Genomic DNA, 57,671 nt, shown 5'->3' with positions numbered 1-57,671 from the left:
CTGATTGCAGGCTACATTATATCTGGAGGTTATGATCCAATTTTTGCTCGTGGTTGGATGGTGATCTGGGGAGGCGTATTTGTTGCTTGTGTCACAGCTCTTTTGGCGTTCGATAATATGGACAAAATCGCAGTTAAAAGTTTGAAGAAAGAGCAATATTACGCATATCTTGAGTTTCTTACAGTCATACAAGAGTGGAAAAGGTTCACTCAAAGGATTCGTCAAGAAGTAGAGCTGGCGACTAGTATGACCACTCACAATAGGGTTTTTGTCAATTCAAAGATATTCGTTGATAACAGTTTTAATAAGATTGATTTTTGTAAGATTCAATTTATTTCTAAATTAATGAACACCGACTTTTCCAACGACGGTACCTGCCCTTCTAATTATGATTACTTTAACGTTGGGAACTATTCGGAACTACAGTTCAATTTTTATGGTTTTCTCAGTGCTATAAAAGCGAGAAATGACCTTTATGACCGAGCTATCAAGCCCCATTTTCAGTGGTCTAAGAATGGGATAGGCATGAATATTAGTGCATTAAAAGACGAAATTAATTACGTTGATTTTACTGATTATATAGTTTTGACAGAGACCGTATATTGTCTTTGCGATCAGCTTATTAGATTTCTCGATTACTACACCCAAAATCTTGTAAATGAATCAGATAAAATTCTCGATCCAGAAATTTGCCAGGAGCTTGGCGGACTACCACGCCCCCATGACATTGAATATTTTATAGATCTCAACATCAAATATGTCAAATTATCAGAGCAAGAAGAAAGTATATTACGTTCAAAAACATGATTATTAGATAGCGCAGTTATAAAAAGAAGCCGAACTCAATGAGTCCGGCTTTTTCTCCTTGATATTGCCCAAAAAGAGGATTAGTCACTCCAACCACTAGGGAGTTCAATTTTCTAGTTAAAGCTATTTCATAAATAGAAACCAGACTATGTTACTCAATGTTAACAATAACTTAACCCTCTAAAAAACTCTCACCAAATAGTATTTAAGACTTATATCATTCGAGAGCTTGTGCCACAATACGCTCGTTGGTTTGGCAGCGTTAGTTGCCACCCATCATCTTTTGGTTTCACAGATCTCATATGAGAATCAAATTTAATAAAGGTATAAATGGAAGATTTAGATGTAAAAATTGTCGTGACGATTATCGCCGCGCTAGTTTCTTTTGTTGGTCTAATCATCGCAAAGGATCACAAAATATCAGAATTTAGACAATCATGGATTAATGATTTTCGTTCAGATCTTGGAGACTTAATGGGTTGCTTAAGTAATATTGCAGCCAAATTCATGCTTGCAACAGAAGATCAAGAAACTAAGAAGATTGATGGTGTAAAATTCATCGAAAGTGCACATGAACTTTACAATGAAGCTCATCGACTTATTTACAAATTGAAGTTGATGCTTAACCCTGAGAAAGATCTTGAGCTAATCAATTCTCTTGAAGCCGTTGAAAATTTGATTATGTGTCGTAAAAAAATGGCTGATAGCGCTCATTTTGCTGAAGTAACTGACGCACTTTATTCATTAAGCCATAAGACTCTAAAAAACGAGTGGAGTCGAGTGAAAAAAGGTGAGATTGTGTTCCAATCAACAAAATGGCTACTAGCTATTTTGGTAGGAATATTCGCCAGTTCATATTTAGTTGAACTATACGCAACACTCACAAGTGTAAACTAAGCTGTCTATTCAAACTGACATTTAAGGCATAGTTTCGCTCGATGTTTATAAAAATGCCGGACCCCAATGAGTCCGGCTTCTTTCTCCTTGATATGACCAAAAAGGAGGACTGGCTACTTAAACAAGGAATTTCAATGTTCCAGGCGCAGCTACTCTACCAATAAAAATCACATCACGTTAATTATGCTCACTCAACTAAGAACTCGCCCCAGAAAAACCATACTTTTTTAAACCTATTTCTTGATATTAGCTATTGCTCTGGCAAGTCCAAGTAAGTGCGTTGAAGTCTTAACTTCTAACTCTGATTTAATTCCTAATAATGCTATCCATGCCAATATTTGCTGTGGCCTCAACACTTAACCAGTCGGCAATTCCATTCGGTCGTATAACATTTTGAACTGTTCCCAGTCTTCACTAATGCTTAGTTCCCGACCTTTGGCCATTCTCATGAGTCTTTTGCACTCTGGTGGTATTGGTTTTCCCTCGTCCCAACCTGTAACTGTTCTCACAGATTTAAAACACAGTTCAGCGACCTCTTCCTTGGTCATTTGACACTCTAATTCTCGAAAAATGTAATTCTTACTCATTTCGCGATACTTCACAGATAAACCTCTAAATACAATAGGTTGCAGTGAGCTGACGAGATATGCACCATTGAACACAAACAGACAAAGTGCGCACTGTACGAAGGCGTATTAATTGTAAAATTTGCCTTATAAAAAGTTATTCATGAATCGCTAATGTTAGAATTCTTGAAACTCATTTATGTCCAGAACCTTCATAAGCTGAATTTTCGCCCGTGGCATTTTCTAGTTCAAAAGTCCTCCTTTCCGACTCAGAACCGAACTCTATATGAGTTGTCGGGAGATTTTCTTTTACCCTCCCTACATCAAACGGATCCATAGCTGATCTTCCTAGCGACTTACAACGTAAGAGGCCGATTAAAAGGGAGAAAAAATTATGGCCACCGTCTATGTCAGCATCGGAAGCAACATTAACCGCGAACATCACATCACAGAATCTCTCAAAGCGTTGAATAGTCACTTTGCACCTCTGAACATTTCTAATTTCTACGATTGTGAGCCTGTTGGTTTTGAAGGGGACAACTTCCTAAACCTAGTCGCAGGGTTTGAATGTGACCTTTCTATCGCTGAACTGGCTAAGGTTCTGCATCAAATCGAATTAGAAAATGACCGCAAGCGAGAAACTAAAGAATATGCCTCGCGCACGATGGATATCGATATCCTTCTTTACGGTAACGAAGTAGGCATTATTGATGGAGTAGAGCTGCCTCGAGGTGAAATCACCGAGTACGCTTTTGTGCTTCGACCGTTAGTTGATGTTGCCGCGCAAGAACTTCATCCCACTCTAGATATCTCTTTTCAGCATCTCTGGAACAACTTCGATCAGCTGAGTCAGAAAACCGAACTTATACCGTTCGAGGTCAGCTTCACTTAGTCCCTGTAACTGCTTTAAACAGAACGCTTGAGCTTTATTGATCTTTTCCTCTAACAGGCACGTAACTCACTCTACCTTCTAAGGATCGGAAACTGTTATGAATCACAATGCGATTATCACCATCACAAATCTCAGATTAAGAACCTTCATCGGCTTCAACGAAGAAGAAAAAACCAAGCAGCAAGACATCGTCATAAATGCGGAGATCCATTATCCCGCGAACAACCTTTGCCTCTCTGATGATGTGGAGAACGCACTTAACTACAAAAATATCTGCAAAAAAATTATTGAACATGTTGAATCTGGACGGTTTCTGCTTTTAGAAAAGTTAACCAGCGACGTACTCGGTATTTGTATCGACCATTCATGGGTTCGATACGCTCAGGTGAGAATTGACAAGCCTCATGCTCTACGTTTCGCCGATTCCGTCTCGCTCACCCTGAGCTATGAAGCAGAACTTGAAGATTAACTCATAAGGAGCGACTCAATGCTAACCACAGAAGCTGAAAAAGTAAGAGAAGCTTTGCTCGAAAAGGGGCTTGAAACCCCGATGACATCGAGCGAAATGAACCCCGACCAGAAGTACAACCGCATCAAAGGGCTTTTGACGGAAGTTGTCAGTACGCTCGGGCTGGATTTAACCGATGACAGTCTCGCTGAAACACCTCATCGCATTGCAAAGATGTACGTTCACGAGATATTTTCAGGGCTCGACTACAATAACTTCCCCAAAATTAGTGTTATCGACAACAAAATGTCAGTTGATGAAATGGTTAAGGTATCGGATATAGATTTAACTTCGACGTGCGAACATCACTTCATCACCATCGATGGTTTAGCACAAGTGGCTTATATCCCAGAATCCAAGATTCTTGGGCTATCTAAAATAAACCGTATTGTTCGATTCTTTGCTCAGCGTCCGCAGGTTCAAGAACGCCTTACACAGCAAATCCTGGTCGCTATACAGGCTCTGGTTGAAACAGAAAATGTGGCTGTGACGATTAAAGCAACTCACTACTGCGTTAAATCGAGAGGCGTTATGGACGCTAACTCTGAAACCACCACAACCGCGCTTGGTGGCAGTTTCAAAACTAACCCTCAAACTAGAGCTGAGTTTTTACGATGAGTGGAACGATTCTAATAACTGGAGTGGGGAAGCGTTTAGGATTCGCTCTGGCGCAGCAACTTATATCTGACGGATACAATGTGGTTGGCACTTACCGAAGTGACTATCCTCATTTGCAATTACTGCGCGACAGTGGAGCCGACTTACAACAGGTAGACTTTTATCAACAAAGCAGCCTAGAGGGCTTTCTTCATTACGTTGGTCAAGAATATAAGACACTTCGTGCCATCATACATAACGCTTCCGACTGGAAGCCTGAGAACAAGACAAACCCCAGTGAAAATGCATCACAAATCATGCACCAGATGATGACGATTCACGCCACCGTGCCTTATCTGGTTAATTTAATGCTCAAAGACCAACTAATGTCTGGCGATAAAACGTCGGACATCATCCACATCAGTGATTACGTTGCGGAAAAAGGCAGTAAAAAACACATCGCTTACGCGGCCAGTAAAGCCGCACTCAACAACTTGACGCTGTCGTTCTCAGCGATGCTGGCTCCCAAGGTGAAAGTCAATACTGTCTCTCCTGCCATGATAAAATTCAATGAACATGATGACGAGGCGTACAAAACCAAAGCTCTGAAAAAAGCACTGATTCCCGCAGAGGCAGGCTTTGAAGAAGTGATAGATGGCATTAAGTTTGTTTTGGCTAGTCACTATATGACAGGAAGGACTTTGCACCTTGATGGCGGCAGGCACTTGAAGTGAAGTTCATGCGTTGTGATCTTGAGGCAGGATAGTCAACTAATCTATTCGTCTTTCATATCGTCTAACTACATTTTTTTAAGTTGTCCCTCGACACTTTTTGGGTTTTAGACATTAGAACGTGTTTGCATGGGCGACTCACCAAACAACTGCTTGTAGCTTTGGCAAAAATATCCCAGATGAAAAAAACCAAAGTCAAAGGCGATTTCATTGATGCACCGTTGTTCGCTCGGATTTTGCAGAATGCGCCGTACCTGGTTGAGACGTACATTTTGTATAAATTGTTTTGGTGATATGTCACAACAGGACTCAAAGGTGTATTGCAGCGTACGGCGACTGACATAAACCGCATCGCACAGTTCAGACACGGTGACGGGTTTACGGTACTGCGAGTTATCTAGGTACTGCCTAATTCGACGCATTGTGTTCTCACGCTGTGAGGCATTGGTTTTTTGCATATTTTGATTAGACGATTGAGCGAACAATTCGACCAACATATCTTGAACAATGGATTGATGAGTTTGAAAAGACCAGCGAGATTGACTCGGGGAGAGTAGTAAGCTCAAGTAAGCTTTTATTTGTTGGGTGTAGTGTTGAGAGCAACCAAGAAAGTGGCTCTTGCTGTTTAATGATTCAATCTCTAGCTGTTGCTGAATCATTTCAACCAGTGAAGGACTTATGACTAACCCATAAATAGAAAAGGTTTCTGGCGTAAGTAGCTCAAAATCCGCCCCAGCCTCACGGATCAAAATACTATCAGGATTACCTTGTGCGTAATTGATGTGTAAAGGTCTATCGTTAGCACTGATCCCTAACCAAATCCCTTCATTAATACGACATTGCTGCTTGAGTTTTCGGTTGCTGTCTTCTCGAAATAGGTGCACGTGAGAAAATTTTCGTTCACGGATCTGACCTAGAAAACTTCCTTGACTCAGTTGGTCATATTCTTGCTGCCAGTTAAAGAGGCTGGCTGCCTGCTGATTTGCATCAAATGTGTTGAATGTGCACAAATTAGGTGCATAACGCATCAATTCTTCATCCTTTCTCATCATTCCATGACCTACCCATGTGACCCATATTAGTACAGTGTGTCTTTAAGTTTATGTTTATTAATGCTTTTTTATGTTTGCCGATTCTTGATATTCATTCGGTTCAAAAATCGCTTAATTACTCATATATACAAAAGGTTATTGAGCAAGAACTGAACCAGTTTATGAAGAGGGAATTTATGACAGCAGCTTATCGCCGACAACAAGGGCACCTGGTTTTTAACTTTGAGTCGTTAGCAGATCTGATGGCAAAGGCTACGCCAGAGCGTTCAGGGGATGTTTTGGCTGGTGTATCTGCGACTTCTGCTGCAGAGCGTGTTGTAGCTCAGATGACACTGGCAGACTTGCCCCTAAAGACGTTTTTAAATGAAGCGGTGATCCCTTATGAAAGTGATGAAGTTACTCGTTTAATCATTGATAGCCATGATAGAGAGGCGTTTAAAGCGATTGATCACCTTACAGTGGGAGACTTTCGGAACTGGCTGCTAAGTGATGAAGCCGATAGTCTCACGCTTGCAAAGCTGCGTCCTGGTTTAACTCCAGAAATGGTGGCTGCAGTGAGTAAGATCATGCGTAATCAGGATTTGATCCAAGTCGCCAAAAAATGTCGGGTAGTGACTGCGTTTCGTAACACCATTGGCTTGCCTAGTCGTTTATCCACCCGTTTACAGCCCAATCATCCAACCGATTCTCTCAATGGCATTGCCGCCAGTATTTTTGATGGTTTGATGTATGGCAATGGTGATGCTGTGATCGGCATTAATCCCGCAACAGATAATGTACCACAGGCAATTAAGTTGATGAATCTGATGGAAGAGGTCATTCAACACTACCAGATCCCGACCCAATCTTGCGTATTAACCCATGTTACAAACACGATTGAAGCGATTGAGATGGGCGCTCCGGTGGATCTCGTCTTTCAATCTATTGGTGGCACTCAAGGTACGAACGACACCTTTGGTATTAACCTTTCGATCCTTAAAGAAGCAAACGAAGCGGCGCTTTCGCTGAACCGAGGCACCGTTGGAAGTAACGTCATGTACTTTGAGACAGGGCAAGGAACATCTCTCTCTGCCAATGCTTTTCATGGTGTGGACCAACAAACTTGTGAGACACGGGCTTATGCCGTAGCGCGTCATTTTAATCCATTGTTGGTTAATACCGTGGTCGGCTTTATCGGCCCTGAATATCTCTTTGATGGAAAACAGATTATTCGAGCAGGGCTTGAGGACCATTTTTGTGGCAAATTGCTTGGCCTGCCGATGGGGTGTGATATCTGCTATACCAACCATGCCTATGCCGATCAAAATGATATGGATAACTTACTGACATTGCTCGGTGTCGCTGAGTGCTCGTTCATTATGGGGATTCCGGGTTCCGATGACATCATGCTCAATTATCAAACAACCTCGTTTCATGATGCACTTTATGCACGCAAGGTGTTGGGTTTAAAACCTGCGCCGGAGTTTGAGGAGTGGCTAACTCAGATGCAGATTTTTGATGATGTAAAAGATGTGCGCCTAAATGAACGACTCTCCGGATCATTTGCTGGCGCTCTAGCACAACTTAATGGAGGCCCCGCACATGGGTAAGGTGGTCTCTATGGCAAAACATTCTGCTTCTAAGTTGGTAACTCAAAACCCTTGGCACGAGCTTAAAGGTTTTACATCGGCACGTATTGCACTGGGTCGAAGTGGAAATAGCGTTCCAACTAAAGAGTTGCTTTCATTTCAACTCGACCATGCACAGGCGATGGATGCCGTTCATTGTGCTTTAGATGTGGATTCATTGGTTGAGCTCATCGCTCAATCAAACTCGGTCATTCAACACACTTCTCAGGCACCAATTAAGGCGCACAGCAAAGCGACAGACAGATTCATGTATTTGCAAAGGCCGGATCTTGGTCGTGAGCTTGATGACGTCTGTTGGAATCAGTTGCAAGCCGTTCTTCATTCAGATTCTCCCCCGTTTGATCTCGCGATAGTAGTGGCTGATGGCTTGTCTTCAATTGCCATTCAAAATCATGCAAATCCAGTCATTGAGCATCTGCTTTCTTTATTAGGGGAAGACGAAGTGCCGTGGCATGTTGCTCCTATTACTGTTGTGAGGCAGGGCCGAGTGGCAATAGGAGATGATGTTTGCGAGTGCTTACAAGCCAAGATGGTGGTGGTTTTGATTGGTGAACGCCCGGGACTGACCTCTCCAGATAGCATGGGTATGTACCTGACTTGGCAGGCAAGAAGAGGAGCAAAAGACTCTGATAGGAACTGCATTTCTAATATTCGCCCACAGGGGTTGGCTTATGAAGATGCGTGTAAGCGAGCGGTATACCTATTGAAGGAAGCTCGTCGGCTAGAGCTTTCTGGGGTCAACCTTAAAGACCGTTCGAGTATCGAGGAAGAAGGTGGTGAGCAGTTAGAAGACAAGCACACAGGCAATTTTTTAATTGGATAAAAGACAAAAATAGAGGGATTTACAATGTCAGAACATCAGGAATATTTGGCGCAAAGACAACTTAAAAGGGGCACTGCTGGGTGGATTTTGCTAGCAGGGTTAGGCGTTTCATACGTGATCTCTGGTGACTTTGCAGGCTGGAACTTTGGTATCGGTCAAGCTGGTTGGGGAGGCTTTCTTATTGCTGCAATTGCTATGGCGGTGATGTACTTTACCCTTGTCCTTTCTTTGGCGGAGATGTCTGCGGCTATTCCCGCTGCAGGAGGTGGCTATAGTTTTGCTCGACAAGCCATGGGACCAACGGGGGGATTTTTTACCGGCTTATCCGTCTTAATTGAGTATGCCCTTGCACCTGCCGCGATTGTCATTTTTATTGGCTCAGCGGTGAATGAACTAATGGGTATCGATGGTCCTCTTGTTTACGCGATCTTTTATGCCATCTTTATCGGTATTCATATGGCAGGGGTAGGAGAAGCTCTGAAAGTCATGATGGTCATCAGTGGGTTAGCCGTACTAGCAATTCTTATGACAGCAGGCGTATTGGTTAGTGAGTTTGATGTTAATAATCTGTTTGATATCGCTCCGGCAACCGCACAAGCCACAGAACTACTTCCTTTTGGTTGGTATGGTGTATGGGCGGCACTACCGTTTGCAATGTGGCTTTTTCTTGCGGTAGAAGGGGTTCCATTGGCTGCTGAAGAGGCGAAAAACCCGGCCAAGGATGTACCCAAAGGCATTATCGGCGCAATGCTATTCTTACTGGTCACCGCTACCTTAGTCGTTCTGCTGCTTGCGGGCGCTGTGGGTTCTGAAGCGATTGCGAATAGCGCCGTTCCTCTAGTCGATGCCTTGAAGTTGACCGGTAATCCAACCGTTGCAACGGCTGTTAATATACTAGGACTTGCAGGACTTATTGCTTCATTCTTCTCGATTATCTACGGTTATAGCCGCTTGGTGTTTGCATTGTCTCGTGCGGGTTACTTGCCTCAAAGCTTGTCGCTTACAAACCAAAACAAAGTGCCTGCTCGTGCTTTAGTGGTGCCGGGTGTGTTTGGTTTTGCTGTGTCATTGACCGGAGAAGGCGACCTGATCTTGGCGATGGCGGTAGTGGGGGCGACCGTGTCTTATGCATTAATGTCGCTTAGCCATATATTGTTGCGTATCAAGCAACCAGAGCTTCACCGTCCATACAAAACACCGGGTGGCATGCTGACTTCCGGCACTTCACTAGTGCTGTCGCTTATTGCAATGACGGGTGTTTATGCTTTTGACCCATCTGCATTCTTTATGACTATGGGACTCTTTGTGATTGGTGGTGCTTATTATGGCCTATATAGCCGTAATAAATTGGTCGCATCGACCGCTGAGGAAGAGTTTGAGATGCTGTCGGTTGCAGAGAAAGAGCTTGAGGCTACTAATTAGATTCAATTTCTAATGGTATTTAAGGCTCTAGTGCTTTGCAGGAGCCTTTATTACACTACTTGTAGTAACTTGCGTGTAAACCCCAATCGCCATCACCTCTAACGATAAATATTAATTTAGAAATAGTGCCGTTTTAGGATCATTTTCTTGGAACGTTTTTGTCCAGACACTTGTCATGATTTTTTATAACGAGTTAGATTCATAGCGACGAGCCCCGAAGTTCATTGATAGTGAAGTTTTCATCGCGCTAATCATGTCGATTGCCTTTCTCTAAAGATAAGTTGAAATGATGCAAAGGAAGAATTCGGCATAGATTATGAATGGGATTGATTCAGTAGACGGAATATATGATTCACTAGTAATTAGGATGAATTACTGTTCGCATGTGTATATGTAGCCTACTCCAGACTAATTTCCCTCACACCCCAACACTGCGACAAACGCATCCAAATACTTCTCTATAGTTAAATCCGCAGAAACTGGCGGAAGTTCTACGGTAATGCATGGCAGGTTTCTTTCCTGACACCATGTGCCGAATGAGCCTGGGGTTTCGTAATCGACGTCTTCAACGAGCGGCAGGTTGAATTGCTTACCTAGCCAAGTGGTGAGTTCTGATCGATCGGGGTCATCGACCATGGCGAGTGGTTCGTGAAAAGAGATGACGAATTTAGGTTGGCGCTGTTCGATGAGGTTTATGAGCGATTGCACTTCAGGTTCAAGTTGTTCGGCTTGCCCGGTTTTCACTTTTACATCTCTGACTGGTGTGTGGGAGCTCCAGCGATACACGGTGCCGTTTTCTGTCCAGTTTTGAGTTGGGAAGGCGCGGTTCAGATCGACTTGGTTGGCGTTGGCGCGAGTGCCTAATTGATTGCCATCTGGGTTCATCGATAGGATCACATCGTGTCTCAAGTTGGCGGCTGGCAAGCTTCTCAGCGCACAAGATAATCCTGCAATAGAAGCGGTTTCATCACCGTGTGTGCCTGCTAAGATCAGCCCGCGAGACTCGCTTTCTATTTGCGCGGGGAAATAGAGCAAAGGCGCACCCAACACTGATTTTCCATATGACAGCGGCTTTATTGAAAATGCAGCTCTTTCTGTTCTTGGAATTGAACTCACCTTTATCTCCTGATTGATCAAGTACTATCAAGTATTAACGATTACACAAACTTACTTAAATAAACTAAAGCGTTAAAACTCGTCAACAGTCGCATTGTTAATTTTATTACTTGCTTCAAAGATAGGCTAGGAGAGCAAAAACATATGGATTTTAAGAAACATTCAACGGCTTTACTCATTTCATCTCTATTGACCCCTTTTATCTCAGTAACTGCCGTTGCTGACACATTGCCTGCGGGAACTTCTCTGGCGAAAGAACAACATTTAGTTCGTGCTAACGATGCAGAAGCGGCGACGCTTGACCCTGCGAAAGCAGAAGGCCTGCCAGAAATGCACATTCTACGTGACCTATTTGAAGGTTTAGTGATTCAAGATCGCGATGGCAATATCACCCCAGGTGTTGCACAGTCTTGGGAAACCGAAGACAACCAGACGTTTGTATTCCACCTACGTAAAGACGCGCAGTGGTCGAATGGCGATCCGGTGACGGCCGATGATTTCGTGTATGCGATAAGACGCGCGGTAGACCCTAAAACGGCATCGCCAAATGTGTGGTACCTAAAGCTTACTCAAATCAACAATATCGCTGACGTAGCCGAAGGCAAAAAGCCAGTTGAAGAGTTAGGTATCTCTGCAGTCGATAAACACACGGTGAAGTTCGAACTCGATAGTAAAGTGCCTTACTTTGTGGCGATGACGGGCCACACATCCATGATGCCAGTGCACAAAGCAGCCCTAGAGAGTAGCGACAAGCCGTGGAGCGATCCTAAGCAATTTGTTGGTAATGGAGCATTTGTGCTAGACGAGTGGGTGGTGAACGAGCGCATTGAGCTGAAGAAGAACCCGAAATATTGGGACAGTTCAGATACGCATTTAACCGAAGTGACTTACATTCCGTTTGAGAACCAGAATGCCTCGATTAACCGTTATGCTGTGGGCGAGGTCGATATTACTTCGGACGTGCCGACACACATGGCGCAGCAGCTTAAAACCAAATACCAAGATGCGTTTACCACAGTGCCTCTGCTGTGTACTTATTACTACGCATTCAATACTACGAGACCACCTTTTGATGATGCGCGGGTACGTAAAGCCGTCTCTTATTCCATGATGCGTGACGTTATCACCAATGGTGTTACTCAGGTCGGCAACTTACCGGCTTATACCTTTGCTCATGAGTACACGGCTGGTTTTGATGCGACACAACCTGAATACAGTACTTGGACTCAGAAGGAGCGTGATCAAAAAGCAAAAGAGCTACTGAAAGAAGCGGGCTACGATGCGTCTAATCCGTTGGACTTCAAACTGCTTTACAACACCAGTGAATCGAACAAGTCCATAGCAGTGGCGATTGCATCAATGCTGAAAGGCAACTTAGGTGCACAAGTTGAGCTTGAAAACCAAGAGTGGAAGTCTTACTTGGTGTCACGTCGCCAAGGTGATTTCGATGTAATGCGCGCCTCTTGGTGTGGTGACTATAACGAAGCATCAACCTTCTTGAGCCTATTGCGCTCTGGTTCTTCGGGTAACTTTGCTCGTTACAATAACGACAAGTACGACGCAGCAATGGACAGCGCCTTAGCTGCAACCAGTGAACAAGATCGCCAAGGTTTCTATGATCAAGCAGAACAGTTGTTGGCAGAAGATATGCCGATCGCACCAATTTACTACTACATGCAGGCTCGCCTAGTGCGACCAAGTGTCGGTGGTTTTGCGAAAAACAATGTGGAAGGGCGTATCTACTCTAAGGATCTCTACATCAAAGAGTAATTGCGTTTGATTCACACGGCGATATACCGCTAAAACATGAAATAGAAGAAAAGGGACGGTGATCATAAATATCTGATCAACGTCCCTTCGTCATTAATCTGTAACTGGAACCGCAAAAAACTGAAACCTGATTGAAGTATTTTTCACTTTTATTTCAATCAGGTGAAGCCATGTTACCCCCTCTACGTGCTCTTGTTGCGTTCGAAGCTGTTGCTCGTCTTGGTTCCATTGGCGCGGCTGCCCGAGAGCTTTGTGTCACGCAAGCGGCGGTTAGCCAACAGCTCAAAAGTTTAGAAACCTTCCGCGCCTGCCACCCTTCTATAAAAAATACTCTTTTATCAGGCTTGATATTCAGCTGGTGGACTGGCCATCAACTAACCTTTGTCAGAATGTCGATATCGAGCCGACCAACGGCAAGGTCGAAAGCGAAGACATTCATTGCGAGCGATTGTTTCAAGAACATAGGCAACTGGTGTGCAGCCCTTTCAGAGAAATTACGTTCAGCAATTCAGAAGATCAAACTTGAGCAACAACCAACTCCAACAATTAAGTCTAGTTTTGGTATTAGCTTGCTATCAGAAAATGAAAAGTGGAAAGACTGTGCGATCGCGCGCTTTATCAAGCAAAGCTAAAAGGACGAAATACAATTGTGATTGAAGAGTCATACCCGGCATCAACAAAAGCGATCGGCAGCTCTTAGTTTGACTAAGAGCCAACATCCACACAAATTGTTTTTGGCATGTTTAGCCCTAAAAGGTTTTCGTCGCGCAAAGTGATGACGAAAATCGGTAAATAAAAGTCAAAAATAAAAACGCGAGCGGTAGATTGCGATCTATGTTGGTGCTACGTTATGAGCAATTTATAACATATAAGTCATGACACATTAGACTGAGAGATAGCAGCTAACGATGAACAAGACAAAAAGATATCCGGCCAGCATAGTATTCAGCTACCTAATACTGTCATCTTTATGGGTTTTATTTTCTGATCTCGCGGTTGAATCATTATCAAATGACTTGCGTGAACACGCCTTAGCACAGACAGTCAAAGGTCTGATCTTTATCATTCTAACGTCTGCTTTGTTATGGGTAATGGTTCGGAAAAATAATAGCGATTTAGAGAGCGCCAACGATCTTGATAGTGTCACCGGGCTTCATAGCCCATCAGTTTTTTATCGATATTTAAATAAAAGACTGAAAAATTCTCAAGCCAGTGACCATTATGTCCTCTTCTTATTAGACATTGATAACTTCAAATCTGTCGCTGACCAGATCGGATTCGAAAATACAAATTCATTTTTAAAAGACATTGCACGATCTATTGAACTTCCTATTGAGCATCAACCACTTTCGTCACGGGTACATTCCGATGGTTTCGCATGTTTAGTCAAACTCGATGATAAGGAAGATATTGAATCCTACATTGCTCTCGTACATCGTAGATTTAACCAGTGTGCTTATCGTTATGATATCCACGCCACTTGTTGTATTGGCGCTGCTCTATTCCCCTCGGATGGGAATAATGCCAAGCAACTCATGGCATCTGCTACCCACGCCTTAACTGAAGCAAAGAAAAGCAAGGACACGATTGAATTTCATGACCCAAAACTCACTGAGCTTGAACGTCAACGTCAAGAAATGGTGCAAGAATTACGTAAAGCGATTGATGACAAAGCGATTGATATTGTGTTTCAGCCTAAATTCAACATTGAAAGTAGACTCGTCGCAGGTGTGGAGGTGTTGTCTCGTTGGACGCATGAGCGCTATGGTGTCGTTTCACCGGATATCTTTGTCGCGCTAGCAGAAGAGAATTATTTTTGTCGTGATTTGACTACGTTAGTTCTAGAGAAGACTGCGTCACAACTTAGGGCTAATGGCTTGCTAGGGAATGCGCTTAATAGTGTCTCGGTCAATATTTCAGCGGTAGAGCTAAATAGCGTTGATGACATGAACCATCTGGACGAATATCTACGAAAGGATCCCGAGTTTGCTCGCTTACTTTGTCTGGAAATCACTGAAACCGCTATTTTGAAAGATATAGATCAGTGTGCAATCGCTGTTCAGAAGTTAAAAAAACAAGGGGTGTCCTTTTCGATAGATGATTTTGGTGTTGGCTACACGTCTTTTGGTATATTTAGCAAATTGGATGTAGATGAAATCAAAGTCGATCGCAGTTACATCAATGGGTTAGAAGATGATTATCGTTCTAGAGCCATAACGTCTGGTATCATTGATATAGCGCGAGGGTTTGGCATTAGTGTTGTGGCTGAAGGGGTTGAAAATGCTCAACAACTGTCAATTTTGAAAACGTTAAATTGCGAACAAGCCCAAGGTTATTATCTGGGCTACCCGATGCCATATAAACAGTTGAAAGAAAGTCTCACCTCTGAGATAGAACCATGTTCAACAACATAACTTAATACTTTTTCATCTAGGCGACAGAGATACAGATGACTTGTATCGAGAAGGATGCTGTTGGCCTAACTATAAGAAATCCCCATTCGCTGACAAAACGAATGGGGATTTTAGTTACTAGGGGGTAGTAATTTTATCTTTTAACTTGTTTCAGGTTTTAAATAGCCACCATAGTCGCGGCTTTCTTCATTGCTTCCTTGGTTGAACACTCAATCACGTTCGCGTTAGCAAAGCGGTGAGCGTCTTTCACTTGAATATCGTGAGCCAAGATAACCAGTCTTGCGTTCGCTACATCTAGGTCAGTGATGCGGTTCTGAATACCGTTTTGACCTTGAGTTTCTACCTTAATCTTAAGGCCTGCGGCTAAGCCTGCTTTCTCTAGTGCTTTTGCCGCCATGAAGGTGTGTGCAACACCAGAAGGGCAACAAGTTACTGCTACGATGTCGTACTCGCCTTCACCTGCTACAGGCGCTGCTTGAGCTTGTACTGGCGCTTCAACCATGTCTTCTTCTGTTTCTACCGCGACAGGTTTCCAGAAGCCTACGATAACCGCTGTGGTTAGCGAGCCAAGCGCAATACCGACTACGTACATTGGAATGTTGCTTGATACTGGCGCAGTGATTAGGCCGCCCCACGGTGCGTGCAGTAGAACGTCTGTCATGAAGCCAAACACACAGCCCACGATACCACCGGCAACGATTGAAGGAAGTACGCGCATTGGGTCATTTGCTGCGAATGGGATAGCACCCTCAGAGATACCTATAGAACCCATGATTGCTGCTGCTTTTCCTGCTTCTTGCTCTTGTTTAGAGAACTTGTTTTTGAATAGGAACGTCGCCAGTGCCATGCCTAGAGGAGGTGTACAAATCGCGATGCCTACGCCGCCCATTAGCCAAGGTTGCGTGTCTACTTGAGTTTGAGCAAATAGCGTTGCTACTTTGTTGATAGGGCCGCCCATATCAAACGCTGTCATACCGCCAAGGATTGTGCCCAGAACCATCTTAGACGCGCCAGCCATTGAAGCTAGGAACTCGTTCATTGAAGACATGAACAGTTTGATTGGCTCACCAATACCCCACAGTACGATGCCTGCAGAGATTAACGTACCTAAAAGCGGGTAGATGAAGTAAGCACCTAGCGCCGTCATGTTTGCAGAAAGCGGGATCTTCTTAAGTTGGAACACCACGCCACCGGCGATAAAGCCTGCCACGATACAGCCAAGGAAGCCGCCGCCCATGTCAGCCATGATGCCAGAAGAGATCATCGCAGGTGCTAGTGCTGGTTTATCTGCAATTGAGTAACCAATAAAGCCGCCAAGAATGATTGGGAAAAGAACAAGGCCTTTGATACCGATATTAGAGATGTCTGCCAGCAAGCCGTCTGCTGGTACGGCACCTTTGCCTGATGCCATTACCGCTAACGCCAACAGAACACCACCGGCTACGATGAAAGGCAGCATGTGTGAGGTTCCGAAAAGCAGGTGGCCTTTCATGGTACTAAGGAGTTTTTTAAAGTCGCTACTACTGTTTTTATTATTAGTATTCGTAGCTTGAGTTGTTAGGGTGCTCATAATTTTCTATGCCTTATGAATTAATTAAAATATTAAGGATCTGTTGTTCGTCTTTTGCGTTATGGATATCTTGAATAAATTCATCGCTGAATTTTCCAAATAGTTCTTGTAATACATAAATATGATGGTCAGCACCGTTATCGGGTGAGGCAATCATAAAAAATACGGTTGGATTGATGCCGTCTTCATCGCCATACTCGATACCTTGACGCTTAACACCAACAGCAATGGCAGGCTCAGTTACAGCCTTGCTTTTTGAGTGTGGGTAAGCGATGCCGTCCATTGAGGTGATGCTTTGAGATTCACGAATTTCAATGTCTGCCAAGAAGGCTTCTTTACTGCTGATTCGGTTGTTCTCAAATAACATGCTTGCCAATTCTTCAAACAGTTCTTTTTTATTATTCGCTTTAAGGTTGTTATTAATTAAGTTGACGTTAGTTAGCTGTGTGATCATTTATTAACTCATTCACTCTTGAAGTTCTTGAATTAAAATTAATGGATTAACCCGATTCGCGAAATAGCAAATAAAAGCCCTTCACTGTACATTTGTATCCAGCAAAATTAAGTGTGATTTGCATCATTCATCCAGTGTGAGATGGGTCATATTTGATGGCGTTTTTCGGTGTTGAAATAACTTTTTGTAGGAACAAAAATGCCCCGCAAAAGCAGGGCATGAACAGTGTGTACTGAGTTCTGAGGGAGTTAGCTGTAAGCGCGCGCTACGCGTCCAGCGCAATCCAGTTTGTAACTCTCAGCATAAGCCGGAACGAATACCGAATGGCCTTTCTCTATCACGCAGGTTTCACCACATTGATGAGTGAGCACCATAGACTCGTCGAGCGGCAATAGGATCTCGGCACCTTCGGTCGTGATCTGGCGTTGATGCGAATTTTGCACGATAGAGAACTTAAAATCCTCGACAGGGATTTGGTATTCCATCACATCACCTTGCTCAATCGGGCTGAGCAATAATCTATCCGCGGGCTTTTCGTTAAATCGTGTACAAGAAACCAGTTCATTCACGTCCATGTACTTAGGCGTCAATCCTGCGCGGAGTACGTTGTCTGAATTCGCCATCACTTCTAAGCCTGTGCCCTTGATGTAAGCGTGAGGGGTTTCAGCATCCAGATACATGGCTTGCCCCGGTTTTAGGGTAATCACGTTCAATAGCAGCGGAGCGAACAAGCCGACATCACCTGGGTATTGAGCTTCAAGCTCTGAAATCAATTGGAACACAGGGGCATCTGAAAGCTTAGCCTTCATCAGCAGCATGGTTAACGCCATGCCTTTTTGCTCGCCTTCCAGAGACAATAAGCTCGCGAAGAAGCTCGCTAATCCATTGGGAGTTTGATCGCCTTGCAGGTCGTTGACCATCGAATGCAGCTCTGGAATATCAAGGTAATGGAAGTGCTCAAGGATCTCGCTGATTGATCTAAAACCATTCATCGCGGTGTAGTCAGTTAGGGCATACACCAGTTCTGGCTTGTGGTTGGCATCCTTGTAATTACGATTGCCTGCTGTCATCGGAATGCCTTGCTGCTCTTCTAGAGCATACCCAGATTCCGCTTGTTGCTTGTTCGGGTGAACTTGAACAGACAGCGCTTTCTCTGCTGCTAACACCTTGAATAGATATGGTAGTTCACCAAATCGATTTGCTATTTTCTCACTTAGAAACAGGTTTAGGTTCTTCGAAATAAGGTTCGACAACGTGGTTTGCTGACCATTGTCAGTGACCATCGAACAACCATTAGGGTGAGCACCCATCCAGATCTCAGCTTGTGGCTCACCAGATTGGTTATCAATACCAAACAGTTGGCTAAACGAAGAAGGGCTACCCCATGCGTAGTTTTGAATCACGTTGGTCATAGGGTAGAAAAAGCGTTGTACGAACGAATCGTTCGCTAAAGAAAAATCAGACATCGAAATCACCATGAAGGGAAACATGGCTTGAGCTCTATTCGACTTACTCATTAGTAAAAAACTAGCAACTAAAGTATTAGCGGCTAAAAAAAGGAGAGTAGAAGGGCTCAAGCCATTGGAGTTGAAATGGCTTAAGCCGCTGCTGTCGTTAGCTTGGCTTTGCGTAGATTTTTAAGCGCGATACAAGTAACCGCAGTCACACCCGCACCTGATGCCATGCACAGAAGTGCCAGCATTGGGTAGTTCATTGCGCCTAGTAGAGCAACAACCGGACCACCGTGAGCAACGCTGTTGGTGATACCAAATGAGAACGCCATTACCGCGGCCGTCATTGAACCAAGCACGTTGGCTGGGATAACCGACATCGGATCTTGAGCCGCGAAAGGAATCGCACCTTCAGAGATACCCACTAAGCCCATTGCACCTGCAGCTTTACCTGCTTCAATTTCAGAAGATTCGAACAGGTCGAACTTACGGCCAAGTCTGGTTGCGATAGCCATACCCAGTGGAGCGACAGGAATTGCACATGCCATTGCACCCATGAATTGAGTTTGACCGCTAGCAATCATGCCGACTGAGAATAGGAATGCCACCTTGTTGAATGGGCCGCCCATATCAAAACCAGCCATACCACCCAGTACGATGCCTAGTAGAACCACGTTGCCTGTGCTCATGCTCGTTAGTAGTGCAGTAAGAGCATCCATCAGCCCAGCGATAGGTGCACCGATAACAAAGATGAATAGACCCGCGATGAATAGAGAGCCAGTGATCGGAGCGATCATGATAGGCACAAGTGGTTGAACGAATTTGTGGTAGTTAAACGAGGTAATCCATTTAACGAAGTAGCCGACTAATAGGCCAGCTATGATTGCACCAATGAAGCCTGTACCCGCGTCAGCGCCATAGAAAGAGCCGTTGTTAGCAATCCAACCACCGATAAGGCCAGGAGTTAGGGCAGGGCGGTCAGCAATCGCGTAAGCAATGTAGCCAGCCAAGATTGGGATCATCAATGTGAAGGCAACCACGCCCACTTCGAGGATTTGGTTCCACATGCTGCCAGCAGGGATCGCCATGCCAGATTCACTCGGCTCGCCACCAATGGCTAGTGCTAGGGCAATCAAAAGACCGCCAGTCACCACGAATGGGATCATGTGAGATACGCCATTCATCAAGTAACGGTAAAGGTCAGAACGCGCTTGTGATGCTTTTTCGGCAACAGATTGGTTAGTCGGTGCTTGTTCAGCTTGGTAGCTAGGTGCATTGAGCGCTTGCTGAATCAAGCCTTGTGCGTCTTTGATTGGTGCTTTTACGTTAGTGCAGACAACGCGTTTGCCAGCAAAACGAGCCATGTCGACCTGTTTATCACAAGCCACCACAATCGCATCTGCGCGTTCGATCTCTTCTTGAGTTGGGCTGTTTTTAACGCCGATAGAGCCGTTAGTTTCGACCTTGATGTCGTAGCCAAGAGCCGCCGCGCCTTTTTCTAGTGCTTCGGCGGCTAAATACGTGTGTGCGACGCCAGCTGGGCAGCCAGTTACACCAATGATGAAGCCTTGTTTCTCAACGTTGGTTTCCGTTTCTGAAGGCTCAGGTTTGGTAAGCAGTAATTCCAAAGCTTCTTGTTCAGATTGAGCATTCATGAAGCTTTCGATAAAGCCTTCTTCAATCAGTTTTGAAGAAAGCTCTGCCAATACTTCTATGTGGTGATTGTCGCCGCCATCAGGAGAGGCAATCATGAAGAATAGTTTTGATGGCTGGCCGTCATCGGCGCCGTACTCGATACCCTGTTGATGGACACCGATAACAACCGCGGGTTTAATCACCGCAGTGCTTTTCGCGTGTGGCAGAGCAATACCTTCTTCAAATCCGGTATTACCTTGTTCTTCACGAGCCTTAATGTCGGCAAGAAACTGTGCTTTGTCTGAGATTCTACCTTGTGCGTAAAGCACGTCTATCAGCTCTTTAAATACGTCTTCTTTTGAATTAGCGCTAAGCGAAAGCTTAATCAAATCTTGATTGATCAATGTCGTGATCATAATGAACCCCTACTCTGTTTTTATTTTGTTAGGGGTATTCTGGAATCTACGGCTTGCCTTCTGTAGTGAAGAAAAAATGCATTTACTGGATGATTGTTGCGTTATAAGTGGAGTGTGATTTTGATCGGTCTAACGGGCGTTTTTAGCCCTGTGTTGACAAGATTTGTCGTGCTTTAAAGCTTTTATTTATAAGGGCTACAGCGTGTTTTGTTATCTGGGAAATTACGTGCCTCATCGATTTCTCCACTGGAGATTTATTTCTAAGACTGGATTTTTGTAACCTAGATCTCAAATTGTGATTTTGCTCAATAGCGCTATGTTTCAGTTACAGGTATATCTATTCCGGTAGCCTTATTGCTGCTTATAAGAGTTCGAATAATGATATTTCATGACTTAATCTCGTCGGTGTTAAATGAGCGAGAACCGTTTCATAACATCTGGTTTGCTGGAGATTTTCATACACCTTCAGCGTGCAGTTATCAGGTGAACTTTCCGCGCTTAGAGCTGGTGCTAGACGGAGAGTATATTAATGAAATGGAGAGTCATGATCGCAAGATCACTAACGTTATTGCCAAAGCCGGAGACGCGATTTTCATCCCACCTAACTGCTGGAATAAACCTAACTGGGATACTGACTGCTCAGTGTTGAGTATGTTGTTTGGTCGTCGTCAGCTGGGTTTAAGTTTGGTGAGTAAGCGCAAAGGGGAAGAGAGCTTTTACGATATTCAAAAGCACAGTATTCAGACTCGCTCTGGGTTTGCGATTGATAACATCTTGGAGGCGCTCAGCTCGTTAGCGAGAGAGAGTAACAAGCAGCCGATGGATGAGTTATTGCTGCAAGCTCTACTGCAATACAGTAAAATCATGCTGGAAGCGCCCGTAGAAAAATCTCATAGCCGAGTACAGGATGTGTATCAGGGGATTTGTATCTACATTCAAGAGAACTTCCACCGCCAAATCACCCGAGACAGCATTGCCTCACGCTTTAGCATTTCATCCAATCACTTGTCGCGAATGTTCCGTCAGCAAGGCCACATGACGCTAGCAGAGTACATTACCCGCGTGCGGGTCGATCGCGCTAAGTTTATGCTTAAGAAATACAACTTCAAACTCAATGAAGTGGCAGTACGTTGTGGCTTTAAGGATGTGAATTACTTCTGTCGCGTGTTTAAGAATCGCACCGGTAGAACGCCGACCGAATATCGTGGTTCAATCTAATATCCCTTCAAATTACCTTTTCTGACCAGAGCTTATACGACCGAAATTTGTATGACTAGATCACCACACCACAGTGGACTCTGTGGTGTGGTGATCAATTTGCTTTGTGTTCACCTCTGCCGTTTATTTCTACACCTTATTTCGAAACCTATCTTTAGGCACGTTCTCTATTTATCCCGTTTCACTAAATAACCCCAATTAATAATATTAAGGGTTCGCTTTACGAGTTGCTTATTATTTTTCGTTGCCTATTTATTGAATTAAACGTGTGAGAGTTGATGTATTAATGCGATGCATTTAATGAGTGCTAAGTAAATTAAAAACCACTTATCGAGACGATAAAATCTTGTTATTGTTGTCCAGTTTACTGATTGAGATGTATTTAAGTTGTTGATTTTAAATGTTTACTTTTCGTCGGCTTGTTCTTTGTTTACTAACGTGTAATTCATGCCTCGAAATCAAATATTCAGGTTTATACGCCCCATCACAACCTTGACTTATAATACTACAAATTAAGAATTCAATAGATAATATGCTCTTCAGATATTCATCATAAAGAAGACTTATACATGGAACTCAATACTCTGATCGTAGGAATTTATTTCCTTTTCCTTATCGCAATAGGTTGGATGTTTAGAACGTTCACCAGTACAACCAGTGACTATTTCCGCGGGGGCGGTAACATGCTTTGGTGGATGGTTGGCGCAACTGCGTTTATGACTCAGTTCAGTGCTTGGACCTTCACTGGCGCAGCGGGTAAAGCGTATGCCGATGGTATGGCTGTCGCGGTTATCTTCCTAGCGAACGCATTTGGTTACCTGATGAACTACCTGTACTTCGCTCCGAAATTCCGTCAACTACGCGTGGTAACGCCAATTGATGCGATTCGTATGCGTTTTGGTAGCTTCAACGAGCAAGTGTTTACTTGGTCTGGCATGCCGAACAGTATTGTTTCTGCGGGTATCTGGCTGAACGGTTTGGCGATTATCGCATCGGGCATCTTTGGCTTCGATATGACAACCACCATCGTTCTAACCGGCCTTGTTGTACTAGTGATGTCGGTAACGGGCGGTTCATGGGCGGTTATCGCGTCTGACTTCATGCAGATGGTTATCATCATGGCAGTAACCGTAACATGTGCTGCTGTGGCTATCGTGCAAGGTGGCGGCGTTACTGAAATCATCAACGATTTCCCTGTAGCAGAAGGCGCATCGTTTGTTTCTGGTAACAACCTGAACTATGTAAGCATCTTCGGTATCTGGGCATTCTTCATTTTCTTCAAGCAGTTCAGTATCACCAACAACATGTTGAACTCTTACCGTTACCTAGCGGCAAAAGACTCTAAGAACGCGAAAAAAGCAGCGCTGTTGGCGTGTATTCTGATGACAATTGGTCCAATCATTTGGTTCATGCCACCTTGGTTTGTAGCTGGGCAAGGCATTGACCTTGCGGCGCACTATCCAGATGCAGGTTCTAAAGCAGGCGACTTCGCTTACCTTTACTTCGTAGAGCAATACATGCCAGCGGGTATGGTGGGGCTTCTAATCGCAGCAATGTTCGCAGCAACCATGTCTTCTATGGACTCAGGCTTAAACCGTAACTCAGGTATCTTTGTAATCAACTTCTACCAACCGATTCTTCGTCCAAACGCGACAGAGAAAGAGTTGATGGTTGTATCTAAGTTGATGTCTTCGGTTTTCGGTGTCGCTATCATCCTTATCGCACTGTTTATCAATTCATTGAAAGGCTTGAGCTTGTTCGACACCATGATGTACGTAGGTGCATTAATCGGTTTCCCAATGACGATTCCAGCATTCTGTGGCTTCTTCATTAAGAAGACTCCGGACTGGGCAGGTTGGGGCACGTTAGTGGTTGGCGCGATTGTGTCTTACATCGTAGGCTTCGTGATTACCGCTGAAATGCTACAAAATTGGTTCAACCTAGAGCCGCTAACAGGTCGTGAATGGTCTGATTTGAAAGTAGCGGTAGGTCTGATTGCTCACTTAACGTTTACAGGCGGCTTCTTTATTCTTTCGACTTTGTTCTATAAACCACTGGAAGCGTCTCGTCAGAAAGATGTTGATACCTTCTTCACTAACCTATCGACGCCTTTGGTTTCTGAATCAACCGCGCAGAAGAAACTGGATAACAAACAACGTCACATGCTGGGTTCATTGATCGCAGTGTCTGGTGTAGCTGTGATGGCGATGTTTGCTCTACCAAACCCATTTTGGGGAAGAATGATGTTCGTACTGTGTGGCGGTATCGTGTTTATCGTTGGTCTACTGTTAGTGAAAGCTGTAGACGACTCGGTTGAGGATGCGAAACAAGCGAAAAAAACAGCTTAAGTTAGCTAACCAGTTAAACAAGTAATTATACATAAAACGGCTGAGATCTAATGCTCAGCCGTTTTTTATTGTATGAGAAAACGAGCTTATAACGATTGGATAGGTGTCACAACAGGGGATTAATGGATGCTTTGAGTTTGACCAGAAGAGATGAATTAGATAAGGCGTGACGAGATGTACATCAACAAGGCTTGTAGGTCGACACTGCTTCGAGTCTTTTGCAGACGTTCATTGACCTGATCGTGAAGCAGGTTTCGAGTTAGGTTGGTCGCCGCGACAATGTGCTCACGCTGTGGCTTGGTTGGCAGAACAAGAGCAATGGCCACATGCACTTCGCCGATACGTGATGCCCAGTCAATTGGGTCGTCACTGACGATAACCGCAATCGAGAGATCTTGAGTCGATTCAAACATCACATGCGGCAGTGCAATACCCGGTGACACGCAGGTTGAAGAGCGTTCTTCTCGCTTAATAAATGCCAGAATCAATTCATCTGGATCTTCTGGGTAAACAAGGTGAGCGAGCCCTTTCAAGCACTCAAATTTGGTCAGTTGGGTTTGTGCCTTAGCGTGGTGCCATTTGATGTCACAAGGCGGGCATATTTGTGGCATTCGCTGGATTAAATCTTTAGAGAATTCATGGTTCACTTGTGAGCCAACCATGTCGTAATGCTCAGCAATTACATCTTTGAGAACGAAACAGGCCAGCTCCGCATCAATCCCAACCGCGGTTATCTGACACAAATCACCACGAAGTAAACCTACTTGCAGCATCGCAACGGATTTGGAGAGATCAGCGGTTCGATTTTGAGTGATGTTGATAATGCGGATGTTGCTTTTGAACTTCTTCGCTAAGCGAGTCAGCGGCTGCGCGACATGTGAGTTTGCGGCAGGATCGTCAACGAAGAAGGTGATCTGATATTCGTTCATGAAAGGTTTAGGTTCGACAATGCTTAATAAAGACTTTATCGACACTCAACAACACCTCTTCCATGGGAATGAATAAGGTTTTAGCTGGGTCGAAGCGGCTTGGCTGTTCAATGTCGATATCAGAGACGATCAACACCTTGTCTGCGAGGGTAATATCTTGGGCTGTCAGTAAGTTTTCAATACCCATAGCGCCTTGCGTCTCAACCTTGATTGAAACGTTGAACTTAGGGGCTGTTTTATTTAGAGCATCAGCTGCCATATAGGTGTGCGCAATGCCTGTAGGGCACGCAGTTACCGCTACAATTCTCATTATTATTCTCGGCTTAATCTCGTCCCTGTTACGTTACAAAAGCTACCTTTCAGAAGCTACCTTGGAAAAGCTATCTTGCATGGAAAATCCAGTATAGAAAGCTCGCATGGCGGAGGGACGATATTGTTATGGGTTCTGTGGATTTTATGGATTGGCGTTTTTTATTCCAAGGTGAAAGTCACACTCTGAGTTCTTGGTTACAATAATCCAGTTAATGCACCTTTCGTCCTATATATTGAGTGCCTTCACACCGTTAATCTTTTCATCTTATTAACCTTATCACTTACGTAATTACTTCAGTCTGAAATCAGGCGAGGCAGAGCAGCATATGGATATCACCAACATTATCGAGCCCGAGATTATCTGTTTGGATTTACAAGCAGACTCAAAACAGGCGGTATTTGAAGAGCTTGTTGAACTGCTCGACCGTGCCGGTAAGCTCTCTAATAAACGTGAATTCCTTGACGACATCTGGAAGCGTGAAGCCATCGGTAATACTGGCTTTGACGATGGCATCGCCATTCCACACGCGAAAAGTGCTGCCGTAGCTAAACCTGCGGTGGCGGTAGGTATCAGCCGTTCTGGCATCGATTATGGCGCAGACGGCGGCGAACTGTCGGATGTGTTCTTTATGCTCGCTTCCCCAGACAACCACGACGACCACCATATCGAGGTGCTAGCTCAGATTTCGACCAGACTTATCGAAGATGGCTTTGTTACAAAATTAAAGGCGGTGGAGTCGGTCGAGGAAGCTCAAGAGCTATTTCTCGAAGCCAATTCAGAATCGTTCGATAGTTACGCCTCGAGCCATCATGAAGTGTATGTCGAGCCACTCAGCCCTTGGGCACAATCTCTTAATCGCCTTAAAGAACACTTGTTATACGGCACCTCACACATGATTCCATTCGTGGTCGCGGGTGGTGTGCTTTTGTCTTTGTCGGTAATGATGTCGGGTCATGGCGCAGTGCCTGAGAGTGGCGTTCTGGCTGACATCGCACAAATGGGCATCGCAGGGTTAACCCTGTTTACCGCCGTGCTCGGTGGTTACATTGCGTATTCAATGGCCGACAAACCGGGTTTAGCACCGGGCATGATTGGTTCTTGGGTCGCGGTCAATCAATACAACACCGGTTTCCTTGGTGCGATCGTGGTCGGCTTTTTCGCGGGCTTTGTGGTTAATCTACTCAAGAAGATCAAACTGCCAGACAGCATGATCTCGCTGAGCTCAATCTTCATCTATCCACTAGTCGGTACCTTTGTTACCTGTGGGGCTGTGATGTGGGTGATTGGTTCTCCTATTGCCCAAGTGATGCTAGAGATGAACCAAATGCTGACTGGCATGGCAGGTTCAGGAAAAATGGTGCTCGGTAGTATTTTAGGCGCGATGACAGCCTTTGATATGGGTGGCCCAATCAACAAGGTCGCTACACTGTTTGCTCAAACGCAGGTGAATACCCAACCTTGGCTGATGGGTGGTGTGGGAATTGCGATTTGTACGCCACCATTGGGTATGGCATTGGCGACTTTCTTATCGCCAAAGAAATTCAAAAGAGACGAACGTGAAGCAGGTAAAGCGGCGGGTATCATGGGTATGATTGGCATCAGTGAAGGCGCGATTCCTTTTGCTGCCGCCGATCCTGCGCGCGTTCTGCCTGCGGTTGTTGCTGGTGGCATTGTCGGTAACGTGGTTGGCTTTATGTTCCATGTAGTGAACCATGCACCATGGGGTGGATGGATAGTGTTGCCAGTGGTTGATGGCAAGATTGGCTATATCGTTGGCACACTGGCGGGGGCTCTAACGACAGCCCTGATCGTGATTCTTCTGAAGAAGAACGTGGTCGAAGGTGAAGTGAATTATAATCAGTTGACCTGTTGTTCGGTAACGGAAGAAGGGCAAGCAGATGTATTGGCGATCACTTCTTGTCCATCTGGTGTTGCCCACACTTTCCTGGCTGCTAAGTCTCTGGAAAAAGCGGCGTATCATCTTGGGGTTCGGATTAAAGTCGAAACACAAGGTGCCAACGGAATAGGTAATCGCATTACCCAGAAAGACATTGAAAGGGCGAGGTTGGTGATCTTTGCTCACGATGTGGCGATTAAAGAAGTTGAACGCTTTGCGAACGTGAAAACCTTGGATGTCAGTACTAAGGAAGCAATGCTTAATGCTCAGGCGTTGATCATGAGAAAGGTGTAACTCTTTAAACCGCAAAGTTTATCATCTATAAAGTTAACTAGATCAAAACTAAAAAGACTCCGCTCAGACCTGTTAAGGCGAAAGTGGAGTCTTTTTGTATTGTGCCCAATCAGTCAGGTCAGACGCTAAAAAGGGTGGTACTTAAATACGTCTTCAACCATTGAGTTGAGTAAATCGATATCGTCACAGGTTTTGGCGTAGGTACGGAGGCCTGCGATTTGGACCTGAACATGACGAGCAAGTTGAGTCGGATCGCGCTCTTTGCTGATCTCACCCAATTCTTGTGATTCTGAAATCAGCTTGGCGAACTCACCTTCCATTATCTTGAGTGACTTCTTCGCTTCTGCTAACAATTCTGCGTGTTCATCAGTCAGTTCTGCGACCGTTTTAGCCAACATACACATGCCGTTTGGTGCGCTCTGTTTCGATTCGACAACCGCACGTTTTACGAAGTTTTCCAACGCTTTGATAGGCGATTCGGTTTCACTTCGGAAGCGGTTCAGATTCAGGATGCCAAGTTCGGTATAGCGAGCAAGCGTCTCTTTAAACAGACCTTCTTTGCTGCCGAACGTCGCGTAGATGCTGCCCGGACGCATATCAATCACGTCTTGCAGGTTGCGCATAGAAGTCGCATGAAAGCCCTTTTCCCAATACAGGTTCGTTGCTTTATCTACTACGTCTTGTCTATCGAACTTAGCGGTCTTAGCCATAACATCTACTTCATTAATCTGAACATATGTTCAATATTTTATGCTGAACGCCCGTTCTAGTAAAGGTGTGTTTAGCTGCTTTGCGCAGGCTTAGAACATCAAAGAGTTAATAAAACATCCCGATCATCAGGAAATAATCTTAATCATCAATAACTTCTACGGTCTTGTGCTGAGCGCCGTAGTAGGTGCCTTCATCGATGGTGTACATCAATGTTGCTTCGCACTCTGGACAATCGAATTCCTCATTGGGTTCAATAGCCGCTTCTTCTACCCATTCCCAACCGATATGTTCTTCGCAAGCGGGACAATCCATACAATATCTCTCAGTTGTTGTCGCATATTTATTGCGAATCTCTACTTTGATAATTCGGCATTATACATATTTAGTTAACGAGGAATAGACAGTTAATCAGCGCAGAATAGGGAGTTGATTAGTTGTGAATCAATCGCTGGTGAGCGTTGAATCTATAGTTAGTTCTGAATATATCGTTTTCTCTGAGCACATAATTGGTGCAGGCCTACCCCTTTTGGGTAGTTAAAGTGTGTCAGATTTCAGTCGCTTACGTCAATAAAATGTTGTCGCATGTGTTTTGGGTATCGTTAGGTCGCTTAGCTAACAGTTTTATCGGTAAATCAATGAATTTTGTAAGGTTAAATGTTACCTTCATCGCATCGCGATCTGTGTAGCACGGTAATTGATGCACATTGATCAAGTTGAATAATTATACAGTCACAATTGAGGCGCGTCTTATTAAGGGTGTGCGAGTTAGATGACTGAAAAGATTTGTTAGCTGCTAGGGAAATGATAATGAAATTAACCGATATGTCTTTTAAGCAAAAAATCATCGCTTTGCTTATTTTACCGATCTTGGGATTTCTATGGCTTAGCGTTTCTGCGATTTCAAAAGGCGTAGAAACCACCAGTGAATTGTCTTCATTAAACCAACTTACCCGTTTGTCGGTTGTGTACAGTGAACTTGTGCATGAGTTACAAAAAGAGCGTGGAATGACGGCTGGGTTTATCGGCTCACAGGGCACTAAGTTTGTCAGTGAACTACGTGCACAAAGAGCCAGTGCAGATAATAGACGTAATCTGAAAACCGAATACTGGCAATCTGCTGAAATCGATTTACCGCAGATCACTCGGCTGAACACTGAAATAAGCCAAAGCCTAAATCAAATTACTTCTATTCGTAATCGGGTCGATTCTCAATCGATTCCGCTGTCTGAGGCTTTGGGTTATTACACCCAACTTAATGCAAAGCTGCTGAGCGTATCGGCGTTAATTGCTGAGCTTAGCTCTGATGCTGCCATCACCACTGAAACCATCGCTTACTACAACTTTTTACAAGGTAAAGAGCGAGCGGGTATCGAGCGTGCTGTCCTAAATAATACCTTCTCTAAAAATGAATTTGGCCCAGGCATGTTGGTTAAATTCATCTCTTTGGTGACTGAGCAAAATACCTATTTCTCAAACTTTGAGGTATTGAGTAACCCAGCTAACGTTCGTTTCTTTGAACAGCAATTGAATGATCGTTCGGTGGCAGAAGTAGAAAAGCTTCGTGGTTTGGCTGAATCTAAGATGAGCGGTTTTGATGTTGATCCTGTGTACTGGTTCTCGCAATCTACCGCTCGTATTGTTCAGCTAAAGAAAACAGAAAACCGCCTAGCAGAGTCGCTTATCGCACTGACAGAGAAAAAAATGTCAGAGGCGCAGTCTGCGATGATGATGAGTATTGGTCTGTTTGCTTTGATAACCTTGTTCGCGACCTTCGTGAGCTATAAGGCGATCAGCGACCTGACGATGAGAGTAAAAGATCTTACAGTGATGTTGTCTAAGGTTCGTAATGACAACGACTTAACAGTTCGCGCTAAGTTCGTTGGCAACAGCGAGCTTGGACAGATCTCTTCGGCACTCAACGAAACGCTAGAGAAGTTTTCAAACGTTATCGACAACCTGTCTCAGTCGAGTCTGACCTTAGCTTCAGCCGCTGAAGAAACCTCACAAACCTGTCACTACAATTCGAACACGCTAGTGCAACAACAAGACCAAATTGGCTTGGTTGCGACGGCGACAGAAGAGTTATCAGCAACGGTAAATGAGGTGGCGGCTAAAACTCAGCAGACAGCAAGTTCCGCTAAACTGGTCGATGAGCAGTCTCAAGAAGGTTTGAGTACGGTTCAAAACTCTTACCACTCTATCGAAAAACTGGCATCTGAAATTAATGATCTAGCGGAAAAGATCACGCACTTACACGAGAGCAGTAATAACATCAACAGTGTGATTGATGTGATTAAGTCCGTCGCTGAACAGACTAACTTGTTAGCATTGAACGCGGCAATTGAAGCGGCAAGAGCGGGTGAGCAAGGTCGTGGATTTGCGGTAGTGGCTGATGAAGTTCGCACGTTAGCACAGCGTACTCAGCAGTCGACAGCTGAAATTGAAGGTTTCATCAGCTCGTTACAGTCTGATGTGCAAACCGCGTTTAATGTAATTGATAACAGTCAGAAGATGTCGTCTAAAGCGGTTGAGGATTCAAAAGAGGTGGAACACACCTTACAAGGTATCTCAGCATCGGTGAGCGAGATCTTTAGCATGACTGAGCAGATCGCAACCGCTACCGAAGAGCAAGCGGTAGTGACTCAAGATATTGCTCAAAACGTCATGGCAGTAGAGCAGAAGTCGACAGAATCTACGACAGGTGCAACGCAAATAGCTGCAACAGCCAAAGAACAAGCTCAGTTAGCAGCTTCATTGAAAGATATTGCGAGTACGTTTAAGAGCTAACTAGCAAGCACTCCAATAAGAAGTAAAATGCCCGTTAGTCTCTACTTTTAATAGCAGGACTAACGGGCTATTTGTATCTGCTGTCTTCTAAATGGCAACAGATAGTCCATTCAATGGAATCTACCCCATAAACCAAGACACGAAAATCAACGCACCAAAACCAAATGTCGCCATTAATGCCGTGTCGCCACCGGCTGCTGTGTAGCTGCCTTCGGTTTGTAGGTGAGGGAAGTCAGGTCTGCGAACCTTAACTACCATTGCGAGTGGGCCCCAGATAGCTAGGAACACCAGGACCATGCCTGCATAGTCCAGCATGCTTACAAACTGGCTAGCGAACAGCTCAGCTAATACCAAAGGTAAGATGAAGGTTAGCGCATAAGCCAACGCTTTGTTGTTGGTCACCGCATCTTTGTTTTGGTCGTAAAGCGCCATCGACACGCCGAGGAAAGAAGTCACCAAGGCCAGAGCAGAGAACAGAGCGATCACCACTTTCAACCAAGCAGATTGGCCGCTGAACGCAGAGATCAACTCAGAGATATTGTGGAACTGGCTTATCGCATCTGTGCCAAGGTTGCCGATAATCGCGAATAACCAAGTTAGGTAGCAAATTAATGGAATCACTGAGCCTAGCAGAATCATATTGCGGATCTGCTTTTGAGTTGCTTCACGGTTGTAGATAACCAGTGACGGGATCACCACCATAGAGGCAAAGCTAGTAAAGATAACTGCGCTGTATTGCACCACGTCGTTGGCCGTGTATTGGCTGGTTTGAGTTAGGTAATCAAGGCGAATGTTGCTAAATAATGACGCGATAACGATAAACAGCATCACGACCATCAAGATGAATAGCCCGCGATTCAGTTTGTCGATATAAGACTTGCCCGAGACGACGATAGCACCCATCAATAGGCTGAAAATGGTATACGCAACGGATGCTGATACATCGACACCAACGTCGAGCAGTAGCTTATGAATGATGTCACCGACACCCAAGATATAAGCGATCAACATGCATACTAGCAACAGGTAAAAGAGTGCATTGATAAAGTGTTTACCTTTGCTGCCCAGAGTGAGGTAAGCAACACTGCTCATGCCACTGTTGTCTTTAGTTTTAGTGCATGCTTCTGCCAGGAGGAGTGCAGAGTATGTGGTGCCGATAAAGATAAGTAGCATCAGCACTGAGCTGATCATGAAGCCAAATTGGGCCAACACCATGGGAATAGCGAGCATGCCAGCCCCTAATGCAGTTCCTGACAGAATCAAAGAACTGCCGAATAATTTCATATTCAAGAAAAACAACCTCAAGCGATCCAATTAAATTTTGTTTGGATTGTAAATAATTGTTTCCAAGACTAACAAAATACTCAGTAAAGTTAGGGGTTAATTTCTAATAAATTTTGAATTTTTCTAAAAAATTTAAGCAGGAATTTCTGGTGTATATGTGTGGTTGATTTAAGTATTCACTCGGTGAGTTTATTTATCGTTTAGTTAACGTTCGTCCATTATTGAATGATTTAGAAATTGGCAAAATTCAGTTAAAAAGAAGTATGTTTATGAGCTAATTGTTTTCAATTCATCAAGTTTAATACTTCTCCTTTCCTGAATCCCGTTCAGGCAATGTCGATGACTAACCGTTCTATGGGTAAAAGACACGCTCAGATCGCTTTATCAATTTGAAGGTAAATAGGTAAAGAACGAGAAAAGTGTCGAAAATTCTGTTGACCTGATTACAACTTCATAGTTTATCTTTACTACTGAAATGAGGGAGAAGTGGATGTATCGCATATCTGAATTAGCGGAGCTCGTTGGCCTGAGACGTTCAACGCTTTTGTACTATGGAAAGTTGGGTTTGATAGAAGCTCAACGCACCAGTAATGGTTATCGAAGTTATTCCGAACGCGACTTGCAGCGTGTGAAATTGTTGCAGCAGTTACAAGCGGGTGGACTGACGTTGAAAGAGTGTCAGGCGTGTTTGGATGCCAAGGTTGACCGCTCCTTGTTACAAAACCGACTCGAACAATTGGACGAAGAGATCGCTCAGAAACAGCGTTCGAGAGATCTTTTATCGGCCTTGTTAGGCGAGAGTGGTTTGCAAGATTGGCATGAATCGATGGACAAGGTGGCGCCTGATGCGCATCTCGATTGGCTCATTAAGCAAGGCTTTGATGAGAAGCAAGCACTGCGACTGAAATGGCTTTCAAAAGACATGAACGATCATGACCAGTACATGGCGGATTTTGAGGTGATCTTTGAGGGTTTACAGCGTTTAGGGCCAGGAACAGCGGAAGATACTTTAGCGGCGTTGGTACACGTTTCGGTTTCTCCTAAACGTGTGCTTGAGATCGGTTGTGGTAAAGGTATTGCCACCTCTGTGTTAGCGAAAGCCTTAGTAGAACATCAAGTGGATGTGCAAATAACGGCGGTAGATAATGATCAACCGAGTTTAGATGTTCTGACTCAGCAAGCACAGGTTCTTGGCTTAGAAAGCAACGTCAAAACCGTATGCGCGAGCATGATGGATCTGCCGTTTGAAGCTAAGTCGTTTGACCTAATTTGGTCGGAAGGCAGCGCTTACATCATGGGTGTTGAAAAGGCGCTAAAGCAGTGGCGAAATTTACTCAGTGATGACGGCATATTGGTCGTTAATGATTTGGTGTGGAATACCGAACAACCTAACGAATCGAGCAAAGCGTTCTGGCAGAAAGAGTACCCGGACATGACGACGGTTTCCGAGCGTATTAAACAGGCAAAAGCAGCGGGTTATGAAGTTTTGGATCACTTTGCAATGAGTGACGCTGGTTGGCTTGCGTATTACCAGCCCTTTCAAAAGCGAATAGAAGCGCTTAAAGCAACGATACCGAACTCAAAAGCGCTCGTCGATTGCGACAATGAAGTTAAACAATTTTTCGATAGCAGCACATCAAAGAACGGTTTGGGTCAAGAGCCTTCGAAAGGTTCTGAACAACGTGATTTTGATTATCAGTTCTTTGTGCTCAAGAAATTAAAGTAAATGAGTAACACCATGAAATTTAGGCAATATAATTCAAATGAAATCGAAACGATCACTCAAGTTTTCACTCAAACCTTTACGGATTCAGAAGGTGAGAACGAAGGTAAAACTTTGGGTGAGCTTGCCAACGATCTTTTAACGACCACAGCTCCGACAGAGCTATTTTGCTTTGTTGTTGAAGATGATTCTAGTGAGTCGGATGCGGATAGTACGATTGTAGGCTCGATTATCTTTACGTCGCTTTCATTTGACGATGAAACCAAGGCATATTTGCTTTCGCCAGTCGCGGTGAGCACTCAGGTGCAAAAGCGTGGTATTGGTCAGCGCCTGATTAACTCCGGTTTGCAGCTCCTAAAAGAGCAGGGTATTGAGCTTGCAGTGACGTACGGTGATCCTAACTACTATTCAAAAGTGGGCTTTGAGCAAATTACCGTTGAGCAAGTCCCTGCGCCCTTTGAATTGAGTTTCTCTCACGGTTGGTTGGCTCAATCGTTGACTGGTGGTGAAATTAAAGTAACAAGTGGCAAGTCGAGCTGTGTTAAAGGCTTGGCCCACGCAGAATATTGGTAGCCGCTTGCAAAAAAATTGAGAAAAAGAGAAAGCCCATCAGGTGTTGCCTGTTGGGCTTTCTTGTAATGAACGAAGACATTCTTCTGGCTTCAATGTATAAATTGAACAAATGTTCAAGATAACACTTGAACGATCGTTCTTGTTTGATCTATATTGTTTTTACACCAACGGAGAACATTCATTAATTGCTCCGTGATTGAATAACTTTAGAACCGAAAATTGATAGGGATAGAGCAATGAGCAACTTCAAAATTCACTCAGTAGAATCCGCGCCAGAGCAAAGCCAACCTATTCTTGAGGGCGCTAAAAAGCAGATGGGCAGAGTGCCGGGCTTGTTTGGTGTGTTGGCTGAATCTCCAAACACACTTAAGGCTTACACTCAGCTTCATCAGGCGTTTAGTGACTCATCTTTCGATGCTGAAGAGCTAACGGTTGTTTGGCAAACCATCAACGTTGAACACGAATGCCACTACTGCGTTCCTGCACACACTGGCATTGCACATTCAATGAAGGTTGATCCTGCAATCACCGAAGCACTGCGTAATCGCACAGCTTTACCCACTGAAAAGCTGCAAGCCCTGCATGATTTTACGCTGAGCATGGTACGTAACCGCGGCAATGTGCCTGAAAGTGAAATGGCAGCATTTTTCGAAGCGGGCTACGGTCAGCAACAAGTGCTAGAAGTGATTCTTGGCCTGTCTCAGAAAGTGATCAGTAATTACGTAAACCACGTTGCTAAAACGCCAGTCGACAAAGTATTTGAACAGTTCGCTTGGCAAGGCTAATCGCCTTTAAGCAATTAAAGAATCAGAATGATGAAAGCCCCGCTCAGTTGAGTGGGGCTTTGTTGTTTGGGCTATGTGGGCCTAATCTGGTTAAGGTGTATGCTTAGCGATTATCTTCGCTAATGTCACAACCCCTTCTTTCCACTCTTTGCTCTCTTCAATGTTGGCGACAGTGAAGCGCAAGCAGTGTTTATATTGGTCATTGGTGCCAAATACTGTTCCGGGTAAGATCCCGAGTTTATGCTTCAAACAATCTTGGTAGACGGCATAACTATCGACCGACTCTGGCAACGTTATCCAGTTTAAAAAAGAGCCTTCTGGCTTCGATAAATGATAACGCCCTTCAAGATGAGGATAGCTGTCCAATGCTTGTATTAACAAGCTTTGAAACTGCTTTTGATTGGTTTGGTAGAGTCGTTTCATTTTGGATAAGTGACTGCGGTATTTGCCTGTGGTGAGGAATTGACCCACCGCGGATTGCATGAGGTTTGAACTGCCCATGTTGTCGCATAAAAGGTACTTTTCGACCAAAGGTTGGTAGCGCCCCGACAGTAACCAACCGATTCGTAAGCGTGAATCTAAGGTTTTAGACAGTGAGTTGACGTATATAACTCTATCTTGATCATCAAGTTCTTTGAGACTAGCGATTGGTGTGTCGAATGCTAAGCTACCGAACACATCGTCTTCGATAATCGGTAAAGAACCGGTGATCTCCAACAGGGCTTTTCGATTAGCCAATGGCATCCGTGATCCCGTTGGATTAGTAAAGTTTGGCGTTAGCAGTAAGGTTTTCACTTTCCATTTTTCCAACGCACTCTGTAGTGATGGGATATCAATGCCATGGCTAACGCTGCTTGGGATTTCAAGGGCTTGCAAGCCAAGTGATTCAAGTAAGAGTAGATTACCGAAATAACAGGGCGACTCGACCGCCACGATGTCACCGGGCTTGGTGAGCGCACGTAGTGCCAAACTGATCGCCTGTTGAGCGCCATGAGTAATCGCAATCTCTTTCGATCCCGCAGGCACACCAAGATCATGGGTGATCTTTAACAATTGCTTTACTAATTGCTCGTCGCCGGGAGGTAATTGGTAATACCCAGGCAATTGAGTTTGTAATCGACTGTGGCGACCAATCTCGGCATACAAGCTACGAATCGCAGGGTTGTTTATGTTCGGGTGCGCAGAACCTGCCAACAGTTTCAGGCGGCCTTTCGGGCGAGAGAGTACCGATTTGGTGACAGACAAGAGGTCCACTTTTTGAGGTTGGCTTGATGCATCCCAGCTGGTGGTGTTCGGTGCTTTCACGCGATAGCCAGATTTAGGTACCGAGTACACCCAACCCGTTGCTTCGAGTTCTTGATAGGCGCGAATCACGGTATTTTTACTCACGCCAAGCTGTTCGCTTAACTGGCGGATCGAGGGAAGACGATCGTCTGGGTGAAAGAGCCCCTTATCGATCTGAGCCTTAATATGTTGTTCGGTAGCAAGGTATTTATTGCCGCTGAGTTCTGCTTCCACGTGTTTCTCCCTCGTTGCACACTCTCAATCTGTAACCATTTAAAGTGTTATATCTGTATCTTTATTAGTTATCTGTACCCAACTAAGGTAACAGCATTGATGAAGAGTTGACCAGAGGTTTGTAATGCTGATTAAAATGATTCCGTTTGTGTTTGTAATATTGTGGTCGTCAGGTTTTGTCGGCGCACGTCTTGGTGTTGAATATGCCGAACCCGCAACATTACTTTCATTGAGGATGGTAGCCAACGTGGCGCTGTTCTTGGTTTTGATTGCAATCCTTAAGCGTCGTATTCCTCGTGGTCGAGCATTCTTCCACGCAAGTGTGGTTGGCATCTTGATTCATGGTTTCTACCTTGGTGGCACCTATCTGGCGATTGATATAGGTATGCCCGCCGGGTTGAGTTCTCTACTTGTTGGCTTACAACCGATTCTTACCGCATTGATTATGATCAGCTGTACTTCGCAGCGTTTTAATTTTGCACAGTGGTTGGGGTTAGCGCTTGGTTTTGCGGGTATTAGTTTGGTGTTGATGGGCAATATTGAATGGCAGTCAGACGACCAAAAAGGCTTGGCAACGTTATTGTGTTTGGTTTCTTTGGTGGGTATTACCTGCGGCACTTTGTATCAGAAGCGCTTCTGTCAGGGGACAGATATGGTCGGCGGTGCGATGGTGCAATATTTGGCTTCTGCCGCGTTGTTTCTGCCGTTCGCAATGCGTTACGAAACTATGCAAGTAAACTGGACGATAGAATTCACGTTGACTCTAATTTGGCTGGTGGTCGTTCTGTCTTGTGTTGCCATCCTATTGTTGCTTTACATGGTAGAGCACGGTGCATCTTCAAGTGTGGCTTCGGTCTTTTACTTGGTGCCACCGACGACAGCAATCCAAGCGTGGCTTATTTTCGGTGAGTCGTTCGACATGTATGGCGCGATGGGCTTTGCCTTGTCTGCTGCGGCGGTTTATTTGGTGGTGAAAAAGCCTGAGTTAATTAAGGCTCGTAGGCGAACAGTGTTAGAGCGGTAGTTTGTATACCAAACTCATCCTACTAAAAATCGATGACTAGAAACAAAAAAGAGCCTGAATATTCAGGCTCTTTCTATATAAAATATTGGCTAGCGACTTTTGATTAGCGTTTCATCAAGCAAGCGTAAGCCGTTGTAAACGGTGCTTCTTGGTATTGCTTAAGGCCAGTTTCTTTGAACTTCATCATAAGAGGGTTGCGCTTAAGGCTCTCCTTGATGTCAGCAGGTGATACAACGGTTACGTCTAGGCCGTCGATCAACTGAATTGCTGCTTCTAGTTTGAAGCCGAAACCACCGCCAGCAAATTTGCCTTTAGTCTGACGTTGGCGAATTACAACTTTTTCTACTTGGTAATCTTCCATTAACTTTGCAAAAGAGAATTGAAAGTCTTTCATATTCTGTGTGTCGTTTGCGTCGCTAATCGCAACCTTAGAAACTCGGCAATCAGGAATGTTAAATACGCCGTCTGACAGAGAAAGAAGACAGATGACTGCATCGTTACCTTTGATTTCAACACCACAAATTTTCATGTTCTTACCTACTTATTTTAGAGCCCTACATTATGGTGTTATTTCTAACACTTCTCCAGTATTTGCGCGTATCAGCAGCAAATAAGTCTAAATCAGAGAGTATTTTAGTCGCCGAAAGTTAACCTTTGATTGAAAAAACATCACACGAATTTACGGTATCGTTTTCTATGAGATGAAGCTCACAAAAGCTTAGCGGGATTTTATATGTGTGCTGTATATTGCGCGCGCATCCCTATTTGAAGTGTGGTTATTAATCCCAATGAATATCAATAATCTTTCGATTAAGAGTAAAATCGCGATCCCGCTGTTGGTGATTGTGATTGTTTTTTCTACCGTTACTGTGCTTAATGTCATTAGATCTAATGCTCAGGCTGCGATTAATAACGAGCTCAATAATGTGGTTCAGCCAGTGCTAGATAACCTAGAAGATGGCTACCGAGATATTTACCAAATTATCGCTTCGGCACAAGGCCTGTTACTTGCTAAAGACCAAGCGGCAATTGAGTACCAAAAGTTTGAATTTAAAGACAACGCTTACAAAGCGGTTCCTCGTTTTGAAAGTGTCGAAACCTTGTATCAAGCGGGCGTGTTGGATCCATCTTCACGTGGCGAGTTATCAAAGCTTGTTAACGCGATGAGCAAGTGGGTGGCACTGCACGAGCCAATGTTCGCTGATCCAGCAAACGCAGACCAATACAATATTGATTACTCACCAGCGCTTGACGCAGAGTTTGCGATCATTCGTACTCAATTGCGCGATATCCGAACTCTGATCGAATTGAAACAGAAAGAGCTTCGCCAGCAAGCCGATGACTCTATTGAATCAAGCAAATTGATCATTGAAGTAGGTATGGCCGTTGCTGTTTTCGCTGCATTTTTCGCTATGTGGTTATCGAATCGCTTTATCGTTCAGCCAATCCAGAACGTAGAGAAAGCGATGAATGAGATCGCATCGGGCGACGGTAACTTGTCTCAACGTATGAAGGTCGAAGGTAATGACGAGATCGCTTGTTTGAGTTCTGCTTTCAACCAGTTTGTTGGCAAGATCCATGTCACCGTGGAGCAAGTTATTCTCACATCGAACGCAGTACGTGGCGAGATGGAAAACATCAAATCACTCACGCAAAGTGTTGCTGAATTCTCGTCTAATCAACAGCGAGAAAGTGAAGTGGTCGCGGCTGCAGTTCATGAAATGCAAGCAACCAGTGAAGTGGTGAGTGGTAACGCATTAGATGCGGCAACCGCAAGTAACGTTGCAAACCATGAAGTGGAATCGGCCGATACTACGCTTGGCTTAACTGTTACTTCGATTGAACGCCTTGCGCAAGATATCGAGAACGCGGGTGGTGTGGTTCAAGAACTAGATACAGACGTGAAGAACATCGCCTCAATCCTTGGCGTGATCAAAGGTATTGCAGAGCAAACCAACCTACTTGCTTTGAATGCGGCAATTGAAGCGGCACGAGCGGGTGAACAAGGTCGTGGCTTTGCAGTTGTGGCTGATGAAGTTCGTGCGCTTGCGAGCAAAACTCAAGACAGTACAGGCGAAATCCAATCAATGATTGAACGCTTAGAAGTGGGGGCTAAACATGCGGTTGGCGTGATGACTGAAAGCAAAGTGAGTGGCGAGAAAACCATTGTTCAAGCAGGAACTGCAGCGTCTTCATTGAGTGAGATTCGAAACTCAATCGGTAAGATGAACGACATGAACACACAAATCGCTACAGCGGCTTCTCAGCAGTCCCAAGTGTCTGAAGAAGTGAATAAGAATGTTCAACGCATCGCTGAAAGCACCATGCAAATGGTTGAGATGGCGAGCAGCGCAGAAAATGCATGTATGGCATTAGCCGAACAGTGTGAAGCGCTTGATAGCCTTGTGTCTCAGTTTGAAGTGTGATCTTCAAAATTAGACAGACGCATATGAGCCGATAATGGTTGCTCGTTTGAATTCCATTAATCAGCGCTGAACGAAAAAAAGCCCGTACTCTATGAGTGCGGACTTTCTTTTTGACTAGGTGATCAGTTTTTAGACCTGATCAATCACTCAGTGTTAGCTGCTAAGACCGTCTTTGTATGTGTAACGGTAGTCCACTTTTACGTTCGCTTGGTAGTGGATGTCGCCGTTCATGTTAGTGATCTTTTTCACTTCCATATTTGCATCATCAATCTTGAACGAATCGTATTTGGTTGTCTGTTGGAACTGTGGCAGTTCTCTTGAAAGCTCAAAAGGTGTTTTTGCGCGTAACTCATCCATAAGGTTGGTGCCTGCATCGTATGCTTCGACTTCACTAGCATATGTGTCAGATTTTAGCGTTGTTTCTTGAATTGTTGTTTTAGTTGCTGCAAACGCAGTGGTGCTGAGTACAAGAGTTGATGCAAGTATGATTAACTTCTTCAAAGGGATACCTTACTTTGTTGTACCAGTGTTTTAGAGATTCTCACCCTAGCAATAGAGGATGAGGTTAATGTTAGGACAAAAATATGGTTCTGTAAGGGAATGACTATAGGTGCCGAAGATTAATGCACAGCGCATATCAAGCAAGGTGACACTGATATCTAACTTCAATACACTGTATGGGTAACCAAAGTTCAGCATAAGGTAAAGGCATGGCCAATTGGGAAGGGGTAAGTGAGTTTGTTGCAGTGGCAGAGCGTGAAAGCTTTACTGGTGCGGCGCAGAAGCTCGCTACGTCGGTGGCTCAAATCAGTCGTAGAGTAGCAAACCTCGAAGAACGACTCGCAGTGAAACTGCTCAATCGAACGACGCGTAAGGTGTCTCTTACAGAGGCTGGGCAACTCTATTACCAACAATGTAAGTTGTTGGTCGAAGGTTTAGAAATTGCTGAGCTTGCGGTCACGCAGATGCAATCCACACCCAAAGGCTTACTGAAAGTCACCGCGCCTGTGACTTATGGTGAGCGCCAACTCGCCCCAATACTGCATCAATTCTTAAAGCTTCACCCGCAAGTAGAGCTTGAGCTGATGCTGACCAATCAAAAGCTCGATCTTATCGATTCGGGTGTTGATGTTGCGATTCGTCTTGGCCGCTTGGAAGACTCAAGCCTTGTGGCAAAGAGGCTGTCTCAACGCCAACTTTATGTATGTGCAAGCCCTGAATATATTGAACGTTATGGCGAGCCGCATACATTATCAGAATTAAATAATCACCAATGTTTAGTCGGTGGATTTGAACATTGGCGTTTCAAAGAAAATAGACGCCCTCGCTCAGTTCGTGTTAACGGACGCATTAAGTGCAACAGTGGTTTAGCCTTGTTAGACGCAGCTAAGCAGAGCATTGGCTTGGTGCAGTTGCCGGAATACTATGTGAGTGAAGACCTTGATTCTGGTGAGTTGGTTGAGGTGCTGTCCGATTATCGAGATGACAAAGAAGGGATCTGGGCGCTTTATCCTCAGAACCGCAACTTATCTTCAAAGGTTCGCCTGCTGGTGGACTTCCTTTCTGAGCAATTGGATTAGTGTATGGCTTAAAACCTCCACCGATAAAAACGGGCTTCAGAATAGAGATTCTGAAGCCCGACGTGTTTTAGGATTAATTATCGTTTGATTACGGCTTACTAGACCGAAAATGTATTAGACGGTGAAGCGATCCACCAAGTGATACAGCTCATTTGCACGACTGTTGAGGTTTTGGCTACCTGTACGGTTTTGATTCGCGAGTTCTGCCGATTGTGAGCTTTGGTCAGAAATCACCACGATGCGTTGAGATATTTCTTGTCCTACAATATTTTGCTGTTCAGTGGCTGTCGCAATAAGCGAGTTCATGTCCATGATGGTATCAATCGACGCTTGGATCTTCGCCAGTGCTTTGGCTGCGGCATTCGCTTCTTCCACGGTTTGCGCACTTCGGTTTTGACTTGAATCCATCGCTTTCACAGCAGCATCTGAGGCAGCTTTAAGTTGCTCAATCATCTTGTGAATGTCGCCAGTGCTTTCTTGAGTACGGCTTGCCAGTTTACGAACCTCATCGGCAACCACAGCAAACCCACGACCTTGTTCGCCTGCACGTGCAGCTTCAATCGCGGCATTCAACGCGAGTAGGTTAGTTTGCTCGGCAATGTCTTGGATGACCGCCAACGAAGAGGAGATATTCTGCACATCACCTTCTAAACGAGACACGACAGTGTTGGCTTCTGATACTTCGCTCGCTAGGCCTGCCACCGAATCTGCAGCGGCGTTTACTATCTGTTGCGCTTCTTTGGCATTGCCCTCTGCAAGTTTAGCGGAATCCGCCGCTTGGCTAGCGTTGCTCGAGATCTCTTGCGCCGTTGTGGTCATTTCAGTCATCGCCGTTGCAACTTGTTCAGTCTCTTCACGTTGCCCAGTAGCAATCTCGTCGACCTGCGCAGCGCGAGAAGACATGCTAGATGTCTCGGCTACGACTTGCTGACCGACATCGCTTACGCTGCGAATGATGGTTTGAAGGCTTGCCACGAAGGCGTTGAAGTTCTCGCTGAGTTTTGTGAACTCGGGCGCTTTGAAGGTTTCCATTCGAGCGGTTAAGTCAGCTTCGCCACTCGCGAATGCGCTGATTGAACGATCAAACTGCTCGAGTGGTTGCATGATGGTACGGTTGACGGCAACGGCAAACACAGCAACTACTAGGGCAATCAAACCACAGAATATAGCGATGGCCGTCAATGAGCTTTGTAACGCAGCATTTGAGCTCTCTTTCATCTCTGCGATGACCGCATCGATGTCGTCAGTATAGAAGCCTGTACCTAGCATCAAGTCCCACTGGGGAACGAATATCGAGTAGCTCAGTTTCGGTAGGGCTTCGGATTGACCAAGTTTTGGAAAGTAGTAGGTGGTGAATTCACCAAGCTTTGAGTTCTTGATCAAGTCACGAATCAGGTAGTTGCCTTTTTTGTCTTGCAGGTCGTAGTAGTTTTTACCAATGCCATCGTTATTTTGCCCAACAACTACTCGAACGCCTTTAGAGTCGTAGCCAAAGATGTAGCCAGACTCGCCATATTCGAGAGTTCTTAATGTCGGTAAGGCTTCTTCTAATGTTGCACCTCTTTCCAAGAACGGGCTAATAGAAGATTGAGCCATTTGCAGATACGCTTTAAGTTCCTTTTCTTTCATCGCCATCATATTGCTACGCGTCGATTCTACTTGTTGTGCGGTTAGCTCGGTGCTCTTCATATACGTCACGCTCATCATCCCAATTGCCATCAGTAGCAGTGGAATAAAAGAGAGAATATAAAGGCGGTTTTTGATGGTTAGGGTCATGTTACGCTTCCTGTGTGATTGTCTCATGCAATTTTCAACACATTATTAATGTGGTTTCAAAATGTAAATGGGCTTGTTGTTTAATTGTTATCCTAGAGTGTTTTTGTTTTATAAATATGATGACGGTTAGGTTTTTGGGGTGAGAAGCCTTGCAACTAGAGGCTTAAGCGCGAAAAAGTGAGTTTGTATCGATGCTTTTGAATTCGACGCTGCTTTGTTAGAATGCGACGCTTTGTAGCACCCTGCTATGTCTATTCGTTAAGTGAGAAAGATTCATGAACAAAAGCCATGTGACTATTGGTTTAACTAACCCAAAGAGCCCGACAAACGTTGGTGCTGTTATGCGTGCGGCTGGTTGTTACCAAGTCGACGAAGTTAAATACACAGGGCAACGCTACGAAAAAGCCGCAAAATTCCACACCGATACTAAGAGTGCTGCGCGTACTATCCCGTTGACTGGTGTTGAGTCGTTTTTAGACAATCTTGATCCAGAAACTAAGATCGTTTGCGTAGAACTCGCAGAAGGTGCAACACCACTACCGCGTTTTAAACACCCAGAAAATGCCATTTATATCTTTGGCCCTGAAGACGGCTCTATTTCTCAAGATGTCGCCGACAGAGCCGATCATGTTGTGTACGTACCAACAGTTGGCTGCATGAACTTGGCAGCGACAGTGAATGTGCTGCTTTACGATCGTCTTGCTAAATCTGATGAAATGGATGAGAGCAACGAACTGATTAAGAAAAGCCGTGATAACCGTAACCATCTGCTAATCAAAGAAAAGTAATTCTCTGCTTCTAGTGTTATCTATCCCGTACGCAATCGGATATTATCTTGAGTTCATCATCAGATAATTGAAGGGTTAGATAACACCATGGAAGACAAGCAATTACTTGCCGCGCTACAGCAACACTCTGTCCTCGATCTCTATCAGTTATTCCAAGAAGTTGGTCAAAACCGCTCTTTGTATGCATTACTAGAGAGGTTATCTTCCCTTAAAGAACATCATCAACTGAGTACTCGTCTTAGCCCTTTTAAGCCTCATATCGAAGGATTGCTAGCTCAATTTGATAGCGTCACGCCAGATAGCGAGATCCTCAAGGCAGTCGCTCTTCAGTCTGAGATTCAGCAACGAGGCCACAGTATGAGTCGTTACATCATGACATCAGATAACCATCGCCATTTTTCCCCAAGTGCAGACCTAGTCATGTTTGGTGATTCGATCACCGAATGGGCCCCGTGGGCGGATATCTTTCGCGATGTTTCGATGGTCAACCGTGGCTTAGCGGGTGATACCACAACTGGCATGTTGCGCCGTATTGATACCACGTTGAATGTGAAGCCCAAGCTGGTGTGTTTTATGGCAGGGATAAACGATTTAGCTCAGGGTTATGATGTCGACCATATCTACCAGAACTACATTGATATGCTTAAGGTGTGGCAAGAAAATGAGATTCGCATATTGGTGCAATCAACGCTTTATGTTGGCTCTAAACTGCAAGGTTTAAATCCGTCGGTTGAACTGCTCAATAGCAAGCTAAGCGAGTACTGTACACAGCAAGGCATTGCGTTCTTAGATGTGAATTCAGTATTGTCACCTAATAAGCTGTTGTCGAACGAGTACTCGTGTGATGATCTGCATTTGAATGCGAAGGCTTATCAAACTTGGGCTGAGATACTTCAACCTACGATAGCTGAGCTACTAAAATAGACTCACGCAAAACGCTAGCTAGACCGATAAACAGCTTAGCTAATACAAGAAAAGCCAAACCCTAGATTTGTTTCGCGAACCATAAGGACATCAATGTGAACCTAAGACAATTGGAAGTCTTTTACGCCATTATGCAGACCGGAACCGTATCTGGAGCCGCTCGCAGCTTGCATGTGTCGCAACCAAACGTGACCCGTATTTTGGCGCACACGGAGCAACAACTTGGGTTTGGCTTATTCGAACGAGTTAAAGGGCGCTTAGTACCAACGGTTGAAGCGAAAACCTTGCTGCCAGAAGCGGAAAAGGTCTACCAACAATTAGGCCAATTTCGGTGTTTGACCAACAAAGTGAAGCAAGGCCATCAGCACTTACGTATTGGTGCGCCGCCGATTTTAGCGACTAAATTACTGACTCCGGTAATCGCCCAAATGTCTCGCGAGCAAAATGGCAGTAAGCAAGAGCTCTCTTTTGAGTTGCTGACAGCAAACCGTGATGAGTTGTGTGAAGGTTTACTCAAGCATGAACTAGATATTGCTATTGCTTTTGGCGATGAAGCACCGCCTGCGATATTAAGTGAAACGCTATTAACCGAATCACTAAAGGTTTTGGTTCCTTCCAATACGGTTGATCATTTCCCCGCGGAATTAACGTTAGATGATCTGATCAATTATCCGCTGCCAATCATCGGGCTCGATAGCCGCGATCCATTAGGCCTCCTGTTACATCAAAGCCTTATTGCACGCGATGAGCATTATCACCACCCGATATCTGTACGTGGGTATAGCGCGGCGGCGGAACTGGTCAAGCACCAAGCGGGGTTTGCGATTGTTGATCCGTGGACGGCAGAGCAATATCAAAATGACGATGCGGTCTGTGTGTTGCCGCTTCAACCAGACATCCAATTTTCGGTATCGATGCTTTGCGCAGAGCACACCCCTCAGTCGATTTCCGTTAAGCAATTTATCGCTTCATTGAAAATCCATACTCACCCTATAACTTAAGGTTATAGGCTCGCCATAAATAGGCATTCGGCAGCTTCGAAATTCTTAATTAAAGTAAACCCATACAAGGGCTTATTAATTAGGAATACTCATGTCGATCGCTCAACCTTACCTTCTTTTTCTTGGGGATGTTACTGACCCACTCGCTGCAAAAACAGCTCGCGGTATTGATCAATGGCGACCAGAAATCTGCCTAGGTCAACTGCGTTTAACGGGTGATACCGTTTCACTGGGCTTAACGGATATGACCCTGCAAGAGGCGCAAGCGCAGGGCGCGAAGACGCTAGTGATTGGTACCGCAAATCCGGGTGGTGTTATTCCTGATTCTTGGCAGTCAACCATTATGGCCGCTGCAGAAATGGGATATGAGATTGCATCTGGCATGCACCAACGATTGAGTGAATTTTCACCGCTTGCTGACATGCAGCAACAAGGATTGACTAAGCTTCATGATGTACGCCATTTTGACGGTGTTCTTAATGTTGGTAACGGTAAGCTTCGTCAAGGTAAGCGCCTGCTTACTGTCGGAACTGATTGCTCAGTAGGCAAAATGTTCTCGGCATTAGCGATTGAAAAGTCGCTTAAGCAAGCGGGAACATCCGCTCAGTTTAAAGCGACAGGGCAGACAGGTATTTTGATTGAAGGCAGCGGTATTTCGATTGATGCGGTGGTTGCGGATTTTATTTCTGGCGCAGTTGAAGCGATTAGCCCTGATTTTACCGACCACGATTGGGACATCATTGAAGGGCAAGGCTCTTTGTTCAACCCTTCGTTTGCAGGCGTGAGTTTGGGTCTTTTACATGGCGCACAAGCTGATGCCTTAGTGCTGTGTCATGAAGTTGGGCGACCACATATTCGTAACCTTCCTCATGCTAAATTACCAAGCATAGAACAGACGATTGAAGCCAACTTGCAAGCGGCGCGACTGACTAATCCAGATGCGAAGCTGGTGGGTATCTGCTTGAACACGTCGGCGATTAGCATTGAAGAGGCTGAGACATTGTGCCAAGAATGGACCACACTCTATCAAGTGCCAGTGACGGACCCAGTGCGCTTTGGTGTACAACACATTACTGATCATTTGCGACATTCACTTTAACGACTTCATCATTTCTACGTTTCCATTTGTTAAAGTGAACATTAACCGAGTGAAATTATGAAGATTACAGCTGAACCCATTATTATCGCGATGCAAACGCCTTTTCGCATCTCTCGTGGCAGTCGAACTGAGTGTCACGTTGTTCGTGTTTACATTGAACATGGTGGCAAACGAGCTCAGGGCGAATGCACGCCTTACCCACGATACGGCGAGTCATCGGAGTCTGTGTTAGCGCAAATCCAACAAGCGTCTAGCGCACTTGAAGCTATGTTTGAACGAGGCGTTACTGATCCGGCAGAGCTAAGAGATCATCTTCAGTCTTTATTGACCGGAGGGGCAGCGCGCAATGCGGTCGATTGTGCGCTTTGGGATTTTGAAGCTCAGCAGAACGACCAGACGTTTCCGAATAGCTTGTTTGAGTTGCCTGCTCAAATCGTGACTGCAATGACAGTCTCGATTGGCACGCCAGAAGCCATGGCGACTCAGACTCGAGACTATGTCGCGAATGGTGCGAAACTTCTGAAAGTGAAGCTTGACGGCGAGCAGGTGGTAGAGCGTGTTCGCGCGGTACGAGAAGCTGCGGCAGATGTTCAAATTGTATTGGATGCGAATGAAGCGTGGACAGGATTGAATCTCGAAGAGTTGTTCAATCAACTGGTAGAATTTGATATTGCGATGATCGAGCAGCCGTTACCCCAACAGCACGATGCCTCATTGGCGCACATCAAGCACCCGATACCACTGTGTGCTGATGAAAGCTGTCATACCACTTCGCAACTTTCATCTTTGTTAGGCAAATATGAAATGGTCAACATCAAGCTCGATAAAACAGGTGGTTTGACCGAAGCATTGGTACTTGCTGAAGAAGCTCAAAGGCTAGGATTTACGCTGATGTCGGGTTGTATGCTCGGTACATCGCTGGCGATGCGTGCAGCTCTGCCTATCGCCGTTCAATCTGAAATCGTCGACCTCGATGGCCCAGTCTTACTTGGTCAAGATGTAGCACCATCACTGACTTATCGAGATGGGATGATTATTCTCTAAGTTCGTTGAGCCCGTTTAATCGATGGACATGACATGAATGAAATCGTATGAGTGAAAACTTGTGCGATTTTTGCTTCAAAGTCTGAGCGATTATCTAAATTACTTCACTTTTAAGCCTCAGCAGCGCATCCACAAATTCTGCAAACCCATAGCCACCAGGCTGCGACATGACCCTGCTTGGATGATGCTCTAGCTTATCCCAATAATGTTGAATGTTTGCCACGCCAACGGTAAGTGGAAGTGATTCGAACATCTGCTGATCATTCATTGAATCGCCGACATAGCAGGCTTGATTGTGGATTTGCTCAAGCGATAAGCCTTTATTAGCCAGGAAACGGTGCACGGCGTTTTTCTTTGAGTGTTCGCCGTACCAAGCGTTGATATGAATCGAACTTGCCGTCGCGTGTGCGCCTAAAGCGTGTATTCTTTCGAGTACCGCTTGAACAGTTTCAGGATCAACAGGCTTACGGTTTTGGCCGATATCAATCGCGACCTCACACAAGCGGTAAGATTGATCCAAAGTTAGCGATAGGTCGGGGTAACTCAACAAGATCGCTTCAACTTCTTGTTTTAGCTTAGCTTGGTTCTTACGCACTTGTTCTAGCGGTGTTTCAGATGAGAGTTGTAATGCATCATCTTGCTTCTCTAGTAAGAAGGCGCCGTTTTCTCCAAGCACGGCATCGACAGGCCAGAGCTGCGCAATATGGTCACACCAACCAGCACAGGCTCCCGTTACAGCGACCACTTTGATTCCATTGTCTCTCAGCTTTTGTAACACAATCAGGGTTTCTGGAGGGAGTGAACCTTGCCAAGTGAGCGTGTCATCGACGTCGGTTAATACCCATTCGATGTGCTTCCAGTTGTTGTCTAGTTGGTGTTCCATTAAAACTCACTTATTCCATGGATTGTTTTACACAGAGCGTATTAATTCAGCCCAATGTAGAATTAGAAGCTAACGTGATTAGAAAATACAGTGTTTAGCAAAATCGCCCGCTTCATTAGCCGTCCAGTCACCTTTAGGCTTTTCTTTCATATCCGCACACCAAGCTTCGCTGCCAACCTCGGTACAAGCCATTAATTGAGTAGCAAGGAAAAGTATCAACGCGATTTTCTTCATAATAAACATTCCGTTGTGGTCTAAATTTCTGCTTATAACTGTATCAAATACCACAAGTGATTGTTATCGCTGCTAAGAACTTAAGGGCGTTAATAATGATGTGGGGTTGAGCTGAATTCGAGGGACGGTAAAGAAGCGAAGGTTTGCTTGGCTTTAAGATCGAAAAAGCCAGCAACGTATGCTGGCTTTGAAATTCTTAATAAGTTTCTATTCGTTATTTCGCTTTAACTACTTATCGATTTATACCAATTTCATCTCTTGGATGATGTCCGAAGCAATCTCTGGCTTCGTGCTTGTTGGTTTCTCGTGTAGGTCGGCTTTCAATTGTCCCTTACGGTTACTTAGGCCCGCTTCAAGTTTCTTAAGTGCTGCAGCGATAGCTGGGTACATAACATCGTCTGTCGATTTTGCTGTTACTCGTACACCTTCGTAGTTGGTGAATACTTCAACCTGATGTTGACCGTGTTCTTTAGTAATGATGATGTCGCAACTGATCAGTGATGGGAAATGGTTAGATATCTTCTCGAATTTACCTTCGATGTCTTTGCGTGACTCGTCGTTAATTGATACATGATGTGTTTGAACATTTATTTTCATAAATCATACCTTTCCAATGACTGTGTCATTTAAACGTAGCAAACATCGGATAGATTAACCAACTGAGAATTAGCACATGTGTGATTGACTTCAGTGTTATCAAATATTCTCTTGTTACTCCCTTGAAAGTCCGATGAACTGATCGCATATTATGTTTCGTGTTTTAAAGACATGTTCAAAAAAACTCCATCCTTGATAATTTGCGCTAACCTACAGCGAATTCCCAGTGAATCTCTCTTTATCGGTTTTATAATTCCGAACTTGTCACTCCATTGATTTTCTTTCCAGCTCACTCACTTTTTCTTCTTTGATTAAAAACTCAGCTTAAGTTACTAATTTATAGACACTCAACTGCCCACTCCATATTGAAGTGAAACTCTCCTGCTGTGAGTTGAGACTCGGGTATGGTAATGCGTGCTCGAATATCGACTTCTTTATTGGATGCCAGTTGATCGACAGGAAATTCGACGCCCTGACGCCAATAATTAATGTCACCTTCATAGCGAACCGGCGTTTCGACTTTGAATCGCACAAGTTCTGAAATGCGAGACTCATCAATTGAGCCTAGATCAATATGTTGCAGTTTGAGCAACAATCGAGAATCTTTGCGATTGGACTCAAGCTTAAGCGTTATCGCTCGGCCATCGTATTCTCGGCCACTGAATTTAAGCCGTTTAAGCGTATTAAAACCATCAAAGCCATTAAGATTGATGCAGAAATGCTGGAGCTGTTAGGCAGTGAAGATGGCAACACGGCGATGATCAAAGTGAGCTGGGATGAGAAGGGAATGAAGGTCTATAAGGATGGCTACTTAGCGGATTATGAGTACGGGATTGCCCCTCATGAGATGCAAGAAAACTACGAATTAGCACCTAAGTAACTCGATTCGATTGCAGAAAAGCGCCTTACTTATTAGTGGGCGCTTTTCTTTTGCTCACCAAAGCATGACGAAACTCACACTTTTCTGACAATTAATGACTCGTTGTGCTAGTATGCGCCGCTTGTCTTTGTAATTGATAAAAAACGCATTACCAAAACAGACTTTTCTGTTTACCTGCTTGTCATGACCTCATTCAGTTTGGCCTGACTTGGCTGAACATCTGCATTTTGCTCGGACGCAAAGAGAGTAGTTCTCACTACTTCACTATGTACATTTGAGAGCACCATCTATCAAAGGCCTTTTTGAAACAACCTAAATTAGCGCGAACTTAGTTCAGCGTGAAGGGTTTCGTTTTTCCAAAAATCCCTCCGGCGGCTAAGTGAACCTTAGTTGCTGACAAATAAGGAGTCTATATGACGACTACGGTATCTACATCCGTACCTACATCTCAAGCTGGTAACGCAGCGCCGACAGAGAAAGAAGTAAACCACCCGTTTCTCTCTTTGGTTATCATGGTGATCGTTGCTGCAATCGCAACTTACTTCATCCCTGCTGGTGAATTCGAGCGAGTGGTCATGAATGGCCGCACGGTTATCGACCCAGACAGCTACACACAATTGACCAGCAACCCAACAACATTAGCCTCTTTTTTCGAATCATTTTTTAAAGGCTTCAAATCCGCTTCTGGCGTGATGGGCGTTGTGGTATTTGTGGGTGGTGCTTTTGGCATTATCAAACACATGGGTCTGTTAGACGCATCCGTTGTTGCACTAACTACTAAGCTAAAGAAGCAAGGCTTATACGTGATTGCGCCTGTGATCATGACGGCGATCTTCTTCAACGTTACCTTCACCGGTATGCGTGAACTTGATGTCATTTTCATCTCTTTGATGATCCCGATCTGTATCAAGCTTGGCTATGACGCGATTACGGCACTTGGCGTTGTTTTACTGGCAAGTTGTGCCGGTTTCGCGGCCGCTTTGGCTAACCCATTCTTTACGGGTATTGCACACACTATCGCTGAACTGCCTATGTATTCAGGCATGTGGTACCGCTTTATTGTTGGTATGTTCATGTTGTTAACGGGTGCATGGTATGTGCTTAACTACGCGCGCAAAGTTAAGCAAGATCCGACCAAAGGCTTGTTACACGGCACGGGTTACCACTACGAATCTAGCGTTGAAGCGAAAACACTGACTTCTCGTGAAAAGCTTGCGGGCATCGCATTCTTGGGCGTATTCGCATACATGATCTTCGGCACTTTGACGATGGGTTTTGGCTTTACCGAGATTGCGGGTGCATTTGTGGCAATGGCGATCATTCCGGGTTTGGTGGCGGGTTTATCTCCGAACAAGATTTGTGAGTATTGGACCAAAGGTGTTAGCGATGTATTGGTGGCAGTACTGATCATCTTCTTCGCTCGCTCAGTGTTGACCATTATGGAAGATGCGAAGATTGTTGATTCTATTATCTTCTATCTTGCACAGATCATTTCTGGTAGCTCTAAACTTGTGGCAGCAGCAGGGATCTACTTCTCGCAGGCTGCGATCAACTTATTCATTCCGTCTGGCAGTGGCCAAGCGGTGATCACTATGCCAATCATCATTCCATTGGCAGATATTGGTCAAGTGACTCGCCAAGTTGCGGCGTTGGCTTCTCAATTGGGTGATGGTATTTCTAATTATATTTACCCAACCAATGGTGGCTTGTTGGCGGTATTGGCTATAGCAAAAGTACCTTACACCAAGTGGGTTCGTTTCTTCTTACCACTGTTCTTGTTCTGGTCGGTAGGCGCTTTGGTTTCTGTTGTGATTGCTCAAATGATTGAGTTAGGGCCTTTCTAAGGTTTCTGTTTAATCGAATACATGGACAGTTAAGGCTTAACTGAAGCTGTGTGAGTAAATAAGAAGGCAGCGAATTCGCTGCCTTTTTTCGTTTAAAGAAAAGCTATTCCAACGTTAAAGGTTACTCTTCAAATTGGTAAGAAGAGGGCACCACAATCACGCCTTGTTTTGATATGTGGAAGCGTTTCGCATCGGCAAGGCCATCAAGACCGATCTGGGTTCCGTCAGGCACCTTAACGTTCTTGTCGATGATGCAGTTTTGTATGTGGCAATTTTTTCCAATCTCAACATCTTCAAACAGAATACTATCAATCACAATCGCGGCATTGCTGACTTTCACTTTCGGGAAGAAGATTGAGTTTTGCGCCGAGCCGCCTTCAATTACAACGCCATTCGCTATCATCGAGTTGATGAATATTCCTTGATTACCTTCAACTGAAGCAATGGTTCGTGCGGGTGGCAGCTGCGGTTCGTAAGTACGAATCGCCCAATCAGGTTGATATAAATCGATAGGCGAAGCTGGCTTTAACAGGTCCATGTTGGATTGGTAATAAGAGTCGATAGTACCAACATCTCTCCAGTACGCATCTTGGGTCACTCGGCCTTCTTCATCCCCAAACTTGTATGCGTAAACACTGTTGTTGCCCACCAATTTAGGAATGATATCTTTACCAAAATCGTGGCTTGAGTTCGGATCTTCGGCGTCCGCCAGTAGCGCTTGTGTCAGTACTTCTTTATCAAAGATGTAAATTCCCATTGAAGCCATGCTTCGAGTCGGCCTACCAGGTACACATGCAGGGTAACGTGGCTTCTCGGTAAAGTTATTGATCTCTAGAGACTCGTCTATCTCCATCACACCAAACTCTTTAGCTTCGTCAATCGAAACCTCCATGCACGCCACGGTTAGGTCGGCCTCGTTCTTTTTGTGCTGCTTGAGCATTGGCGCGTAATCCATGCGATAGATATGGTCGCCAGATAACACCACCACATGCTTGGCTTCACTGCGAGACAGCAGATACAAGTTTTGATAAATCGCATCGGCAGTACCGCTGTACCAGCTATCACCGGTTCGCATTTGTGGGGGAACATTGGTGATGTATTCGCCGAGCTCGGGGTTAAGCACCGACCAACCATCACGTAAGTGTTTTTGCAAAGAGTGAGACTTGTACTGAGTTAGCACCAGAATTTGGCGAAGTCCGGAGTGCAGGCAGTTCGCGAGTGTGAAATCGATGATTCGATATTTGCCACCAAAAGGTACCGCAGGTTTTGCACGGTTATCGGTGAGGGGAGAAAGCCGAGAGCCAACACCGCCGGCCAGAACGATTGTTAGAGTGTCTTGCATAGTCAGAACCTCAATGTATTTATGATTATTAACATAGACTTGCAAGCACTAAGCCAAATGTAACTCATTGAATATTATACGAGGCGAGATTGATTCTTGTTGTTCTGCACCAAAATGATGCACGTGAGATATTGGCTTGCTCTATTTTGATCCAAAAAAGATCCGAATAGAGTGAATTGTTTGGATTAACAAAATGACGCACGGAAAAGCTGCATTACAAAACTGTCAATAAAATGAAGGAATAAAGTGATCGGCTCGATATAAATTTACATAAATAATCACAACTTTTCACAAATTGATTTCCATCAATAAAGTAGGGTTATTCTATGATACCTTGCACGCAAAATAAGAAATGATTACTCATTCACCAATAAAGATTAAGCCCCCAAAAGGAAATTATAATGAAAAAAACAGTATGTGGTATTGCGGTTATTGCGGCTCTTATGTCAACCAATGTTCTTGCTCATAAAGAAGGTGATTTCATCATCCGTGCAGGTGCAGCAACGGTATCTCCTAACGATAGTAGTGGCGCTGTGTTGAATGATCCAAATACAGAATTCTCTGTAGACTCAAACACTCAACTTGGTTTGACTTTTGGCTACATGTTTACAGATAACATCAGCTTTGAAGTACTAGCGGCAAGCCCATTTTCTCACAACATTTCTGCAACTGGTCTAGGTGAAATTGCTGATACGAAACACCTACCACCAACGTTTATGGTTCAGTATTACTTTGGCCAAGCAAACAGTGACTTCCGCCCTTACGTAGGTGCTGGTATCAACTACACTGTATTCTTCGATGAGTCACTAAATCAAGGAGCGAAAGATCTAGGTTTAAGCGACTTATCTCTTGATGACTCTTGGGGCTTGGCAGCAAACATTGGTATGGACTACATGATCAATGAAGACTGGTTCCTGAACGCATCGGTTTGGTATGCAGATATCGGCACTACAGCAAAATATAAGTTTAATGGTCAACAGTTCTCGACAGACGTTGATATCGACCCATGGGTATTCATGATTGGTGGTGGTTACAACTTCTAATCTCCCTATTCGGTTTACTAAAGGCGCTCAAGCATCAGCCAGCTTGGGCCCTTTTTTTGCTTACTTGTTAATAGAGTGCTCACCTTAACTTTCTGTTGCTATGAGTAAGAGAAACTTATTGTTGTCATTTATTGTTAATAGAAGGGAAAGATAAGTGTCATAACAGCCCTCTATGATCGCGATTCAAATTATGGAGGATATATGAATCGTAAATTTAATAAGCTGACATTATTACTGCCTATCGCGGTAAGTTCTGCTCTAGTAGGCTGTTCTCAACCAACATCACCAACGACTGCTACGCCATCTCAAACATCACTTGATGCTTTTAGCCTTCAATGCCAATCCATCGAGCAGCCAAGCGCTTCCAATGCTGAGGTAACCGGAATCAGCCTAGTTGGCCGTTCAATCGCCGACGCCCCGTTTGATACTTCTGCAGCCGAAATCGTCAGCTACGATTCATGTACCGATAAATTGTATGTCGTAAATGCTCAAGCAAAGAAAGTTGACGTGCTATCGATGAATACCGATAGCTCGCCAAGCTCTGAAGGCTCTATTGATCTTCAATCAGCGGCTGTAGCTTCCGGGATTGATATTGGTGCAGCGAACAGCGTGTCGACTCATCAAGGATTAGTTGCGGTCGCGATTGAAAATGCGGACAAGCAACAAAATGGCATTATTGCTCTGTATCGCTCAGACACACTAGAGCTGATCACCACTTACACAGCTGGCGCACTGCCAGACATGGTGAGCTTCTCGAAAGACGGTCGTTATATTGCGTCAGCAAATGAAGGTGAGCCGAATGCGGATTACAGCATTGATCCTGAAGGTTCAGTAACGCTGGTGGATTTAGCGAATGGGCCGATGCAAGCGAAGGTCACTCAGATTAATTTCAAGGCATTTAACCAAGGTCAGCCTCGTCACCAGGAATTAACCGATAAGGTTCGAATTTCAGCTCCCGATGCGACCGTCGCTCAAGACCTAGAGCCTGAATACCTAACGTTTGCTGACAACGGCAAACTCTACGTTGCCCTGCAAGAGAACAACGCACTAGCAGCGATTGATGTCGCAACGGCAGAGGTGGATACGATTCTTGGTTTAGGCGGCAAACCTTGGGATAGCGCGCAATTGGATGCGTCGAATAAAGACAAAAATATCGGCAACCTACAAAACTACGCGATGTTAGAAGGACTTTACATGCCAGACAGCATCACTAGCTACAGTGTTGATGGCAACACCTACATCGTGACTGCGAACGAAGGTGATGGTCGTGAATATGGCATCAAGACTACGCAAGAAATGTGTGATGAGAAAGGTTTTGAGTGGGACGGTGACGATTATCAAGGCACCGAAAACTACACCACAGAAAAAGACTTTTGTATCGCTTATGTCGATGAAGTACGCGGCAAGAAGTTAGATATTGACGCTAACCACCCATTAGATGGCGCATTGAAAGACAACAAGCAACTTGCACGTCTTAAAGTGATTAAGCCACAAGGGACACTCGCTGCTGACCAAAAGGTTCAAGCATTCGGCAGCCGCTCGTTCTCTATCTGGGATGAGTCAGGCGAGCTAGTGTTTGATAGCGGCGATGATTTTGCTCGAATTGTACTTGAGCAAGATCCTGCAAACTTCAACAGCACCAATGATAACAACCAAAGCGGTGACGATCGTAGTGATGATAAAGGCGTAGAACCTGAAGCGATCGAAGTGGCGGAGATCAACGGCAAGCACTATGCCTTTATTGGACTTGAGCGCCAAGGTGGCATCATGGTTTACGACGTAACACAGCCTAAAAACGCAAGTTTCATCAGCTACTTGAACAATCGCGACTTTACTCAGCCTGTGTGCACTAAGGTTGATGAAGACGGTGATTGCGACAACGAGACTTACAACGCTAAAGCGGGTGATTTAGGTCCAGAATCAATCAAGTATTTCACTCGTTCTGGTAACCACTTTATTGCGGTTGGCAACGAAGTGAGTGGTAGCACGTCAGTTTACCGCGTTGAGTTCTAATCTCGCTTATTGCTTAGCAATTAGATTGAATCAAAACAAAAGCG

At 44.6% G+C, this 57,671-nt stretch carries 49 protein-coding genes and 4 pseudogenes (1 of these 53 running past the window's edge); 32 read left to right on the top strand and 21 right to left on the bottom strand.

Annotated features, from left to right (window positions below; all coding sequences use genetic code 11):
• Positions 1–807, top strand: partial view of a hypothetical protein gene (locus AB4512_RS02735; protein ID WP_372174341.1) — the 3' portion only. 129 nt of this gene lie to the left of the window's left edge; 807 of the gene's 936 nt are visible here — the last part of the coding sequence; its start codon lies beyond the left edge, outside the window; the stop codon is at positions 805–807.
• Between the two features lie 330 nt (positions 808–1,137).
• On the top strand, positions 1,138–1,704 hold the full coding sequence (locus AB4512_RS02730) for a hypothetical protein (protein ID WP_017071524.1): 567 nt from the start codon (positions 1,138–1,140) through the stop codon (positions 1,702–1,704).
• A gap of 233 nt (positions 1,705–1,937) precedes the next feature.
• Here AB4512_RS02730 and AB4512_RS02725 read toward each other — a convergent pair.
• A pseudogene (locus tag AB4512_RS02725) lies at positions 1,938–2,306 on the bottom strand (regulator).
• A gap of 358 nt (positions 2,307–2,664) precedes the next feature.
• Here AB4512_RS02725 and folK point away from each other — a divergent pair.
• From folK to folM, 4 genes are all read left to right on the top strand, one after another.
• Positions 2,665–3,162: a 2-amino-4-hydroxy-6-hydroxymethyldihydropteridine diphosphokinase gene (gene folK, locus AB4512_RS02720; RefSeq protein ID WP_372083339.1), complete on the top strand. Its 498-nt coding sequence runs from the start codon at positions 2,665–2,667 to the stop codon at positions 3,160–3,162.
• 97 nt (positions 3,163–3,259) lie between these two features.
• On the top strand, positions 3,260–3,631 hold the full coding sequence (folX, locus tag AB4512_RS02715) for a dihydroneopterin triphosphate 2'-epimerase (protein WP_017067658.1): 372 nt from the start codon (positions 3,260–3,262) through the stop codon (positions 3,629–3,631).
• Between the two features lie 18 nt (positions 3,632–3,649).
• A complete protein-coding gene (gene folE, locus AB4512_RS02710) occupies positions 3,650–4,288 on the top strand; it encodes a GTP cyclohydrolase I FolE (RefSeq protein ID WP_048611743.1) in 639 nt (212 codons plus the stop codon).
• The gene (gene folM / locus AB4512_RS02705; RefSeq protein WP_104216029.1) at positions 4,285–5,001 is read left to right on the top strand and encodes a dihydromonapterin reductase; all 717 of its coding nucleotides are present in this window, start codon (positions 4,285–4,287) and stop codon (positions 4,999–5,001) included. Before folE ends, folM begins: the two co-directional genes overlap by 4 nt.
• A gap of 104 nt (positions 5,002–5,105) precedes the next feature.
• Here the strand turns inward: folM and AB4512_RS02700 are convergent, their stop codons facing one another.
• Positions 5,106–6,026: a helix-turn-helix domain-containing protein gene (locus AB4512_RS02700; protein WP_017067657.1), complete on the bottom strand. Its 921-nt coding sequence runs from the start codon at positions 6,024–6,026 to the stop codon at positions 5,106–5,108.
• Positions 6,027–6,226: 200 nt separating this feature from the next.
• Between AB4512_RS02700 and AB4512_RS02695 the strand changes: the two genes are divergently transcribed.
• Genes AB4512_RS02695 through eat form a run of 3 tightly spaced genes read left to right on the top strand, consistent with a single transcriptional unit; the run spans position 6,227 to position 9,923 of the window.
• Positions 6,227–7,639 carry an ethanolamine ammonia-lyase subunit EutB gene (locus tag AB4512_RS02695; protein WP_017061645.1) on the top strand — a complete coding sequence of 471 codons (1,413 nt, stop codon included), beginning with the start codon at positions 6,227–6,229 and terminating at the stop codon, positions 7,637–7,639.
• Entirely contained in the window at positions 7,632–8,501 is an 870-nt protein-coding gene (eutC, locus tag AB4512_RS02690; protein ID WP_372174338.1) for an ethanolamine ammonia-lyase subunit EutC, read from the top strand. Before AB4512_RS02695 ends, eutC begins: the two co-directional genes overlap by 8 nt.
• A gap of 24 nt (positions 8,502–8,525) precedes the next feature.
• Positions 8,526–9,923 (top strand): ethanolamine permease, encoded by a 1,398-nt coding sequence (gene eat, locus AB4512_RS02685; RefSeq protein WP_372174337.1) that lies wholly within the window; start codon positions 8,526–8,528, stop codon positions 9,921–9,923.
• A gap of 408 nt (positions 9,924–10,331) precedes the next feature.
• Here the strand turns inward: eat and mpaA are convergent, their stop codons facing one another.
• Complete coding sequence (gene mpaA, locus AB4512_RS02680; protein ID WP_136974150.1) at positions 10,332–11,039, bottom strand: murein tripeptide amidase MpaA; 708 nt, start codon at positions 11,037–11,039, stop codon at positions 10,332–10,334.
• A 144-nt stretch (positions 11,040–11,183) separates the two neighbouring features.
• Here mpaA and AB4512_RS02675 point away from each other — a divergent pair, with 144 nt between their 5' ends.
• The 4 genes and pseudogenes from AB4512_RS02675 to AB4512_RS02660 all read left to right on the top strand — a co-directional run bounded on the left by AB4512_RS02675 (position 11,184) and on the right by AB4512_RS02660 (position 15,223).
• Positions 11,184–12,809 (top strand): ABC transporter substrate-binding protein, encoded by a 1,626-nt coding sequence (locus tag AB4512_RS02675; protein WP_372174335.1) that lies wholly within the window; start codon positions 11,184–11,186, stop codon positions 12,807–12,809.
• A gap of 170 nt (positions 12,810–12,979) precedes the next feature.
• Positions 12,980–13,293 (top strand): annotated as a pseudogene (locus AB4512_RS02670) (LysR family transcriptional regulator); the annotation flags it as partial.
• Positions 13,286–13,509, top strand: a pseudogene (locus tag AB4512_RS02665) (GGDEF domain-containing protein); the annotation flags it as partial. The pseudogenes AB4512_RS02670 and AB4512_RS02665, both read left to right, overlap by 8 nt.
• A 208-nt stretch (positions 13,510–13,717) precedes the next feature.
• A complete protein-coding gene (locus AB4512_RS02660) occupies positions 13,718–15,223 on the top strand; it encodes a putative bifunctional diguanylate cyclase/phosphodiesterase (RefSeq protein ID WP_372131088.1) in 1,506 nt (501 codons plus the stop codon).
• Positions 15,224–15,380: 157 nt separating this feature from the next.
• Here AB4512_RS02660 and AB4512_RS02655 read toward each other — a convergent pair whose 3' ends face one another.
• The 4 genes from AB4512_RS02655 to AB4512_RS02640 all read right to left on the bottom strand — a co-directional run bounded on the left by AB4512_RS02655 (position 15,381) and on the right by AB4512_RS02640 (position 20,749).
• Positions 15,381–16,793, bottom strand: coding sequence for a fructose-specific PTS transporter subunit EIIC (locus AB4512_RS02655; RefSeq protein ID WP_372174333.1), 1,413 nt, complete (start codon positions 16,791–16,793; stop codon positions 15,381–15,383).
• A gap of 13 nt (positions 16,794–16,806) precedes the next feature.
• Positions 16,807–17,247, bottom strand: coding sequence for a PTS sugar transporter subunit IIA (locus tag AB4512_RS02650; protein WP_017069783.1), 441 nt, complete (start codon positions 17,245–17,247; stop codon positions 16,807–16,809).
• Between the two features lie 248 nt (positions 17,248–17,495).
• Positions 17,496–18,713, bottom strand: a complete 1,218-nt coding sequence (gene manA / locus AB4512_RS02645; protein WP_372174331.1) for a mannose-6-phosphate isomerase, class I — start codon at positions 18,711–18,713, stop codon at positions 17,496–17,498.
• A 131-nt stretch (positions 18,714–18,844) separates the two neighbouring features.
• Positions 18,845–20,749 (bottom strand): fructose-specific PTS transporter subunit EIIC, encoded by a 1,905-nt coding sequence (locus AB4512_RS02640; protein ID WP_372174329.1) that lies wholly within the window; start codon positions 20,747–20,749, stop codon positions 18,845–18,847.
• Positions 20,750–21,127: 378 nt separating this feature from the next.
• Between AB4512_RS02640 and AB4512_RS02635 the strand changes: the two genes are divergently transcribed.
• Positions 21,128–21,967, top strand: coding sequence for a helix-turn-helix transcriptional regulator (locus tag AB4512_RS02635; RefSeq protein ID WP_102482194.1), 840 nt, complete (start codon positions 21,128–21,130; stop codon positions 21,965–21,967).
• Between the two features lie 569 nt (positions 21,968–22,536).
• Positions 22,537–24,315 carry a sodium:solute symporter family protein gene (locus AB4512_RS02630; RefSeq protein WP_017087664.1) on the top strand — a complete coding sequence of 593 codons (1,779 nt, stop codon included), beginning with the start codon at positions 22,537–22,539 and terminating at the stop codon, positions 24,313–24,315.
• Positions 24,316–24,470: 155 nt separating this feature from the next.
• Here AB4512_RS02630 and AB4512_RS02625 read toward each other — a convergent pair whose 3' ends face one another.
• Positions 24,471–25,244, bottom strand: coding sequence for a PTS sugar transporter subunit IIA (locus AB4512_RS02625; RefSeq protein WP_017092229.1), 774 nt, complete (start codon positions 25,242–25,244; stop codon positions 24,471–24,473).
• A 7-nt stretch (positions 25,245–25,251) separates the two neighbouring features.
• The gene (locus AB4512_RS02620; protein ID WP_017069788.1) at positions 25,252–25,554 is read right to left on the bottom strand and encodes a PTS fructose transporter subunit IIB; all 303 of its coding nucleotides are present in this window, start codon (positions 25,552–25,554) and stop codon (positions 25,252–25,254) included.
• Between the two features lie 328 nt (positions 25,555–25,882).
• Between AB4512_RS02620 and AB4512_RS02615 the strand changes: the two genes are divergently transcribed.
• Complete coding sequence (locus AB4512_RS02615) at positions 25,883–27,748, top strand: fructose-specific PTS transporter subunit EIIC (RefSeq protein ID WP_372174327.1); 1,866 nt, start codon at positions 25,883–25,885, stop codon at positions 27,746–27,748.
• Between the two features lie 125 nt (positions 27,749–27,873).
• On the opposite strand, the gene AB4512_RS02610 is transcribed toward AB4512_RS02615, so the two are convergent.
• Both AB4512_RS02610 and AB4512_RS02605 read right to left on the bottom strand, forming a co-directional pair.
• Positions 27,874–28,458 (bottom strand): TetR/AcrR family transcriptional regulator, encoded by a 585-nt coding sequence (locus AB4512_RS02610; RefSeq protein ID WP_017061660.1) that lies wholly within the window; start codon positions 28,456–28,458, stop codon positions 27,874–27,876.
• A gap of 139 nt (positions 28,459–28,597) precedes the next feature.
• On the bottom strand, positions 28,598–28,771 hold the full coding sequence (locus tag AB4512_RS02605) for a hypothetical protein (RefSeq protein ID WP_017061661.1): 174 nt from the start codon (positions 28,769–28,771) through the stop codon (positions 28,598–28,600).
• Positions 28,772–29,266: 495 nt separating this feature from the next.
• On the opposite strand from AB4512_RS02605, the gene AB4512_RS02600 reads away from it, so the two are divergent.
• The gene (locus AB4512_RS02600) at positions 29,267–31,246 is read left to right on the top strand and encodes a methyl-accepting chemotaxis protein (RefSeq protein WP_017069791.1); all 1,980 of its coding nucleotides are present in this window, start codon (positions 29,267–29,269) and stop codon (positions 31,244–31,246) included.
• Positions 31,247–31,366: 120 nt separating this feature from the next.
• Here the strand turns inward: AB4512_RS02600 and AB4512_RS02595 are convergent, their stop codons facing one another.
• Entirely contained in the window at positions 31,367–32,530 is a 1,164-nt protein-coding gene (locus AB4512_RS02595; RefSeq protein ID WP_017061663.1) for an amino acid permease, read from the bottom strand.
• A gap of 490 nt (positions 32,531–33,020) precedes the next feature.
• Here AB4512_RS02595 and AB4512_RS02590 point away from each other — a divergent pair, with 490 nt between their 5' ends.
• The 3 genes from AB4512_RS02590 (at position 33,021) to AB4512_RS02580 (ending at position 35,611) form a co-directional block, all read left to right on the top strand.
• A complete protein-coding gene (locus tag AB4512_RS02590) occupies positions 33,021–34,256 on the top strand; it encodes a MerR family transcriptional regulator (protein ID WP_372174325.1) in 1,236 nt (411 codons plus the stop codon).
• Positions 34,257–34,826, top strand: a complete 570-nt coding sequence (locus AB4512_RS02585; RefSeq protein ID WP_017064937.1) for a GNAT family N-acetyltransferase — start codon at positions 34,257–34,259, stop codon at positions 34,824–34,826.
• A gap of 236 nt (positions 34,827–35,062) precedes the next feature.
• Positions 35,063–35,611, top strand: coding sequence for a carboxymuconolactone decarboxylase family protein (locus AB4512_RS02580; protein ID WP_017061666.1), 549 nt, complete (start codon positions 35,063–35,065; stop codon positions 35,609–35,611).
• A 90-nt stretch (positions 35,612–35,701) separates the two neighbouring features.
• On the opposite strand, the gene AB4512_RS02575 is transcribed toward AB4512_RS02580, so the two are convergent.
• Positions 35,702–37,129, bottom strand: a complete 1,428-nt coding sequence (locus tag AB4512_RS02575; protein ID WP_243585097.1) for a PLP-dependent aminotransferase family protein — start codon at positions 37,127–37,129, stop codon at positions 35,702–35,704.
• Positions 37,130–37,253: 124 nt separating this feature from the next.
• Between AB4512_RS02575 and AB4512_RS02570 the strand changes: the two genes are divergently transcribed.
• The gene (locus AB4512_RS02570; protein ID WP_102429238.1) at positions 37,254–38,153 is read left to right on the top strand and encodes a DMT family transporter; all 900 of its coding nucleotides are present in this window, start codon (positions 37,254–37,256) and stop codon (positions 38,151–38,153) included.
• Positions 38,154–38,256: 103 nt separating this feature from the next.
• Here AB4512_RS02570 and AB4512_RS02565 read toward each other — a convergent pair whose 3' ends face one another.
• Positions 38,257–38,682: a DUF3010 family protein gene (locus AB4512_RS02565; protein ID WP_017071370.1), complete on the bottom strand. Its 426-nt coding sequence runs from the start codon at positions 38,680–38,682 to the stop codon at positions 38,257–38,259.
• Positions 38,683–38,941: 259 nt separating this feature from the next.
• On the opposite strand from AB4512_RS02565, the gene AB4512_RS02560 reads away from it, so the two are divergent.
• Positions 38,942–40,579, top strand: a complete 1,638-nt coding sequence (locus AB4512_RS02560; protein WP_372174431.1) for a methyl-accepting chemotaxis protein — start codon at positions 38,942–38,944, stop codon at positions 40,577–40,579.
• 153 nt (positions 40,580–40,732) lie between these two features.
• Here AB4512_RS02560 and AB4512_RS02555 read toward each other — a convergent pair whose 3' ends face one another.
• The gene (locus AB4512_RS02555; RefSeq protein ID WP_017064934.1) at positions 40,733–41,080 is read right to left on the bottom strand and encodes a DUF3316 domain-containing protein; all 348 of its coding nucleotides are present in this window, start codon (positions 41,078–41,080) and stop codon (positions 40,733–40,735) included.
• 209 nt (positions 41,081–41,289) lie between these two features.
• On the opposite strand from AB4512_RS02555, the gene AB4512_RS02550 reads away from it, so the two are divergent.
• Positions 41,290–42,159 carry a LysR family transcriptional regulator gene (locus tag AB4512_RS02550; protein ID WP_017064933.1) on the top strand — a complete coding sequence of 290 codons (870 nt, stop codon included), beginning with the start codon at positions 41,290–41,292 and terminating at the stop codon, positions 42,157–42,159.
• Positions 42,160–42,273: 114 nt separating this feature from the next.
• Here the strand turns inward: AB4512_RS02550 and AB4512_RS02545 are convergent, their stop codons facing one another.
• The gene (locus tag AB4512_RS02545; RefSeq protein ID WP_372174323.1) at positions 42,274–43,935 is read right to left on the bottom strand and encodes a methyl-accepting chemotaxis protein; all 1,662 of its coding nucleotides are present in this window, start codon (positions 43,933–43,935) and stop codon (positions 42,274–42,276) included.
• A 275-nt stretch (positions 43,936–44,210) separates the two neighbouring features.
• Here AB4512_RS02545 and AB4512_RS02540 point away from each other — a divergent pair, with 275 nt between their 5' ends.
• The 5 genes from AB4512_RS02540 (at position 44,211) to dgcA (ending at position 48,791) form a co-directional block, all read left to right on the top strand.
• Positions 44,211–44,723, top strand: coding sequence for an RNA methyltransferase (locus tag AB4512_RS02540; RefSeq protein WP_017061674.1), 513 nt, complete (start codon positions 44,211–44,213; stop codon positions 44,721–44,723).
• A gap of 87 nt (positions 44,724–44,810) precedes the next feature.
• Entirely contained in the window at positions 44,811–45,647 is an 837-nt protein-coding gene (locus AB4512_RS02535) for an SGNH/GDSL hydrolase family protein (RefSeq protein ID WP_372174322.1), read from the top strand.
• A 95-nt stretch (positions 45,648–45,742) separates the two neighbouring features.
• A complete protein-coding gene (locus AB4512_RS02530) occupies positions 45,743–46,648 on the top strand; it encodes a LysR family transcriptional regulator (RefSeq protein WP_372174320.1) in 906 nt (301 codons plus the stop codon).
• Between the two features lie 91 nt (positions 46,649–46,739).
• Complete coding sequence (gene dgcN / locus AB4512_RS02525; RefSeq protein WP_372174319.1) at positions 46,740–47,747, top strand: N-acetyltransferase DgcN; 1,008 nt, start codon at positions 46,740–46,742, stop codon at positions 47,745–47,747.
• A 57-nt stretch (positions 47,748–47,804) separates the two neighbouring features.
• Positions 47,805–48,791: an N-acetyl-D-Glu racemase DgcA gene (gene dgcA / locus AB4512_RS02520; protein WP_372174317.1), complete on the top strand. Its 987-nt coding sequence runs from the start codon at positions 47,805–47,807 to the stop codon at positions 48,789–48,791.
• 94 nt (positions 48,792–48,885) lie between these two features.
• Here the strand turns inward: dgcA and AB4512_RS02515 are convergent, their stop codons facing one another.
• The 4 genes from AB4512_RS02515 to AB4512_RS02500 form a co-directional block, all read right to left on the bottom strand.
• A complete protein-coding gene (locus tag AB4512_RS02515) occupies positions 48,886–49,674 on the bottom strand; it encodes an HAD-IIB family hydrolase (protein ID WP_102393449.1) in 789 nt (262 codons plus the stop codon).
• Between the two features lie 78 nt (positions 49,675–49,752).
• On the bottom strand, positions 49,753–49,908 hold the full coding sequence (locus AB4512_RS02510) for a DUF3012 domain-containing protein (RefSeq protein ID WP_017061679.1): 156 nt from the start codon (positions 49,906–49,908) through the stop codon (positions 49,753–49,755).
• Between the two features lie 240 nt (positions 49,909–50,148).
• A complete protein-coding gene (gene hpf / locus AB4512_RS02505) occupies positions 50,149–50,505 on the bottom strand; it encodes a ribosome hibernation-promoting factor, HPF/YfiA family (RefSeq protein ID WP_017061680.1) in 357 nt (118 codons plus the stop codon).
• 337 nt (positions 50,506–50,842) lie between these two features.
• Entirely contained in the window at positions 50,843–51,100 is a 258-nt protein-coding gene (locus tag AB4512_RS02500; RefSeq protein ID WP_229648214.1) for a hypothetical protein, read from the bottom strand.
• Positions 51,101–51,157: 57 nt separating this feature from the next.
• Here AB4512_RS02500 and AB4512_RS02495 point away from each other — a divergent pair.
• Together AB4512_RS02495 and AB4512_RS02490 are read left to right on the top strand one after the other, a co-directional pair.
• Positions 51,158–51,385, top strand: a pseudogene (locus AB4512_RS02495) (hypothetical protein); the annotation flags it as partial.
• Positions 51,386–51,798: 413 nt separating this feature from the next.
• A complete protein-coding gene (locus AB4512_RS02490) occupies positions 51,799–53,229 on the top strand; it encodes a YfcC family protein (RefSeq protein WP_372174315.1) in 1,431 nt (476 codons plus the stop codon).
• 121 nt (positions 53,230–53,350) lie between these two features.
• Here AB4512_RS02490 and glgC read toward each other — a convergent pair whose 3' ends face one another.
• Complete coding sequence (glgC, locus tag AB4512_RS02485) at positions 53,351–54,571, bottom strand: glucose-1-phosphate adenylyltransferase (protein WP_372174314.1); 1,221 nt, start codon at positions 54,569–54,571, stop codon at positions 53,351–53,353.
• Positions 54,572–54,972: 401 nt separating this feature from the next.
• Between glgC and ompW the strand changes: the two genes are divergently transcribed.
• Positions 54,973–55,614, top strand: coding sequence for an outer membrane protein OmpW (gene ompW, locus AB4512_RS02480; protein ID WP_008216576.1), 642 nt, complete (start codon positions 54,973–54,975; stop codon positions 55,612–55,614).
• A gap of 201 nt (positions 55,615–55,815) precedes the next feature.
• Positions 55,816–57,627: a choice-of-anchor I family protein gene (locus AB4512_RS02475; RefSeq protein WP_372174312.1), complete on the top strand. Its 1,812-nt coding sequence runs from the start codon at positions 55,816–55,818 to the stop codon at positions 57,625–57,627.
• The last annotated feature ends 44 nt before the right edge of the window (positions 57,628–57,671 follow it).

This window comes from Vibrio sp. 10N.222.52.B7, from assembly GCF_041474275.1.
GTDB lineage: Bacteria > Pseudomonadota > Gammaproteobacteria > Enterobacterales > Vibrionaceae > Vibrio > Vibrio crassostreae_C.
The sequence above is the reverse complement of the archived record's forward strand: the minus strand, read 5'-3'. Positions and strand labels throughout refer to the sequence as shown.

What these genes read in the sequence shown, in the direction of transcription:
- AB4512_RS02565 (WP_017071370.1), bottom strand. Translation starts at nt 38,682, where the DNA reads ATGAAAATTTGTGGTGTTGAAATCAAAGGTAACGATGCAGTCATCTGT.
- AB4512_RS02675 (WP_372174335.1), top strand. Translation starts at nt 11,184, where the DNA reads ATGGATTTTAAGAAACATTCAACGGCTTTACTCATTTCATCTCTATTG.
- AB4512_RS02550 (WP_017064933.1), top strand. Translation starts at nt 41,290, where the DNA reads ATGGCCAATTGGGAAGGGGTAAGTGAGTTTGTTGCAGTGGCAGAGCGT.
- AB4512_RS02595 (WP_017061663.1), bottom strand. Translation starts at nt 32,530, where the DNA reads ATGAAATTATTCGGCAGTTCTTTGATTCTGTCAGGAACTGCATTAGGG.
- AB4512_RS02560 (WP_372174431.1), top strand. Translation starts at nt 38,942, where the DNA reads ATGAATATCAATAATCTTTCGATTAAGAGTAAAATCGCGATCCCGCTG.
- AB4512_RS02730 (WP_017071524.1), top strand. Translation starts at nt 1,138, where the DNA reads ATGGAAGATTTAGATGTAAAAATTGTCGTGACGATTATCGCCGCGCTA.
- AB4512_RS02630 (WP_017087664.1), top strand. Translation starts at nt 22,537, where the DNA reads ATGGAACTCAATACTCTGATCGTAGGAATTTATTTCCTTTTCCTTATC.
- AB4512_RS02620 (WP_017069788.1), bottom strand. Translation starts at nt 25,554, where the DNA reads ATGAGAATTGTAGCGGTAACTGCGTGCCCTACAGGCATTGCGCACACC.
- manA (WP_372174331.1), bottom strand. Translation starts at nt 18,713, where the DNA reads ATGTCTGATTTTTCTTTAGCGAACGATTCGTTCGTACAACGCTTTTTC.
- glgC (WP_372174314.1), bottom strand. Translation starts at nt 54,571, where the DNA reads ATGCAAGACACTCTAACAATCGTTCTGGCCGGCGGTGTTGGCTCTCGG.
- AB4512_RS02580 (WP_017061666.1), top strand. Translation starts at nt 35,063, where the DNA reads ATGAGCAACTTCAAAATTCACTCAGTAGAATCCGCGCCAGAGCAAAGC.
- AB4512_RS02590 (WP_372174325.1), top strand. Translation starts at nt 33,021, where the DNA reads ATGTATCGCATATCTGAATTAGCGGAGCTCGTTGGCCTGAGACGTTCA.
- AB4512_RS02510 (WP_017061679.1), bottom strand. Translation starts at nt 49,908, where the DNA reads ATGAAGAAAATCGCGTTGATACTTTTCCTTGCTACTCAATTAATGGCT.
- AB4512_RS02490 (WP_372174315.1), top strand. Translation starts at nt 51,799, where the DNA reads ATGACGACTACGGTATCTACATCCGTACCTACATCTCAAGCTGGTAAC.
- AB4512_RS02545 (WP_372174323.1), bottom strand. Translation starts at nt 43,935, where the DNA reads ATGACCCTAACCATCAAAAACCGCCTTTATATTCTCTCTTTTATTCCA.
- ompW (WP_008216576.1), top strand. Translation starts at nt 54,973, where the DNA reads ATGAAAAAAACAGTATGTGGTATTGCGGTTATTGCGGCTCTTATGTCA.
- AB4512_RS02570 (WP_102429238.1), top strand. Translation starts at nt 37,254, where the DNA reads ATGCTGATTAAAATGATTCCGTTTGTGTTTGTAATATTGTGGTCGTCA.
- folM (WP_104216029.1), top strand. Translation starts at nt 4,285, where the DNA reads ATGAGTGGAACGATTCTAATAACTGGAGTGGGGAAGCGTTTAGGATTC.
- folE (WP_048611743.1), top strand. Translation starts at nt 3,650, where the DNA reads ATGCTAACCACAGAAGCTGAAAAAGTAAGAGAAGCTTTGCTCGAAAAG.
- AB4512_RS02635 (WP_102482194.1), top strand. Translation starts at nt 21,128, where the DNA reads ATGATATTTCATGACTTAATCTCGTCGGTGTTAAATGAGCGAGAACCG.
- AB4512_RS02640 (WP_372174329.1), bottom strand. Translation starts at nt 20,749, where the DNA reads ATGATCACGACATTGATCAATCAAGATTTGATTAAGCTTTCGCTTAGC.
- AB4512_RS02540 (WP_017061674.1), top strand. Translation starts at nt 44,211, where the DNA reads ATGAACAAAAGCCATGTGACTATTGGTTTAACTAACCCAAAGAGCCCG.
- eutC (WP_372174338.1), top strand. Translation starts at nt 7,632, where the DNA reads ATGGGTAAGGTGGTCTCTATGGCAAAACATTCTGCTTCTAAGTTGGTA.
- dgcN (WP_372174319.1), top strand. Translation starts at nt 46,740, where the DNA reads ATGTCGATCGCTCAACCTTACCTTCTTTTTCTTGGGGATGTTACTGAC.
- AB4512_RS02650 (WP_017069783.1), bottom strand. Translation starts at nt 17,247, where the DNA reads ATGATCACACAGCTAACTAACGTCAACTTAATTAATAACAACCTTAAA.
- AB4512_RS02700 (WP_017067657.1), bottom strand. Translation starts at nt 6,026, where the DNA reads ATGCGTTATGCACCTAATTTGTGCACATTCAACACATTTGATGCAAAT.
- AB4512_RS02625 (WP_017092229.1), bottom strand. Translation starts at nt 25,244, where the DNA reads ATGAACGAATATCAGATCACCTTCTTCGTTGACGATCCTGCCGCAAAC.
- hpf (WP_017061680.1), bottom strand. Translation starts at nt 50,505, where the DNA reads ATGAAAATAAATGTTCAAACACATCATGTATCAATTAACGACGAGTCA.
- AB4512_RS02660 (WP_372131088.1), top strand. Translation starts at nt 13,718, where the DNA reads ATGAACAAGACAAAAAGATATCCGGCCAGCATAGTATTCAGCTACCTA.
- AB4512_RS02585 (WP_017064937.1), top strand. Translation starts at nt 34,257, where the DNA reads ATGAGTAACACCATGAAATTTAGGCAATATAATTCAAATGAAATCGAA.
- AB4512_RS02600 (WP_017069791.1), top strand. Translation starts at nt 29,267, where the DNA reads ATGAAATTAACCGATATGTCTTTTAAGCAAAAAATCATCGCTTTGCTT.
- AB4512_RS02515 (WP_102393449.1), bottom strand. Translation starts at nt 49,674, where the DNA reads ATGGAACACCAACTAGACAACAACTGGAAGCACATCGAATGGGTATTA.
- AB4512_RS02615 (WP_372174327.1), top strand. Translation starts at nt 25,883, where the DNA reads ATGGATATCACCAACATTATCGAGCCCGAGATTATCTGTTTGGATTTA.
- AB4512_RS02605 (WP_017061661.1), bottom strand. Translation starts at nt 28,771, where the DNA reads ATGGATTGTCCCGCTTGCGAAGAACATATCGGTTGGGAATGGGTAGAA.
- eat (WP_372174337.1), top strand. Translation starts at nt 8,526, where the DNA reads ATGTCAGAACATCAGGAATATTTGGCGCAAAGACAACTTAAAAGGGGC.
- folX (WP_017067658.1), top strand. Translation starts at nt 3,260, where the DNA reads ATGAATCACAATGCGATTATCACCATCACAAATCTCAGATTAAGAACC.
- folK (WP_372083339.1), top strand. Translation starts at nt 2,665, where the DNA reads ATGGCCACCGTCTATGTCAGCATCGGAAGCAACATTAACCGCGAACAT.
- AB4512_RS02695 (WP_017061645.1), top strand. Translation starts at nt 6,227, where the DNA reads ATGACAGCAGCTTATCGCCGACAACAAGGGCACCTGGTTTTTAACTTT.
- dgcA (WP_372174317.1), top strand. Translation starts at nt 47,805, where the DNA reads ATGAAGATTACAGCTGAACCCATTATTATCGCGATGCAAACGCCTTTT.
- AB4512_RS02475 (WP_372174312.1), top strand. Translation starts at nt 55,816, where the DNA reads ATGAATCGTAAATTTAATAAGCTGACATTATTACTGCCTATCGCGGTA.
- AB4512_RS02610 (WP_017061660.1), bottom strand. Translation starts at nt 28,458, where the DNA reads ATGGCTAAGACCGCTAAGTTCGATAGACAAGACGTAGTAGATAAAGCA.
- AB4512_RS02535 (WP_372174322.1), top strand. Translation starts at nt 44,811, where the DNA reads ATGGAAGACAAGCAATTACTTGCCGCGCTACAGCAACACTCTGTCCTC.
- AB4512_RS02655 (WP_372174333.1), bottom strand. Translation starts at nt 16,793, where the DNA reads ATGAGCACCCTAACAACTCAAGCTACGAATACTAATAATAAAAACAGT.